The 57671-nt window shown below is 57.4% G+C and carries 55 protein-coding genes (1 of these 55 running past the window's edge); 34 read left to right on the forward strand and 21 right to left on the reverse strand.

Going from position 1 to position 57671, the window contains the following annotated elements:
• Nucleotides 1-337: 337 nt before the first annotated feature.
• Nucleotides 338-1291: a nickel/cobalt transporter gene (locus AB8846_RS17745; RefSeq protein ID WP_370733301.1), complete on the forward strand. Its 954-nt coding sequence runs from the start codon at nt 338-340 to the stop codon at nt 1289-1291.
• Nucleotides 1292-1324: 33 nt separating this feature from the next.
• On the opposite strand, the gene proP is transcribed toward AB8846_RS17745, so the two are convergent.
• Nucleotides 1325-2827 (reverse strand): glycine betaine/L-proline transporter ProP, encoded by a 1503-nt coding sequence (gene proP, locus AB8846_RS17750; protein ID WP_063144944.1) that lies wholly within the window; start codon nt 2825-2827, stop codon nt 1325-1327.
• Between the two features lie 648 nt (nt 2828-3475).
• Here proP and kdgT point away from each other — a divergent pair.
• Nucleotides 3476-4468, forward strand: coding sequence for a 2-keto-3-deoxygluconate transporter (gene kdgT / locus AB8846_RS17755; protein ID WP_063144945.1), 993 nt, complete (start codon nt 3476-3478; stop codon nt 4466-4468).
• 61 nt (nt 4469-4529) lie between these two features.
• On the opposite strand, the gene AB8846_RS17760 is transcribed toward kdgT, so the two are convergent.
• Both AB8846_RS17760 and crfC read right to left on the reverse strand, forming a co-directional pair.
• Nucleotides 4530-5405: a diguanylate cyclase regulator RdcB family protein gene (locus AB8846_RS17760; RefSeq protein WP_331413664.1), complete on the reverse strand. Its 876-nt coding sequence runs from the start codon at nt 5403-5405 to the stop codon at nt 4530-4532.
• On the reverse strand, nt 5402-7756 hold the full coding sequence (crfC, locus tag AB8846_RS17765) for a clamp-binding protein CrfC (RefSeq protein WP_370733302.1): 2355 nt from the start codon (nt 7754-7756) through the stop codon (nt 5402-5404). Before crfC ends, AB8846_RS17760 begins: the two co-directional genes overlap by 4 nt.
• A gap of 596 nt (nt 7757-8352) precedes the next feature.
• Here crfC and AB8846_RS17770 point away from each other — a divergent pair.
• The 16 genes from AB8846_RS17770 to phnP all read left to right on the forward strand — a co-directional run bounded on the left by AB8846_RS17770 (nt 8353) and on the right by phnP (nt 20249).
• The gene (locus AB8846_RS17770) at nt 8353-8688 is read left to right on the forward strand and encodes a zinc ribbon domain-containing protein YjdM (RefSeq protein WP_023334217.1); all 336 of its coding nucleotides are present in this window, start codon (nt 8353-8355) and stop codon (nt 8686-8688) included.
• 120 nt (nt 8689-8808) lie between these two features.
• Complete coding sequence (gene yjdN / locus AB8846_RS17775; protein WP_063144948.1) at nt 8809-9252, forward strand: VOC family metalloprotein YjdN; 444 nt, start codon at nt 8809-8811, stop codon at nt 9250-9252.
• Between the two features lie 173 nt (nt 9253-9425).
• On the forward strand, nt 9426-10214 hold the full coding sequence (phnC, locus tag AB8846_RS17780; RefSeq protein ID WP_023334215.1) for a phosphonate ABC transporter ATP-binding protein: 789 nt from the start codon (nt 9426-9428) through the stop codon (nt 10212-10214).
• A 24-nt stretch (nt 10215-10238) separates the two neighbouring features.
• Nucleotides 10239-11255, forward strand: a complete 1017-nt coding sequence (gene phnD, locus AB8846_RS17785; protein ID WP_370733303.1) for a phosphonate ABC transporter substrate-binding protein — start codon at nt 10239-10241, stop codon at nt 11253-11255.
• Between the two features lie 117 nt (nt 11256-11372).
• Nucleotides 11373-12152, forward strand: coding sequence for a phosphonate ABC transporter, permease protein PhnE (gene phnE / locus AB8846_RS17790; RefSeq protein WP_063144950.1), 780 nt, complete (start codon nt 11373-11375; stop codon nt 12150-12152).
• A gap of 20 nt (nt 12153-12172) precedes the next feature.
• Nucleotides 12173-12898, forward strand: a complete 726-nt coding sequence (phnF, locus tag AB8846_RS17795) for a phosphonate metabolism transcriptional regulator PhnF (protein ID WP_370733304.1) — start codon at nt 12173-12175, stop codon at nt 12896-12898.
• A complete protein-coding gene (gene phnG / locus AB8846_RS17800) occupies nt 12899-13351 on the forward strand; it encodes a phosphonate C-P lyase system protein PhnG (protein ID WP_370733305.1) in 453 nt (150 codons plus the stop codon).
• A complete protein-coding gene (gene phnH / locus AB8846_RS17805) occupies nt 13348-13932 on the forward strand; it encodes a phosphonate C-P lyase system protein PhnH (RefSeq protein WP_096150964.1) in 585 nt (194 codons plus the stop codon). The genes phnG and phnH overlap by 4 nt, the downstream gene beginning before the upstream one ends.
• Nucleotides 13932-14996 carry a carbon-phosphorus lyase complex subunit PhnI gene (locus AB8846_RS17810; RefSeq protein ID WP_370733306.1) on the forward strand — a complete coding sequence of 355 codons (1065 nt, stop codon included), beginning with the start codon at nt 13932-13934 and terminating at the stop codon, nt 14994-14996. The genes phnH and AB8846_RS17810 overlap by 1 nt, the downstream gene beginning before the upstream one ends.
• A complete protein-coding gene (locus tag AB8846_RS17815) occupies nt 14989-15834 on the forward strand; it encodes an alpha-D-ribose 1-methylphosphonate 5-phosphate C-P-lyase PhnJ (protein ID WP_370733307.1) in 846 nt (281 codons plus the stop codon). The genes AB8846_RS17810 and AB8846_RS17815 overlap by 8 nt, the downstream gene beginning before the upstream one ends.
• Nucleotides 15831-16586: a phosphonate C-P lyase system protein PhnK gene (gene phnK, locus AB8846_RS17820; protein ID WP_252044117.1), complete on the forward strand. Its 756-nt coding sequence runs from the start codon at nt 15831-15833 to the stop codon at nt 16584-16586. Before AB8846_RS17815 ends, phnK begins: the two co-directional genes overlap by 4 nt.
• 106 nt (nt 16587-16692) lie before the next feature.
• On the forward strand, nt 16693-17373 hold the full coding sequence (gene phnL, locus AB8846_RS17825; protein ID WP_063144957.1) for a phosphonate C-P lyase system protein PhnL: 681 nt from the start codon (nt 16693-16695) through the stop codon (nt 17371-17373).
• Nucleotides 17370-18506, forward strand: a complete 1137-nt coding sequence (phnM, locus tag AB8846_RS17830; RefSeq protein WP_370733308.1) for an alpha-D-ribose 1-methylphosphonate 5-triphosphate diphosphatase — start codon at nt 17370-17372, stop codon at nt 18504-18506. The genes phnL and phnM overlap by 4 nt, the downstream gene beginning before the upstream one ends.
• Entirely contained in the window at nt 18503-19054 is a 552-nt protein-coding gene (gene phnN, locus AB8846_RS17835) for a ribose 1,5-bisphosphokinase (protein WP_152594386.1), read from the forward strand. The genes phnM and phnN overlap by 4 nt, the downstream gene beginning before the upstream one ends.
• Entirely contained in the window at nt 19047-19481 is a 435-nt protein-coding gene (phnO, locus tag AB8846_RS17840; protein ID WP_370733309.1) for an aminoalkylphosphonate N-acetyltransferase, read from the forward strand. The genes phnN and phnO overlap by 8 nt, the downstream gene beginning before the upstream one ends.
• Before the next feature lie 9 nt (nt 19482-19490).
• Nucleotides 19491-20249, forward strand: a complete 759-nt coding sequence (gene phnP / locus AB8846_RS17845) for a phosphonate metabolism protein PhnP (RefSeq protein WP_370733310.1) — start codon at nt 19491-19493, stop codon at nt 20247-20249.
• A gap of 81 nt (nt 20250-20330) precedes the next feature.
• Here the strand turns inward: phnP and yjdP are convergent, their stop codons facing one another.
• Entirely contained in the window at nt 20331-20657 is a 327-nt protein-coding gene (gene yjdP, locus AB8846_RS17850; RefSeq protein WP_370733311.1) for a DDRRRQL repeat protein YjdP, read from the reverse strand.
• Between the two features lie 69 nt (nt 20658-20726).
• Nucleotides 20727-23009: an ATP-binding protein gene (locus AB8846_RS17855; protein ID WP_370733312.1), complete on the reverse strand. Its 2283-nt coding sequence runs from the start codon at nt 23007-23009 to the stop codon at nt 20727-20729.
• A gap of 233 nt (nt 23010-23242) precedes the next feature.
• Between AB8846_RS17855 and AB8846_RS17860 the strand changes: the two genes are divergently transcribed.
• The 6 genes from AB8846_RS17860 (at nt 23243) to AB8846_RS17885 (ending at nt 29422) form a co-directional block, all read left to right on the forward strand.
• Entirely contained in the window at nt 23243-24763 is a 1521-nt protein-coding gene (locus AB8846_RS17860) for a sugar ABC transporter ATP-binding protein (RefSeq protein ID WP_370733313.1), read from the forward strand.
• Complete coding sequence (locus AB8846_RS17865) at nt 24760-25755, forward strand: ribose ABC transporter permease (RefSeq protein ID WP_370733314.1); 996 nt, start codon at nt 24760-24762, stop codon at nt 25753-25755. The genes AB8846_RS17860 and AB8846_RS17865 overlap by 4 nt, the downstream gene beginning before the upstream one ends.
• 32 nt (nt 25756-25787) lie before the next feature.
• Nucleotides 25788-26729: an ABC transporter substrate-binding protein gene (locus AB8846_RS17870; RefSeq protein ID WP_021242935.1), complete on the forward strand. Its 942-nt coding sequence runs from the start codon at nt 25788-25790 to the stop codon at nt 26727-26729.
• Between the two features lie 131 nt (nt 26730-26860).
• On the forward strand, nt 26861-27547 hold the full coding sequence (locus AB8846_RS17875) for a D-lyxose/D-mannose family sugar isomerase (protein WP_370733315.1): 687 nt from the start codon (nt 26861-26863) through the stop codon (nt 27545-27547).
• Between the two features lie 10 nt (nt 27548-27557).
• Nucleotides 27558-28418: a ketose 1,6-bisphosphate aldolase gene (locus tag AB8846_RS17880; RefSeq protein WP_370733348.1), complete on the forward strand. Its 861-nt coding sequence runs from the start codon at nt 27558-27560 to the stop codon at nt 28416-28418.
• On the forward strand, nt 28415-29422 hold the full coding sequence (locus AB8846_RS17885) for a carbohydrate kinase family protein (RefSeq protein ID WP_370733316.1): 1008 nt from the start codon (nt 28415-28417) through the stop codon (nt 29420-29422). The genes AB8846_RS17880 and AB8846_RS17885 overlap by 4 nt, the downstream gene beginning before the upstream one ends.
• Here the strand turns inward: AB8846_RS17885 and AB8846_RS17890 are convergent.
• Entirely contained in the window at nt 29419-30150 is a 732-nt protein-coding gene (locus AB8846_RS17890) for a response regulator (RefSeq protein WP_370733317.1), read from the reverse strand. The genes AB8846_RS17885 and AB8846_RS17890 overlap by 4 nt on opposite strands.
• Nucleotides 30151-30406: 256 nt before the next feature.
• On the opposite strand from AB8846_RS17890, the gene fdhF reads away from it, so the two are divergent.
• The 3 genes from fdhF (at nt 30407) to AB8846_RS17905 (ending at nt 33825) form a co-directional block, all read left to right on the forward strand.
• Nucleotides 30407-32554, forward strand: coding sequence for a formate dehydrogenase subunit alpha (fdhF, locus tag AB8846_RS17895; RefSeq protein WP_370733318.1), 2148 nt, complete (start codon nt 30407-30409; stop codon nt 32552-32554).
• Nucleotides 32555-32876: 322 nt separating this feature from the next.
• A complete protein-coding gene (locus AB8846_RS17900) occupies nt 32877-33029 on the forward strand; it encodes a Hok/Gef family protein (protein ID WP_042719158.1) in 153 nt (50 codons plus the stop codon).
• Between the two features lie 121 nt (nt 33030-33150).
• On the forward strand, nt 33151-33825 hold the full coding sequence (locus AB8846_RS17905) for a tetratricopeptide repeat protein (RefSeq protein ID WP_370733319.1): 675 nt from the start codon (nt 33151-33153) through the stop codon (nt 33823-33825).
• Between the two features lie 80 nt (nt 33826-33905).
• Here the strand turns inward: AB8846_RS17905 and gltP are convergent, their stop codons facing one another.
• Nucleotides 33906-35219, reverse strand: coding sequence for a glutamate/aspartate:proton symporter GltP (gltP, locus tag AB8846_RS17910; protein ID WP_023310067.1), 1314 nt, complete (start codon nt 35217-35219; stop codon nt 33906-33908).
• A gap of 423 nt (nt 35220-35642) precedes the next feature.
• Here gltP and acs point away from each other — a divergent pair, with 423 nt between their 5' ends.
• The 3 genes from acs to actP all read left to right on the forward strand — a co-directional run bounded on the left by acs (nt 35643) and on the right by actP (nt 39697).
• Nucleotides 35643-37601, forward strand: coding sequence for an acetate--CoA ligase (gene acs, locus AB8846_RS17915; RefSeq protein ID WP_370733320.1), 1959 nt, complete (start codon nt 35643-35645; stop codon nt 37599-37601).
• A 135-nt stretch (nt 37602-37736) separates the two neighbouring features.
• Nucleotides 37737-38051, forward strand: a complete 315-nt coding sequence (locus AB8846_RS17920) for a DUF485 domain-containing protein (RefSeq protein ID WP_063144972.1) — start codon at nt 37737-37739, stop codon at nt 38049-38051.
• Nucleotides 38048-39697 (forward strand): cation/acetate symporter ActP, encoded by a 1650-nt coding sequence (actP, locus tag AB8846_RS17925; RefSeq protein WP_063144973.1) that lies wholly within the window; start codon nt 38048-38050, stop codon nt 39695-39697. The genes AB8846_RS17920 and actP overlap by 4 nt, the downstream gene beginning before the upstream one ends.
• 35 nt (nt 39698-39732) lie before the next feature.
• Here the strand turns inward: actP and AB8846_RS17930 are convergent, their stop codons facing one another.
• Complete coding sequence (locus tag AB8846_RS17930) at nt 39733-40422, reverse strand: LrgB family protein (protein WP_370733321.1); 690 nt, start codon at nt 40420-40422, stop codon at nt 39733-39735.
• A complete protein-coding gene (locus AB8846_RS17935; protein ID WP_021242769.1) occupies nt 40415-40825 on the reverse strand; it encodes a CidA/LrgA family protein in 411 nt (136 codons plus the stop codon). Before AB8846_RS17935 ends, AB8846_RS17930 begins: the two co-directional genes overlap by 8 nt.
• 102 nt (nt 40826-40927) lie before the next feature.
• Between AB8846_RS17935 and AB8846_RS17940 the strand changes: the two genes are divergently transcribed.
• On the forward strand, nt 40928-41815 hold the full coding sequence (locus tag AB8846_RS17940; RefSeq protein WP_370733322.1) for a LysR family transcriptional regulator: 888 nt from the start codon (nt 40928-40930) through the stop codon (nt 41813-41815).
• Nucleotides 41816-41889: 74 nt separating this feature from the next.
• Here AB8846_RS17940 and AB8846_RS17945 read toward each other — a convergent pair whose 3' ends face one another.
• From AB8846_RS17945 to soxR, 4 genes are all read right to left on the reverse strand, one after another.
• Complete coding sequence (locus AB8846_RS17945) at nt 41890-43536, reverse strand: Na+/H+ antiporter (protein WP_063144976.1); 1647 nt, start codon at nt 43534-43536, stop codon at nt 41890-41892.
• Nucleotides 43537-43686: 150 nt separating this feature from the next.
• Entirely contained in the window at nt 43687-45036 is a 1350-nt protein-coding gene (gene ghxP / locus AB8846_RS17950; RefSeq protein ID WP_063144977.1) for a guanine/hypoxanthine transporter GhxP, read from the reverse strand.
• Nucleotides 45037-45330: 294 nt separating this feature from the next.
• Nucleotides 45331-46002 (reverse strand): glutathione S-transferase, encoded by a 672-nt coding sequence (locus AB8846_RS17955; protein WP_331413713.1) that lies wholly within the window; start codon nt 46000-46002, stop codon nt 45331-45333.
• A gap of 358 nt (nt 46003-46360) precedes the next feature.
• A complete protein-coding gene (gene soxR, locus AB8846_RS17960; RefSeq protein WP_023331806.1) occupies nt 46361-46819 on the reverse strand; it encodes a redox-sensitive transcriptional activator SoxR in 459 nt (152 codons plus the stop codon).
• A 98-nt stretch (nt 46820-46917) separates the two neighbouring features.
• Between soxR and soxS the strand changes: the two genes are divergently transcribed.
• A complete protein-coding gene (gene soxS / locus AB8846_RS17965) occupies nt 46918-47244 on the forward strand; it encodes a superoxide response transcriptional regulator SoxS (protein WP_013095071.1) in 327 nt (108 codons plus the stop codon).
• A gap of 6 nt (nt 47245-47250) precedes the next feature.
• On the opposite strand, the gene AB8846_RS17970 is transcribed toward soxS, so the two are convergent.
• On the reverse strand, nt 47251-48816 hold the full coding sequence (locus AB8846_RS17970) for an EAL domain-containing protein (protein ID WP_370733349.1): 1566 nt from the start codon (nt 48814-48816) through the stop codon (nt 47251-47253).
• Between the two features lie 644 nt (nt 48817-49460).
• Between AB8846_RS17970 and AB8846_RS17975 the strand changes: the two genes are divergently transcribed.
• Nucleotides 49461-49742, forward strand: coding sequence for a YjcB family protein (locus AB8846_RS17975; RefSeq protein WP_008503385.1), 282 nt, complete (start codon nt 49461-49463; stop codon nt 49740-49742).
• A 62-nt stretch (nt 49743-49804) separates the two neighbouring features.
• On the opposite strand, the gene ssb1 is transcribed toward AB8846_RS17975, so the two are convergent.
• Entirely contained in the window at nt 49805-50335 is a 531-nt protein-coding gene (gene ssb1, locus AB8846_RS17980) for a single-stranded DNA-binding protein SSB1 (protein WP_023310055.1), read from the reverse strand.
• 251 nt (nt 50336-50586) lie between these two features.
• Between ssb1 and uvrA the strand changes: the two genes are divergently transcribed.
• Nucleotides 50587-53409 (forward strand): excinuclease ABC subunit UvrA, encoded by a 2823-nt coding sequence (uvrA, locus tag AB8846_RS17985; protein WP_063144980.1) that lies wholly within the window; start codon nt 50587-50589, stop codon nt 53407-53409.
• Between the two features lie 3 nt (nt 53410-53412).
• Here uvrA and AB8846_RS17990 read toward each other — a convergent pair whose 3' ends face one another.
• The 6 genes from AB8846_RS17990 to pnuC form a co-directional block, all read right to left on the reverse strand.
• Entirely contained in the window at nt 53413-53766 is a 354-nt protein-coding gene (locus AB8846_RS17990; protein ID WP_023310053.1) for an MmcQ/YjbR family DNA-binding protein, read from the reverse strand.
• Between the two features lie 2 nt (nt 53767-53768).
• Nucleotides 53769-54185, reverse strand: a complete 417-nt coding sequence (locus tag AB8846_RS17995) for a secondary thiamine-phosphate synthase enzyme YjbQ (protein WP_331413717.1) — start codon at nt 54183-54185, stop codon at nt 53769-53771.
• 113 nt (nt 54186-54298) lie between these two features.
• Nucleotides 54299-55012: an acid phosphatase AphA gene (aphA, locus tag AB8846_RS18000; protein ID WP_023334178.1), complete on the reverse strand. Its 714-nt coding sequence runs from the start codon at nt 55010-55012 to the stop codon at nt 54299-54301.
• A 268-nt stretch (nt 55013-55280) separates the two neighbouring features.
• A complete protein-coding gene (tyrB, locus tag AB8846_RS18005) occupies nt 55281-56474 on the reverse strand; it encodes an aromatic amino acid transaminase (protein WP_370733323.1) in 1194 nt (397 codons plus the stop codon).
• A 75-nt stretch (nt 56475-56549) separates the two neighbouring features.
• Nucleotides 56550-57560: an AAA family ATPase gene (locus AB8846_RS18010; RefSeq protein WP_370733324.1), complete on the reverse strand. Its 1011-nt coding sequence runs from the start codon at nt 57558-57560 to the stop codon at nt 56550-56552.
• Nucleotides 57557-57671: the 3' portion of a nicotinamide riboside transporter PnuC gene (gene pnuC, locus AB8846_RS18015; protein WP_370733325.1), read on the reverse strand. 443 nt of this gene lie beyond the right edge of the window; the window shows 115 of its 558 coding nt (coding positions 444-558); its start codon lies off the right edge, out of view — the gene reads right to left on this strand; the stop codon is at nt 57557-57559. Before pnuC ends, AB8846_RS18010 begins: the two co-directional genes overlap by 4 nt.

Genomic DNA, 57671 nt, shown 5'->3' on the forward strand with positions numbered 1-57671 from the left:
GCTCACCGTTGCGAGGTGGCGTATATTACGCTTTCCTCTTTCAGAGTCAACCCGTTATTTCAGGATTTTTTCTCTTCAACCGAACCGCTTGTTGTGTGAAGTGATTCACATGTTCCGTGTCGATGGAGGCGCATTATAGGGAGTTCTCAGCGGGCCGCAACCGCTAAATGACAGAAAAATGACTGACTGCTGCATTCCACAGCAAAACCCCGCCTTATACCCATTTATGCACAAAGTTATCCACAATCATGAGCGGATCGCGATGCGATCCTACGAATTGAGCGGGAAGATCAACTATACTAGCGGCAAATACTCTCCTCTGTGCAGGCCCACCCTCATGACCACACAACGCCTCGCCCGTGACTGGCGTCTCCCTACCGCAGGAGTGATGCTGCTGGCAATCCTCTTTGCCGGTTTTACCCTGCATGCGCACTGGAACGCTTTTATCCAGTGGTGTCTCGCCACACAAATTACGCTGCACCGCTATCTGGTGATGTATTTGCTGCAGCTTAATAACCACCAGTACAGCGGCGGATTATGGCTGTTAACGGGGGCTTTCCTTTATGGTGTCCTTCACGCCATCGGACCCGGACACGGAAAATTCATTGTGACGACCTATCTGACCACCAATAAGGAAAGCGAGCTGGCTGCCCGGGTCGTCCCTTTTCTGGGTAGTCTGATGCAGGGCGTGAGCGCCATTCTGTTTGTCTTTATTCTGGCGGTGGGGTTTAACCTCGCCTCAGGGGATATCAGTACCAGCCGCTGGTACGTGGAGAAGATAAGCGCTGTGCTTATTGGCGCATTTGGTGCATTTGTTATTTACCAGGCGCTGAAAAGCCTGCGCCCGCGCAGGATGACTATCTCCGCCATCAAGCCGCTTCATCAGCATGACGAACATTGTGGCTGCGGCCACCACGGCGTGGGGGCAAACCTGACGCAAGGTGACTGGAAAACGCGCCTGGGCGTCATTCTGGCGATCGGCGCACGTCCGTGCAGCGGGGCGATCATGATTCTGATGTTTTCGAACGCGCTGGGCATTGTCACCTGGGGGGTGGCCGCAGTCATGACCATGTCTTTGGGCACCGCGCTCTCTATTGTGGGGCTTTCACTGGCAGTACGTTACGCCCGCGAGCGCACGGTGAGCTGGTTCGGAGAAAGCGCCTCATTAAGATGGCTCGTACCGGCAGTCAAAATAGCCGGAGGGATAGTCCTGATCCTGTTCGCGACGGTGCTGTTCCTGACGGTGATCCCCATCAGCGCCAATGGCGACTACATCGCTGCTGGATGCTAATAAAAGAAAACCCGCCGTTGGCGGGTTTCTTTATTACTCGTTGATGCGTGGATGCTGGTCCACCAGTCGGGAGCGTTTTTTCTGCAGCTCTTCAATCTCTGCGTCAATATCCTCAATCTTCTGCTCTACGTTATCGTAGTGCTCACGCAGGATCTCTTTCGCTTCCTGGATATCAGACGCCGCAGGCGTTGCACCTTTCAGAGGACGATTCGCCGTCTCCTTCATGGTAATACCGGTAATCAAACCAATCACCGCGATCACCATCAGGTAATAAGCCGGCATCATCAGGTTCTGCGTACTCTCTACCAGCGAGGCGGCAAGCGTCGGGGTCAGACCGGCAATCAGCACCGAGATGTTAAAGGCCGCGGCCAGCGCGCTGTAGCGAATGTGGGTCGGGAACATCGCGGGCAACGTGGAGGCCATCACCCCGATAAAGCAGTTAAGGATCACCGCCAGCATCAGCAGACCGGCAAAAATCAGCCCCAGCACATCACTGTTAATCAGTATGAATGCCGGAATGGCCAGAGCAAACAGCGCAACGCTTCCCAGAATAATGAAAGGTCGACGGCCAAAACGGTCACTCAACAGGCCCATAATCGGCTGCACAAACAGCATACCCACCATGATGGCGATAATAATCAGCACACCGTGATCTTCCGAGTAGTGCAGGTTATGCGACAGATAGCTCGGCATGTAGGTCAACAGCATGTAGTAGGTCACGTTGGTCGAAATCACCAGACCAATACAGGTCAGCAGGCTGCGCCAGTGCTTAGTGGCAATCTCTTTGAACGACACCTTCGGACCATCCTGCAGCCCTTCGCGGTCACCCTGTTCCAGTTTTTCGACGTGCTGCTGGAACGCGGGCGTCTCCTCAAGCGCATGACGCAGGTAGAGACCAATAATCCCCAGCGGCAATGCCAGGAAGAACGGGATACGCCAGCCCCAGTCGAGGAAGTTATCTTCACCCACCACGGTTGAAATCAGCACCACCACGCCCGCGCCCAGGACAAAACCGGCAATCGAGCCAAAGTCCAGCCAGCTTCCCATAAAACCGCGCTTACGGTCCGGGGAATATTCGGCGACGAAGATCGAGGCACCTGTGTATTCACCACCCACGGAGAAGCCCTGAGCCATCTTACAAATCAGCAGCAGAATCGGTGCCCAAATGCCGATGGTGGCGTAAGACGGTATAAGGCCGATACAGAATGTACTGATCGACATAATGACGATGGTGATGGCAAGGATTTTCTGGCGACCATATTTATCGCCGAGCATACCGAAGAACAGACCGCCCAGCGGGCGAATCAGGAAGGGAACGGAGAACGTACCCAGTGCGGCAATCATCTGCAGGCTGGGATCGGCCCCGGGGAAAAACACTTTACCTAACGCATAGGCCACAAAGCCGTAGACACCAAAATCGAACCATTCCATCGCATTACCGAGCGAGGCTGCGGTAATGGCTTTACGCAGCTTTGCGTCATCAATAATGGTGACGTCGCGAAGCGTGATGGGTTTAATCTTTTTCCTTCTTAGCATAGCTATCCTCGTTGACTCGGCCCTGTCTGTTTCACAGTCCAGTTTGCGTTCTGTGAACCATGGGATCCGCTCCATGCGAATCGCCTTATTCAAGCGTAGCAGGTTTACTTACATTGACGTTTTACGTCGATACAACCGAACCTGTTGACGCCTGCCTGGGCAGTTAATGACCTTTTTACCCTACCAGCGTTTATATGTGTGATCAACTTCACACATATTTTCGCTTCCGGTCAACTCAGTCAAATTTTTGTCAAGGAGTGCCAATAAGTACTTCCTTAACCCACCTAAAGAACATCCTCACGCACGTCATTATTTCTTTCTTAACAGAAAAACAAACCACGTTATTTCACATCGGCTTTACATAAATTTTCATCAACAGGAACCGGCCTCAAGTTTTACATTGAATATGTGATAAAGATAACTAAAACGATGTTTTATTTTCATTGAATCATTATTCCAATGATCGCATGATAAATCCGAATACCGTGTTTTATGTGTTTCTGAATGAGGTTAATCGAGAGCACGCATTTAATTATGTTGCTGGTTTATCGAAAAAAAACCGCATGCAATAAGAGCAATACATTGAATTTATTGACTAATTTTTAACACCTATCACCCGTCCTGCGGGATCCGATGTGAGGTTTGTCCATGAAGATTAAAGCCACGATAGAACGCATACCCGGCGGTATGATGCTGGTTCCGCTGGTGCTGGGCGCGATCCTGAATACCCTTGCTCCCGATACCGGAGCTTATTTTGGTGGTTTCACAAAAGGCATGATAACAGGCACGGTCCCCATTCTTGCCGTCTGGTTTTTTTGTATCGGCGCATCCATTAATTTGCGGGCAACGGGTACCGTATTACGGAAATCCGGCACGCTGGTGATAACCAAAATAGCCGTAGCCTGGGCGGTAGCAATGATATGCGCGATGTTCATTCCGGAGGATGGAATTCAGACCGGGTTCTTCGCGGGTTTATCGGTCCTGGCGATTGTCTCGGCGATGGATATGACTAACGGCGGATTGTACGCCAGCCTGATGAACCAGTACGGGACGAAAGAAGAGTCCGGCGCATTTGTGCTGATGTCTCTGGAGTCCGGCCCGCTGATGACGATGCTGATCCTGGGGTCTGCTGGCCTGGCCTCGTTTGAACCCCACCACTTTGTCGGCGCGATCCTGCCCTTCCTGATCGGCTTCGCGCTTGGCAATCTCGATCGCGATCTGCGTGATTTCTTCAGCAAAGCCACGCCGGTGCTGATCCCGTTCTTCGGTTTCGCACTGGGGAATACCATCAATCTGAAGGTCATTCTCGATACCGGCCTGCTGGGTATTGTGCTGGGTGTCGCCGTGATCGTCATCACCGGTATTCCGCTGATTATTGCCGACCGCGTAATCGGAGGAGGAAACGGCACAGCGGGCGTCGCCGCCTCTTCAGCCGCAGGTGCTGCCGTCGCAAACCCGGTGATTATTGCCCAAATAAACCCAGCCTTCGAACCGGTGGCCGCTTCAGCGACGGCGCTGGTTGCCGCCAGCGTGATTGTCACCGCGATTCTGGTGCCCATCATTACCGCGCTGTACGCGAAACGCTACGGGAATATGCAAGAGATCCAGCCTGAACCGAAACCAATAGAAATGAATCATTAACACACCGCACCAAACCATCCCCTCTCCTCTGCGGGGAGAGGGTTAGTGAGGGGTAAGGGATTTACCCAAAAATCTCTTCCACCATCGCGTCCACCAGCCGTTTTGCCGAACAGAGCCTCGGCATACCCAGCGCGACGGTCTGCCAGTTTTGCGTGACTGACCAGCTCACCGGATGTTGATCCGCCTGACACCAGTCCCCCAGCCACCCCAGCATGTCTTTGTGATCGATCAACCCCGGAGAGGCCGGGGTTGTCAGCCACTGGTGATAGAAATGGCGGGTCGTGGGGGAGGCATTAATGCCCTGCGCCAGATAGTTAGCCGCCATGCTGCGCAGGTTATCCTTAAGCATTGCCGCCACATCCTCATTCGCGAGGCGGCATGCATCACCAAATGCCCCCCAGCGCAGTTCTTCCAGCACGATGAAACAGCGCCCGGCCAGCGACCAGCCATCATAATGCCCGGCCCGCCAGCGGGTAAAAATCTGCTCACTGTGCTCGCCCGCCTGCACCGTAAGCCCGCGCTGGGTCAGCGCCTTTTCTTTATATGCTGCACGTTGGGTAAAATGAGAGGCGAGTTCAGCGTATTGCTGCATCAGCCCAGGGGATTGCGGAGCGCGCGGGTGCGTCTGCTGGCGCAAAGCAATCAGCTTCTCTGCCATCAGCGTCAGCGCTAGATGACCAGGGTCAAGCATGCCGGCCAGTTTTTCCGCCAGCCCCAGGCGCAGCGCCGTATTTTCATTGAGCATCCCCGCCATCGCCCAGGGGCGCAACCGGGTATGGGTCATGATTTCCTGAGTCAAACGCTCACGAAACTGCAGCTGTTGTGGTCCCAGGTGGGAATGACGCGCCGCGTCTCCCCCCTGCACCAGATCGACCATAAATTTTGGATTAATACACTCCAGCGTTCTCCCGGGGCCATCCAGTAGTGGTGTTGTCATGGTTGCTCTGCCGCGAATAGTGTTTGAATATCATCGCGTAACAGTCGGGTATCTTCCTGTATCCACGTCGCAGTAGTGATACTTTGCTTCAACAACTGGCAGAGCGCTCGGGTCGAATGCTCATTCTGTTGACGCACTGCGAGGCTATCACGCAAGCTTTCCTGTAAGCCGGTCAGGCACAGCGAAAATTCTGCAAAGAACGTTGCCATCCCTGCCGTAACAGAGACATCGACCTGCGCGGACAAAGCTTTACGTATTTGTTCACAAAACTGTTCAATATGTTGCTTAAATTTGTCATGGAGCTGCGCAATGTCGATAACATAGCGCGTGCGCGTTTCCACATAATCATCCCAGCCCCAGCCCGGATTATTGAGCCAGCGAGAGACCGTTTCACGCATGCTTCCCCCGCCAGAGGCCTGTCCAGCCTGGCTGTCATCTTCCGCAATCGCATCGTTAAACAGCGCCCGCGTATTGAAGTTAAGCTGGCTCGCCTGAAACGCCGGGAAACTGATTCGCGCCCGAAAACCCGAATGGCTGAGATGCTCTTTAATACGCGTTTCGATGGGGCGCATGGCTTCGTTCAGGGAACGCGCCAGCGTAGACTCAAGCTGGTCGAAGCGTAGCGCCAGCTCACGGGCGATCTTCGTCTGCGCATCCAGCATGATAAGCTCGCAGGAGGCGCGGATTTTACTCAGCGCGATTTGCGCCTGCCCTTCATCGTCCAGCACCAGCTGCTTCAGCGATTGCAGCTCGTCATCGCGGCGGTTCCGTCGATCGATGCCTGCCAAATCAAGAATATGGTGCGCGCTAAACACGTCACCAATCGCCTGGTGAAGGGCCGTTTTCTGGGACGCCATAAATCCCGCGGTGGCGTTCAGCGCCTCCTCAACCTCATGTTTCACCTCATCGCTCACCACGCTCTGGCGCGTCTGCAGAAGCGCCATGTCCTCTTCCAGACGTGCGATGTTCAGTTCAAGCGCCTCAAACGCCACCGTCAGCCCCTGATAACGGAAGTCGAGATACTCCCGGGCATTTTGTGCGTAGTTGAGCAACTTATGCGAGGCCGAACGCAAAGCGTATAGCGAGGCATTGGCATAGGCGGCGTAAATCAGCTTGCGGATCGGTTGTTCAAAGAGCGAATCTTCCCAGAGCAGATCGGCAGAATGACGAACATGCTCGATATCGTCCAGGTCCGCCGTACGCCAGCGACGCCCAAGCGCAGCTTCGGCAAAATCCTGTACCCAGGGTTGCTCCTGATGATCCGGCAGCTGTCCGTGGGTATTCATTTCGTAGCGAGCGCGGTTCGCCAGATATGCCCACATGGACGAAACGGGGTAGATCTGGCCAGGCGAAATATTGCCTTTCATTAAGGTGCCGGAGATCATCGCCCGGATCTGTTCTTCATCGTCGCTATTGCGATCTTTCTGATCGAATTTATTGACCAGCGCATACAGCGGCACGGATTTTCCCGCCGCGGAAATGGCCTGGCGGACTTCTTCATCAGAGATGGATTTAAGCTGGGTATAATCCATCACGGCCAGCACCGCCGACGCACGGGACAACTGCTCGCTGAGCATTTTTTGCAGATGCGGCTGTCCGGCCTCATTCGGCCCGGGCGTATCGAGCAGGGTCAGCTGTCCAAGGTGAGCATCCAGACCCGCAAGATGCACGAACTCCACTTCAATCACCGGAATATGTTCGATGGCGGCATATTCAGAGAAGGGAAACTCCACGCCTAACGCCTGGGAAAGTCTCACCAGGTCGTTAAGGCTTTTCAGACAATGAAATATCGGCTGCGCGCCCAGGTGATGCTTCTCAAACGCTTCTCCTTTTTCAATGCGCTCCAGCAGCGTATTCATGTCTTTATCAATTTCCAGACGCTGGGCCAGCTTCCCGCGATCGTAATCGCATAGCTTTTTCTGGAGCAGTTGAATCAATTCATCAATCGGCGAGGCATGTGAGAAATGCAGCACCGGATCCTTCTGGCCAGGCGTATGGCGAATAAGGGTAGGTAGCGCCGTCATCGGACGATTGCGGTTCGGCAACACTTCGGTACCCACAATCGCATTAATGGTGGTCGATTTCCCCGCTTTCATGGTGCCAACAATAGCCAGGACCATTTCCAGCCGGGTTATTTTCCGTAATTCATTATTCAGCATCGCCTGCTGCGCTTCGACACCGCGCGCACTAAAATGCAAAGGTAAAACGTTGTTCTTTTCACCCGTAATGGCAGCCGCTGTGCTCTCCAGCATTGCAGTCGGCATTGATTTCAACGTATCAAGGTTTTGCAGGGCGAGCTGTAACAAACGCTCAGCTTCCTGGCTTAATTCAAAAATGGTCTGTGTGTGCATGATAAAAGCCTTTCCTTAACGCAAATTTATTACTTTTATTAAGCCACTGGTATTAATTATGTTGTTCAGGCTTATATGATCACGTGTGGAAAACATGTTCGCCGAAATATAACTGATTGATGATAATCAGAAATAATTCGCTATCCTTGCATGGCGTGTATAGCTTCCCTCCTGGCCTGATGGCCAAAAGAAAAAAGCGTAGCCCAATTTTAAGAAACTTCAGGATATATCATCATTATTTACCCACCTAAAAAGAGAGGTAATACGCCCCTGCCATAAGATATGTATGACAGCGAAGTCAGGAGATAAATAACAATGTGTCGCTTCACCTTATCCGAAATGAAGGAGCGTAGCAATTTGCCGCAATAAAATATTCGATATATTTAGCACCCATTCTTTCCACCGTGTTAATGACGTAAGCATCGCTTAACTGACTGACAGGAAGTGTCACTCCCAATACGCTTTTCGCATTTTTTTAATTCACAATATCACCGACAATCGTGTGGATTTGCGCTATACTTGCCGCCTTTTTCGGCACGCTGCCGTCATTTAGCTGGCACTTTCCAGCGCGTTTACACTTTTTTGAGGATACCGATATGTCACTCCCACACTGCCCAAAATGCAATTCTGAATACACCTATGAAGATAATGGCATGTTCATCTGCCCGGAATGCGCTCACGAATGGAATGATGCCGAACCATCACACGATGCTGATGCACTTGTCGTAAAAGATGCGAACGGCAATCTGCTGGCGGACGGCGACAGCGTAACCGTGGTTAAAGACCTGAAAGTGAAAGGCAGTTCTTCCATGCTGAAGATTGGCACCAAAGTGAAGAATATCCGTCTGGTTGAAGGCGATCATAATATCGACTGCAAAATTGACGGTTTCGGTCCGATGAAGCTGAAATCTGAGTTCGTGAAAAAGAACTGATTTCTCTTTTTTGTAGGCCGGATAAGCGCAGCGCATCCGGCAAAATCGCCCGGTGGCGCTTCGCTTACCGGGCCTACAACAACTAAACTTAATGGGCTTCTCTTACGTGAGGTAAAGATTATGCCGTTAAGTCCCTACATCTCTTTCGCCGGTAACTGTGCAGAGGCCACCGCCTTCTACCAGCAGGCCGTCGGCGCAGAACTCCTCTATAAAATTACCTTCGGCGAAATGCCAAAAAGCGATAACAGCGATGAAGGCTGTCCGTCCGGCATGCAATTTCCGGATTCGGCTATCGCTCACTCCAACGTTCGCATTGCGGGCAGCGATATCATGATGAGCGACGGGATGCCGCCGGGCAGCAACGCGCAGTACGCGGGTTTCACGCTGGTTCTCGATACCCAGGACGTTAATGAAGGCAAGCGCTGGTTCGACAACCTCGCCGCGGGCGGGAATATCGAAATGACCTGGCAGGAAACCTTCTGGGCACACGGTTTCGGTAAAGTCACCGATAAATACGGCGTGCCGTGGATGATCAACGTCGTTAAGCAACACCAAACGTCGTAGGCCGGATAAGCGCAGCGCAGCCGGCAACAGCGCCCGGTGGCGCTGCGCTGACCGGGCCTACGGTGATTGTCATCGCTTTCACTTCAACTCTTCAAACTCCCGCAACCCAGACTTAACCCAAATGTCACATTGATGCGCCAGCATGAGGCCACATTTATCGTGAGGCCCAGCACATGCAAACCGTCATCCGCGTCGAGAAACTGAGCAAGACCTTCAATCACAATAAGGCTCTGCATGCCGTTGATCTGACCGTCCAGCAGGGCGAAATGGTGGCGCTGCTGGGGCCATCCGGTTCAGGCAAATCCACCCTTCTGCGTCATTTAAGCGGCCTTATCACCTGCGATAAAACGCCGGAAAGCCACGTCGAGCTGCTGGGCAATACCGTGCAGCGCGCGGGGCGTCTCGCCAGCGATATCCGCAAGAGCCGCGCCCAGACGGGCTACATCTTCCAGCAGTTCAACCTGGTGAACCGCCTGACGGTGCTGGAGAACGTGCTGATTGGCGCGCTCGGCAGCACCCCGTTCTGGCGCACCTGTCTGCGCTGGTTCTCCCCTTCCCAGAAGCAGGAAGCCTTACAGGCGCTGACCCGCGTCGGCATGGCGCATTTCGCCCACCAGCGCGTCTCCACCCTGTCCGGTGGACAACAGCAGCGCGTCGCCATCGCCCGCGCCCTGATGCAAAAAGCGCAAATCATTCTCGCTGACGAACCCATTGCCTCGCTGGACCCGGAGTCCGCCCGCATCGTGATGGAGACCCTGCGCGACATTAACCAGAACGACGGCATCACCGTGGTGGTCACGCTGCATCAGGTGGATTACGCCCTGCGCTACTGCGAACGCATTGTCGCCCTGCGTCAGGGTCATGTGTTCTTTGATGGCGCGAGCCATCAGTTTGATAACGAACGTTTTGACCATCTCTACCGCAGCATTAACCGCGTCGAAGAGAACGCGCAGGCTGCTTAATTAAACCCGATCCGAGGAAAGTACATGAGCTACAAAGCCGTTGCCGCGCTGGCCTTTACCAGCATGTTCAGCCTCAGCACCCTGTTAAGCCCGGCGTACGCGGAAGAGCAGGAAAAAGCGCTGAACTTCGGCATTATTTCGACGGAATCACAGCAGAACCTGAAGCCTCAGTGGGAACCGTTCCTGAAAGATATGGAAACCAAGCTGGGGATCAAAGTGAAAGCCTTCTTCGCCCCGGACTACGCGGGCATCATCCAGGGGATGCGCTTTAACAAAGTGGACATCGCCTGGTACGGCAACCTCTCCGCCATGGAAGCGGTAGACCGCGCGAACGGCCAGGTCTTTGCCCAGACCGTTGCCGCAGATGGCTCCCCTGGCTACTGGAGCGTGCTGATCGTGAATAAAGACAGCCCGATCAACAACCTCAACGACATGCTCGCCAAACGCAAAGAGCTGACCTTCGGCAACGGCGACCCGAACTCCACCTCCGGTTACCTTGTCCCCGGCTACTACGTCTTCGCCAAAAACAACGCCTCCGCGAGCGACTTCAAGCGCACGGTGAACGCCAGCCACGAAACCAACGCCCTGGCCGTGGCCAACAAGCAGGTGGACGTTGCCACCAACAACACCGAGAACCTCGACAAGCTGAAAACCTCAGCGCCGGACAAGCTGAAAGAGATCAAGGTTATCTGGAAATCGCCGCTGATCCCGGGCGACCCGATTGTCTGGCGTAAAAAACTCTCTGAAAGCACCAAGGACAAGGTGTACGACTTCTTTATGACCTATGGCAAAACGCCGGAAGAGAAGGCCGTCCTGGCGCGTCTGGGCTGGGCACCGTTCCGCCCGTCAAGCGACCTGCAGCTGGTCCCGATTCGTCAGCTGGCGCTGTTTAAAGAGATGCAGGGCGTGAAGGAGAACAAAGGGCTGAAGGACGAGGAGAAGACCAGCAAAGTGGCCACCATTCAGGCCCAGCTGGAAGACCTCGACCGCCTGACCGCCGCGCTCGGTGCAATGACCAGCGTGAATAAAGCGGTGCAGTAGTGCCTTTCTCCCTCTCCCTGTGGGAGAGGGCCGGGGTGAGGGCATCAGCGCGCACATGTCCCCCTCACCCTAACCCTCTCCCTCAAGGGAGAGGGGACTAAACCCAAAGGAGCCAACATGCAAACCATCACCCTCCCACCGCCGAAGCGCAGCTGGTTCTCGCTCATAAGCTGGGCCATCCTGCTGGCGGTGCTGATTATCTCCTGGAAGGGCGCGGAGATGGATCCGCTGCTGCTCTTCAAAGACGCGGGCAACATGGCGACCTTCGCCGCCGACTTCTTCCCGCCGGACTTCAGCCAGTGGCAGGACTATCTCAGCGAAATGGCGGTCACCCTGCAAATCGCCGTCTGGGGCACCGCCCTTGCCGTCGTTCTCTCTATTCCATTTGGCCTGATGAGCGCCGAAAACATCGTGCCGTGGTGGGTGTATCAGCCGATGCGTCGCCTGATGGACGCCTGCCGCGCCATCAACGAAATGGTCTTTGCGATGCTGTTCGTGGTCGCCGTTGGCCTGGGTCCGTTTGCCGGCGTGATGGCACTGTTCATCCACACCACCGGCGTGCTCTCCAAGCTGCTCTCCGAAGCGGTCGAAGCCATCGAACCCGGCCCGGTGGAAGGCATACGCGCAACGGGCGCCAACAAAATCGAAGAGATCCTTTACGGCGTTCTGCCGCAGGTGATGCCGCTGCTGATCTCCTACTCCCTGTACCGCTTTGAGTCCAACGTCCGCTCCGCCACCGTGGTCGGCATGGTGGGCGCAGGCGGGATTGGCGTCACCCTGTGGGAAGCGATTCGCGGTTTCCAGTTCCAGCAAACCTGCGCCCTGATGGTGCTCATCATCGTTACCGTCAGCCTGCTGGATTTCCTCTCTCAACGTTTGCGTAAGCACTTCATCTGAGAAGCGAGGCTTTGTTTTCTATGCACTTATCCAGACATCCGACCAGTTACCCCACCCGCTGGCAGGAGATTGCGGCAAAGCTCGAAGTGGAGCTGCGCACGCACTACCGCTGCGGGGACTACCTGCCCGCCGAGCAGCAGCTTGCCGACCGCTACGAGGTGAACCGCCACACCCTGCGCCGCGCCATTGACCAGCTGGTCGAGCGCGGCTGGGTCCAGCGACGTCAGGGCGTGGGCGTGCTGGTGCTGATGCGCCCGTTCGACTACCCGCTAAACGCCCAGGCGCGCTTTAGCCAGAACCTGCTGGATCAGGGCAGCCACCCGACCAGCGAAAAGCTGCTCTCGGTATTGCGCCCGGCCTCCAGCCACGTAGCGGACGCGCTGGGCATTCAGGAGGGCGATAACGTGATTCACCTGCGCACCCTGCGCCGCGTTAACGGCGTGGCGGTGTGCCAGATAGACCACTACTTCGCGGACCTCGCCCTCTGGCCCGTGCTCCAGCATTTCTCCAGCGGCTCGCTGCATGATTTTCTTCAGGATGCGGCAGGCATTGCGCTCAAGCGCACCCAGACGCGCATCAGCGCCCGCCGCGCGCAGGCGAAAGAGAGCAAGGTGCTCGAAATCCCCAACATGGCCCCGCTGCTCTGCGTACGCACCCTCAACCACCGTGACGGCGAGATCAACGCGACGGAATACTCCGTCAGCCTGACCCGCGCCGACATGATCGAATTCACCATGGAGCACTGAATGCACTTCGACACCGCCACCCGACAGCGCTGGATGCACGTGCTGGCCCACAGCCAGCCTGCCGCGCTCTCTGCCCGCATGAGCGCCCTGAGTCTGGCACCCGATTACGACACCCTTCGCGCCCCGGAGATCGGCCTCGTTCAGATCCAGGCGCGCATGGGCGGCACCGGCGAGCGCTTTTTCGCCGGAGACGCCACCCTCACCCGCGCCGCGATCCGCCTGAACAGCGGCACGCTGGGCTACAGCTACGTGCTGGGGCGCGACAAAGCGCACGCCGAGCGCTGCGCGGTGATCGACGCGCTTTTACAGGAACAACCCTATTTCCAGACGTTAATGGAAACCCTTATTGCCCCGCTGGAAGCCGACCGCGCCGCGCGCATTGCCGCACGTCAGGCCGAAGTGAACGCCAGCCGGGTCGACTTCTTTACGCTCGTTCGCGGAGACAACGCATGACGCTTCAACCTGCTTTTACCCTGGCCGTCCAGGATGCCCAACACAGTTTTCGTCGCCTGCTGAAGGCCATGAGCGAGCCGGGCGTGATCGTCTCGCTGCACCAGCTCTCCCAGGGCTGGCTGCCGCTGAACCTGGCGACCACCAGCGTGCTGCTGACGCTTGCCGATAACGACACCCCGGTGTGGCTCTCGGGCGCGCTGTCGAACGATATCGCCAGCCAGAACCTGCGCTTTCACACCGGTGCGCCGCTGGTCGATCAGCCCCAGCAGGCGGTTTTTGCCGTGGCCGACGAGCAAATCAGCCATGAACAGCTCAACGCCCTGAGCGAAGGCAGCGCCGTCGCCCCGGAAACCAGCGCCACGCTGATCCTGCAGGTCTCCAGCCTGAGCGGCGGCCGCATGCTGCGCCTCACGGGCGCAGGCATCGCCGACGAGCGCATGGTCGCGCCGCAGCTGCCGGAATGCATCATTCACGAGCTGACCGAACGCCCGCACCCGTTCCCGCTGGGCATTGATCTGATCCTCACCTGCGGCGAGCGCCTGCTGGCAATCCCGCGGACTACGCACGTGGAGGTGTGCTGATGTACGTTGCCGTCAAAGGGGGCGAGAAGGCCATCGCCGCCGCCCATGCGCTACAGGCGCACAGACGACGGGGCGATGAACGGCTTCCCGAGCTGAGCGTCGCCCAGATTGAGCAGCAGTTAAACCTCGCCGTCGACCGCGTGATGACCGAAGGCGGCATTGCTGACCGCGAGCTGGCAGCGCTGGCCCTGAAGCAGGCCAGCGGCGATAACGTGGAAGCCATCTTCCTGCTGCGCGCCTACCGCACCACGCTTGCCAAACTGGCGGTCAGCGAGCCGGTCAATACGGCGGAGATGCGCCTGGAGCGCCGCATTTCTGCCGTTTATAAAGACATCCCCGGCGGCCAGCTGCTTGGCCCGACCTACGACTACACCCATCGCCTGCTGGATTTTACCCTGCTGGCGAACGGCGAAGCGCCGCAGCTGAGCACCTCCGACGCCGAACAAGAACCGTCTCCGCACGTCTTCAGCCTGCTGGCAAAGCAGGGCCTGGCGAAGACGGAAGAAGATACAGACGCGCAGCCGGATGACATCACCCGCACGCCGCCGGTTTATCCGTGCTCGCGCTCGTCCCGCCTGCAGCAGCTGATGCGCGGCGACGAAGGCTATCTTCTGGCGCTGGCCTACTCCACCCAGCGCGGCTACGGGCGCAACCATCCGTTTGCGGCCGAAATTCGCAGCGGCTACATCGACGTTGAAATCGTGCCGGAAGAGCTGGGTTTTGCGGTGAACGTCGGCGAACTGCTGATGACCGAATGCGAGATGGTGAACGGTTTTGTCGCGCCCGAAAATGAAGACCCGCACTTTACCCGCGGCTACGGGCTGGTATTCGGCCTCGGCGAGCGCAAGGCCATGGCAATGGCGCTGGTCGACCGCGCCCTGCAGGCGCCGGACTACGGCGAGCACGTTGCAGGCCCGGCGCAGGACGAAGAGTTCGTGCTGGCCCACGCGGATAACGTTGAGGCCGCCGGCTTTGTCTCGCACCTCAAGCTGCCGCACTACGTCGATTTCCAGGCCGAACTGGAACTGCTGAAACGCCTGCAACGGGAGCGCGCCAATGGCTAACTTAAGCGGCTACAACTTTGCCTATCTTGATGAGCAAACCAAACGCATGATCCGCCGCGCGATACTTAAAGCGGTGGCCATTCCGGGCTATCAGGTACCGTTCGGCGGCCGCGAAATGCCGATGCCCTACGGCTGGGGCACGGGCGGTATTCAGATCACCGCCAGCGTGATCGGCGAGGCGGACGTGCTGAAGGTCATCGACCAGGGCGCGGACGACACCACCAACGCCGTGTCGATCCGCAGCTTCTTCCAGCGCGTCACCGGCGTCGCCACCACCGAAAAAACCGAAGACGCGACGCTGATCCAGACCCGTCACCGCATCCCCGAAACCCCGCTGGCTGAAGATCAGATTTTGATTTTCCAGGTGCCGATCCCGGAGCCGCTGCGCTTTATCGAGCCGCGCGAAACGGAAACCCGCACCATGCACGCGCTGGAGGAGTACGGGGTAATGCAGGTGAAGCTGTATGAGGATATCGCCCGCTTCGGCCATATCGCCACCACCTACGCCTACCCGGTGAAGGTCAACGGGCGCTACGTGATGGACCCGTCGCCGATCCCGAAGTTCGATAACCCGAAGATGGACATGATGCCCGCCCTGCAGCTGTTCGGTGCCGGGCGCGAAAAGCGCATCTACGCCGTCCCGCCTTACACCCGGGTGGAAAGTCTCGATTTCGACGATCACCCGTTTACGGTGCAGGAGTGGGACGAGCCGTGCGCCATCTGCGGATCCCAACACAGCTATCTGGACGAAGTGGTGCTGGACGACACGGGCAAACGGATGTTTGTCTGCTCCGACACCGATTACTGCCGCCAACAGAGCGAGGCGAACGGCCAATGAAACCGCTGCTTTCGGTTAATAACCTGACCCACCTGTATGCGCCGGGCAAAGGCTTCAGCGACGTGTCGTTCGAGCTGTGGCCGGGCGAGGTGCTGGGGATCGTCGGCGAGTCCGGCTCCGGCAAAACCACCCTGCTGAAGTCCATCTCCGCGCGCCTGACGCCGCAACAAGGCGAGATCCTGTATCAGGGACGCTCCCTCTACGGCATAAGCGAGGCCGAGCGCCGCCGCCTGCTGCGCACCGAGTGGGGCGTGGTGCATCAGCACCCGATGGACGGCCTGCGCCGTCAGGTCTCCGCCGGGGGCAACATCGGCGAACGCCTGATGGCCACCGGCGCGCGCCACTACGGCAACATCCGCGCCACCGCCCAGCACTGGCTGGAGGAAGTTGAAATCCCCGCCTCGCGCATCGACGACCTGCCGACAACCTTCTCTGGTGGGATGCAGCAGCGCCTGCAGATTGCGCGCAACCTGGTCACCCACCCGAAGCTGGTGTTTATGGATGAACCCACCGGCGGGCTGGACGTCTCCGTGCAGGCGCGCCTGCTCGACCTGCTGCGCGGTCTGGTGGTGGAGCTGAACCTTGCGGTGGTAATTGTCACCCACGATCTGGGCGTTGCGCGCCTGCTGGCGGACCGTCTGCTGGTGATGAAGCAGGGCCAGGTGGTGGAAAGTGGGCTCACCGACCGGGTGCTCGACGATCCACACCATCCGTACACCCAGCTGCTGGTGTCGTCCGTGTTGCAGAACTGAGGTTGCTGTTGCCGGGTGGCGCTTCGCTTACCCGGCCTACGGACTGCGCTCTTTGTAGGCCGGGTAAGCGAAGCGCCACCCGGCAAGAAAACGCCACGAGGCCAACATGATCCACGTACAAAACGTAAGTAAGACCTTTGTGCTCCACCAGCAAAACGGCGTGCGCCTGCCGGTGCTGCAAAATGCCTCGTTAGAGGTCAGCAGCGGCGAATGCGTGGTGCTGCACGGCCATTCCGGCAGCGGAAAATCCACCCTGCTGCGCTCCCTGTACGCCAACTATCTGCCGGACGAAGGCCATATTCACATTCGCCACAACGATGAGTGGGTCGATCTGGTGCAGGCCCCCGCGCGTAAGGTGCTGGAAGTGCGCCGCACGACGATCGGCTGGGTGAGCCAGTTTCTGCGGGTGATCCCGCGGATCTCCGCCCTGGACGTGGTGATGCAGCCCCTGCTGGATCTCGGCGTGCCGCGTGAAACCTGCGCCGCCAAAGCCGCCAGCCTGCTGACGCGCCTCAACGTGCCAGAACGCCTGTGGCACCTTGCCCCGTCGACCTTTTCCGGCGGCGAGCAGCAGCGCGTCAATATCGCCCGCGGCTTTATCGTCGACTACCCGATTTTACTTCTGGATGAACCCACCGCCTCGCTCGACGGTAAAAACAGCGCGGCCGTGGTGGAGCTGATCGAACAGGCCAAAGCGCGCGGGGCGGCGATCGTCGGGATCTTCCACGACGACACCGTACGCAGCCGCGTGGCGGACAGATTGCACCCGATGGGGACAAACGCATGATTATCAATAACGTCAAGCTGGTGCTGGAAAACGAAGTCGTTGATGGCTCGGTTGAAGTCCATGAAGGCGTTATTCGCGCCTTTGCCGAAACCCAGAGCCGTGCCCCTGAAGCGATGGACGGTGAAGGCGGCTGGCTGCTGCCGGGGCTGATTGAGCTGCATACCGACAATCTGGACAAATTTTTCACCCCGCGCCCGAAGGTGGACTGGCCCGCCCATTCGGCGATGAGCAGCCACGACGCGCTGATGGTCGCCAGCGGCATCACTACGGTGCTGGACGCGGTGGCGATTGGCGACGTGCGCGACGGCGGCGACCGCCTGGAGAATCTGGAGAAGATGATCAACGCCGTGGAGGAGACGCAAAAACGCGGCCTCAACCGCGCCGAGCACCGTCTGCACCTGCGCTGCGAGCTGCCGCACCACACCACCCTGCCGCTGTTTGAAAAGCTGGTCGGGCGCGAGCCGGTCTCGCTGGTCTCCCTGATGGACCACTCGCCGGGGCAGCGTCAGTTCGCCAACATCGAAAAGTATCGCGAATATTATCAGGGCAAATATTCTCTCAGCGATGCGGAGATGGCCCGTTACGAAGAAGAGCAGCTTCAGCTTGCGGCACGGTGGTCGCAGCCGAACCGCCTCAGGATTGCCGCGATGTGTCGTGACCGCAATATCGCGCTGGCCAGCCATGACGACGCCACGCAGGATCACGTGCTCGAATCCCACCAGCTTGGCGTCGCGATCGCCGAATTTCCCACTACCTTTGAAGCGGCTGAAGCCTCCCGCAGGCACGGCATGAACGTGCTGATGGGCGCGCCGAACATCGTGCGCGGCGGATCGCACTCCGGCAACGTCGCGGCAAGCAGGCTCGCCTCCCTTGGCCTGCTGGATATTCTCTCGTCCGACTACTACCCCGCCAGCCTGCTGGATGCGGCGTTCCGGGTGGCGGACGACGAAGGCAACAGCTTTACGCTGCCGCAGGCGATTCGCCTGGTGACGAAAAATCCGGCCAGCGCGCTTAACCTTCACGATCGCGGGGAAATCGCCGAGGGTAAACGTGCGGATCTGGTGCTGGCCCACCGCAAGGGCGAGCATGTTCACATCGACCACGTCTGGCGTCAGGGAAAAAGGGTGTTCTGATGGGAAGGCTCATCTGGTTAATGGGGCCCTCCGGCTCCGGTAAGGACAGCCTGCTGTCCGCCTTACGGCAGCGGGAACATCCGCAGCTGCTGGTCGCGCACCGCTATATTACCCGCGCGGCCAATGCAGGGAGTGAAAACCATATCGCCCTGAGCGAGCAGGAGTTTTTCATCCGTGCCGGGCAAAACCTGCTGGCGCTGAGCTGGCATGCAAACGGCTATTACTATGGGATCGGCATTGAGACCGATCTGTGGCTGCATGCGGGCTTCGACGTGCTGGTTAACGGCTCACGTGCGCATCTGCCACAAGCGCGCGCCCGCTACGAGGCGGCCCTGCTGCCGGTCTGTCTGCAGGTTTCGCCGGACGTCCTGCGCAGCCGGTTGCAGAGTCGGGGGCGTGAATCAGCTCGTGAGATCGATCAGCGGCTTGAGCGCGCGGCCCGCTATGCCCCGTCCGACTGTCACATCCTCAATAACGACGGAAGTTTGCTACAGTCAGTCGATACCTTTTTATCGCTTATCCGCCAGAAGGAGAAACAGCATGCCTGACTGCCAGCTTCGCCCCGCTACCGCCGACGATGCGCAGAGCGTTTACGCCCTGATCTGCGAGCTTAAGCAGGCAGAGTTCGATCGCCAGGCGTTTAACGCGGGCTATCTTGCCAATCTGCAGGATCGCAACATGCGCTACCAGCTTGCGGAGAGTGAGGGACAGGCCATCGGCATGATCGGTCTGCACATGCAGTTTCACCTCCATCACGCACGCTGGATCGGCGAGATCCAGGAGCTGGTTGTGATGCCGCAGGCGCGCGGGTTAAAGGTGGGAAGCCAGCTGCTGGCCTGGGCGGAAGAGGTGGCACGACAGGCTGGCGCGGAGCTAACCGAACTTTCCACCAGCGTGAAGCGCACCGACGCGCACCGTTTTTACGTTCGTGAAGGATACACGCAGAGCCATTTCCGATTCACTAAACCGCTGTAGAGGTGCGCTATGAGTCTGACCATCACGTTGACGGGAACCGGTGGCGCCCAGCTGGTGCCGGTCTTTGGCTGCGACTGCGCGGCCTGCCGCCGGGCGCGCCTGCAGGACAACTATCGCCGTCGCCCCTGTAGCGCGGTGGTCAAATTCAACGATGCGGTGACGCTGCTGGACGCGGGCATTCCGCACCTGATGGACGACTGGCCCGCAGGCAGCTTCCAGCAGTTTTTGCTGACCCATTACCACATGGATCACGTTCAGGGTCTCTTCCCCCTGCGCTGGGGCGTTGGCGCGACGATTCCGGTTTACGGTCCACCGGACGAAGCGGGCTGCGACGACCTGTTTAAACATCCGGGGATTCTGGATTTCAGCCACGCGGTCGAACCGTTTGTGATGTTTGAACTTCAGGGGATGCGGGTCACGCCGCTGCCGCTCAACCATTCAAAACTGACCTTCGGGTATTTGCTGGAATCGGCCCACAGCCGCGTGGCCTGGCTTTCCGACACCGCCGGGCTGCCGGAAAAAACGGTGAAGTTTCTGCTCAACAATCAGCCGCAGGCGATGATTATCGACTGCAGCCATGAACCGCGCGACGAGACGCCGCGAAACCATTGCGACTTAAATACCGTGATGGCGTTAAACGAGGTCATTGGCTGCCAACAGGTGATCCTGACGCACGTCAGCCATCAGTTTGACGTGTGGATGATGAATAACCCGCTGCCGCAGGGCATTGAAGCGGGCTATGACGGGATGGTTTTGGTACTCGACTAGTTTTGCCGGGTGGCGGCTGCGCCTTACCCGGCCTACGGTCCAGGGTTTTGTAGGCCTGCGTAAGCGAAGCGCCACCAGGCTTTAGCCTCGATCGTAATCGTCTTCTAACCTGCGCTCATCCTCTTCTAACCGACGGCGATCGTCATCCAGCTGACGCTGACGTTCATCTAAACGGCGACGTCTGTCTTCAAGCTGCCGACGACGATCGTCATACTGTCGGCTGTTGATTTGGCGGCTGCTGTCATAACGATCGTCATTATCATCGCTGCTGCGGCTGCTGCTGGGATTATAGGCATCGTTGATCGCCTGCTGAATGTTGCCAATAGCATCATCAACAATATCGGCATGGGCCAGCTGGCTGGTGAGTGACAGCAGACCGAATAACAGAGCAGTTGAGTAACGTTTCATAAGGCCAGACTCGCAGGTGAACTGGCTTTACGATAATGAACGGCGGGGAACCGGGGTAGCGGAGGAATCTCAAATTACCGTGACCTTGCGCAGCGCCTGCGCCAGCTGCGCCCGCGTAAACGGCTTACGCAGTAACTGGACGTCCGGCAGCTGCGGGTTGTGCGCGGGCCGTAAATCCTGGCCGCTGATCAGCAGCACCGGAAGCTGCGGATAATGACTGCGCACATGGTTAATCACCTCGGCTCCGCTCAGGCTTCCCGGCAACATCAGGTCGCTGATAAACATGCCAATATCCGGCGACGCCGCCAGCATGCTCAGCGCCTGCTCGCCGCTGTCCGCTTCCAGCGTCAGGTAGCCAAGCTGATGAAGCTGCTCGCACAGGGTCTGACGGACATCCGCCTCATCTTCCAGCACCAGCACCAGCCGCTCGCTATCGACGGAGGCGGTGGCTGACAGCGCTTCATCAGCAGCAGCGGCAGGCAGCACCGAGCGCGGGAGGTGAAGCCGGACGGTCGTTCCCTGCCCCGGCGCGCTTTCGATCTCCACGCGCCCACCGGACTGGCGGACAAAGCCGTAGACCATCGAGAGCCCTAACCCGCTCCCGCTTCCGGTCTGCTTGGTGGTGAAGAACGGTTCAAAGACCCGGGATTTCACCTCCTGAGACATGCCGCTGCCGCGGTCAATCACTTCCAGCGCCACCATATCCTGCCTGCGCCCGTCGCTGCGGGTAACACGCTGATTCCAGGTGCGGATTTTTATCACCCCGCTTTGCCCTTCCATCGCATCGCGGGCGTTCATCACCAGGTTGATGATGGCGTTTTCCAGCTGGCTGACGTCTATCCAGGCAGGCCAGGCCGGGGTTTGCGCTTCAATCTCCAGGGTCAGGGTGGCAGGCAGGGAGTGGCGCATCAGTTCCCGGAGGTTCTCCAGAAGCGGCAGCATCTCTACCGCATGCGGCGTCAGGGATTGCTTGCGGGAAAACGCCAGCAGGCGCTGGGTCAGTAAGGCACCACGCTCGGCCGCCTTCAGCGCCCGGGTAATGCGCGGCGCGTCTTTTGATTCGGGGTCGGTAAGCTCAAGGCTGCCGATGATCACCGCCAGCAGGTTGTTAAAATCATGCGCCAGACCGCCGGTCAGCTGTCCGACCGCCTTCATCTTCTGGCTGTGCAGCAGCGCCTCTTCCAGCCCCTGACGCTCAACGCGGTCGATCTCCATCTGCGTGGTTTTCTCTTTTAGCAGGCGCGTGGTGTGCTCAAGCGAGGCGGTATTGCGGGCAAAAACGTTAAACGCGCGCGCCAGCTCGCCCAGCTCATCGCGCCGCTGGAGGGCGGGAACGGAAACATCCTGTTCGCCGTGAGCAAGACGCGACATCGCCCGGGAAATGGCCGTCAGGTTAGAGGCCAGATTGCGGTAGATATACCAGCAGGCGCACCCGGTAATGATCAGCGCCAGGACGGCGAAGATGCTGATAAACACGCTGATGGATTGCAGCTCGTGATGGCTCTGGGCAGTGCGAAGGCGGGAGGCCTGCGCCACCTGCCCGACGTACTGATTAATGTCACCGTTGAGGATCGCCACCAGCGCCTTGATGTGGAACATATACCAGCTTATCGCCAGATCGCTCTCTTCCAGCTGCTTCGACAGCGGGGCGAGCTTGCCTAGCTCGGCATTAAAATCAGGCAGAACCCCCTTCACAACCGGCTGTAGGGCATTTCGGGGCAGCGTTGCGGCCACGCCGTCCAGCTGATGAACGGTCGCGCGCGGCGAAGGGGTGTCGATGGCAGCGGCGATCAGCCGGTCCATCTCCATCAGCTGCTGCGCATCCGGTACGTTGCTGTCATAGCGGCGGTTGATGTCCTGCAGATGACGCAGGTAGCTCTGGCTTTGATACAGCGAACTCAGCAGCGCGTTACGTTCCAGATGGCGCCGCTGTCCGCGCTCAAGCATCTCCGTCACGCTCTGCTGTAGCTCATTGCTTCGTTGAATAATGCGCGCCACCAGCGCTGGCTCCTGCTGCGCCAGCGGCGCATCCGCAAGCTGTTCCAGCGAGCGGCGCAGCGCCATTTGCGTCTGCTTCAGGCGCTCGGCTTCGCCTTTGTACTCCAGCGCCCCGACGACCTGCGAAAGCCGCACCGCCGCCGTCGCCACGCTGGCGGTATCGCGGGCCAGGTTCATGCTGCCGGTCATGTCATCCAGCGTTTGCTGCTGAACCTGCTCCTGGATTTGACTGGCGTGACGAAAGCCGAGCACCGCCACGCCGCTCACCATCAGCGTAACGGCGACCACCAGCAGATTGAAAATCAGCAGGCGGCCTCGGGCGCTGGCGAAGAAGGGGGGACGGCGTGATGGCATGGGTTTGGGCTCCTGTGCGGTTTGGTGTCCCCTCACCCTAACCCTCTCCCCAAAGGGGCGAGGGGATGATCTGCTCCCTCTCCCTTTCAGGGAGAGGGCTGGGGTGAGGGTAATTCAATAACTGTGATCCACATTACCTATTCATAACTATGACAAATATGAACAGCTTCTGACATTTTGCATTTACGCACCTGTGATGAAGTGCAGATATCGGCATTCGCAGGAGATCCGCCATGAGCAGAACCCCGGTATTAGAGATGCGCAGCATTGCCAAAACGTTTGGCAGTTTCCACGCGCTCAAGGGTGTAGATTTGACGGTCTTTCCCGGAGAGATCCACGCGCTGATGGGGGAAAACGGCGCGGGAAAAAGCACGCTGATGAAAATCCTCGCGGGAGCCTATACCGCCACCAGCGGCGAGATCCTGATCGACGGTCAGCCGTTTCACATTAAAGGGCCGAAAGATGCGCTGGCCGCAGGCATTACCCTGATTTATCAGGAGATGCAGCTCGCGCCCAACCTGACCGTTGCCGAAAATATCTTTCTCGGCAGCGAGCTGTCGCGCGGCGGGATGGTCCAGCGCAAAGAGATGGCCGCCCAGGCGCAGGCGGTGATTGAGCGCCTCGGCGCGCAGTTCAGCGCCACCGATCGGGTGATGAAGCTGACCATCGCCGAGCAGCAGCAGGTGGAAATTGCCCGCGCGCTGCACCGCAACAGCCGCATTCTGGTGATGGATGAACCCACCGCCGCCCTCTCCTCGCGGGAAACGCACCGCCTGTTTGAACTGATTTTGCGCCTGCGCGATGAAGGGATGGCGATCATCTATATCAGCCACCGCATGGCGGAAGTGTATGAACTCTCTGACCGCGTCAGCGTGCTGCGCGACGGGCAGTACGTCGGCAGCCTGACGCGCGACAAGCTGAATGCCTCCGAGCTGGTGCGCATGATGGTGGGCCGCCCGTTAAGCGACCTGTTCAATAAAGAGCGTGATATTCCCCTCGGCAGCCCGCGCCTCAACGTCCACCACCTCACCGACGGTAAAAAAGTACAGCCGTGCAGCCTGCAGGTACGTTCCGGCGAAATCGTCGGGCTGGCGGGCCTGGTCGGGGCCGGGCGCTCCGAGCTGGCGCAGCTCATCTTCGGCGTGCGTAAAGCCACCGGCGGCATGATTGAGGTCGACGGCGAGCCGGTGGTGATCCACTCCCCGCGCGCGGCCATCGAAAACGGCATCGGTTTTCTCACCGAAAACCGCAAGGAGCAGGGGCTGTTTCTGGAGCTGGCGGCGCAGGAGAACATCACCATGGCGACGCTGGAGCGCGACGCCACCTTCGGCATGCTAAACCGCAAAAAAGCCCAGGCCATTTCCGATGACGCCATTGCCCTGCTCAACATCCGCGTGCCGCATTCGCAGGTGCGCGCGGGCGGGCTGTCCGGCGGCAATCAGCAAAAGCTGCTGATTTCCCGCTGGGTGGCCATCGGCCCGCGCATTCTGATTCTGGACGAACCCACGCGCGGCGTGGACGTCGGCGCGAAAAGCGAGATCTACCGCATCATGAACCAGATGGCGCGCAAGGGAGTGGCGATTTTAATGATCTCCAGCGAGCTGCCGGAAGTGGTGGGCATGAGCGACCGGGTGTACGTGATGCGGGAAGGCAGTATTGCGGGTGAACTTCACGGGCGCGACATCTCTCAGGAAAACATCATGACGCTGGCAACCGGCGTGAACGACACTCATCATCAGGCGGTGCAATCATGACACATTCAACCAGTCCGCAGCAGGTGGCGAAATCCGCCTCCGCAAAAAAAATGCTGATGAGCGATCTGATGCAAACGGTCGGGATCCTGCCGATTCTTATCCTGATTGTGGCGGTATTTGGCTTTATCGCGCCTAACTTCTTCACCGAGAGCAACCTGCTCAACATTACCCGCCAGGCGTCGATCAACATCGTGCTGGCGGCGGGAATGACCTTCATCATTTTAACCGGCGGGATTGACCTCTCCGTGGGCTCGATTCTGGGCACTACGGCGGTAGCGGCGATGGTGGTGTCGCTTATCCCTGAATTTGCCATGCTCTCGATTCCTGCCGCGCTGATGCTCGGCATGGTGCTGGGGCTGTTCAACGGCGCGCTGGTGGCCTTTGCCGGGCTGCCTCCCTTCATCGTGACGCTCGGCACCTATACGGCGCTGCGCGGCGCGGCCTACCTACTGGCGGACGGCACGACGGTCATTAACTCCAACATCAGCTTCGAGTGGATCGGCAATAACTACCTCGGCCCGATTCCGTGGCTGGTGGCGATCGCCCTGGCGGTCATTGCTATCTGCTGGTTCATCCTGCGCCGCACTACGCTTGGGGTTCACATTTACGCGGTCGGCGGCAATATGCAGGCGGCGCGCTTAACGGGCATTAAGGTCTGGCTGGTGCTGCTGTTTGTCTACGGCATGAGCGGCCTGCTCTCGGGCCTCGGCGGCGTCATGAGCGCCTCGCGCCTCTACAGCGCCAACGGCAACCTCGGCATGGGTTACGAGCTGGATGCGATTGCGGCGGTGATCCTCGGCGGCACCAGCTTCGTCGGCGGGATCGGCACGATCACCGGCACGCTGGTCGGCGCGCTGATCATCGCCACCCTCAACAACGGCATGACGCTGATGGGCGTCTCCTACTTCTGGCAGCTGGTGATCAAAGGGGCGGTGATCATCATAGCGGTGCTGATCGACAAATACCGTACCCGACACCATCAAAGTGCATAACAACAAAACCCTACAGCTTCGAGGAAAACCCTATGCGTTTGAAACCGTTAGTGACCGCGCTCTGTGCTGGCGCGCTGCTGGCCGCAACACCGTTTGCGCAGGCAAAAGATCTGAAGTCCATCGGCGTGACGGTGGGCGACCTGGCTAACCCGTTCTTCGTGCAGATCACCAAAGGTGCCGAGCTGGAAGCGCGTAAGCTGGCTGGCGATAACGTCAAGGTGACGCTGGTCTCCAGCGGGTACGATCTGGGCCAGCAGGTGGCGCAGATCGATAACTTCATCGCCGCGAAGGTGGACATGATCATCCTCAACGCCGCGGATTCCAAAGGGATCGGTCCGGCGGTGAAGCGCGCGAAGGACGCCGGGATCGTGGTCGTTGCGGTTGACGTGGCGGCGGAAGGGGCTGATGCGACCATCACCTCCGATAACACCCAGGCGGGCGAAATGGCCTGTAAGTACATTACCGACCGCCTGAAAGGCAAAGGCAACGTGGTGATCATCAACGGACCACCGGTCTCTGCGGTGCAAAACCGCGTGGAAGGCTGCCAGACGGAATTCAAAAAACATCCGGATATCAAGGTGCTCTCGGATAACCAAAACGCCAAGGGCAGCCGTGAAGGCGGTCTGGAAGTCATGACCTCCCTGCTGGCGGCCAATCCGAAGATCGACGGCGTGTTTGCGATTAACGATCCGACCGCGATCGGCGCCGATCTGGCCGCGAAGCAGGCTCAGCGCAACGAATTCTTTATCGTCGGCGTGGATGGATCGCCTGACGGTGAGGAAGCGCTGAAGCGCGAAAACTCCCTGTTTGTGGCGACCCCGGCGCAGGATCCGCAGGTGATGGCGGCAAAAGCGGTGGAGATCGGCTATGACATTCTACAGGGCAAACCTGCGCCGAAAGCGCCGGTGCTGATCCCGGTGACGATGATCGATAAAAAGAACGTCGGCACGTATAAGGGTTGGACGGTTAAGTAACCTCGTTGCGGCCTGATGCCCCCTCACCCCGGCCCTCTCCCCAAAGGGGCGAGGGTGTTCACGTTCCCTCTCCCCTTTGGGGAGAGGGTTATGGTGAGGGGTAAGGTTTTGCAAAAATTCCAGGAGTCCCCATGAAACGCTCCGACATCAATGAAATCCTCGGCCACACGCGACAGTTCTTCTCCATGCACGACGTGCATCTCCCGCCGTTTGCCAGCTTTCCGCCAACGAAATGGCAGCAGCTTGACCAGGCCGCATGGCAGGAGGTGTTTGACCTCAAGCTCGGCTGGGACGTGACGGCGTTCGGCGGCAACAGCTTTGCCGCCGAGGGTCTGACGCTGTTTACCCTGCGCAACGGCTCGCCCAACGGCGTGCCTTATGAAAAAGGCTATGCCGAAAAAATTATGCACGTGCGCGACGGCCAGGTGACGCCGATGCATTTTCACTGGCGTAAGCGAGAAGACATCATCAACCGGGGCGGCGGGAACCTGATTGTAGAATTGTGGAATACCGGTGCACATGAAGAGACGGAAAACACCGACGTGACGGTCACCGTCGACGGCTGCCGTCAGATCCACGCGCCCGGCAGCCAGCTGCGCCTCACGCCAGGGGAAAGCATCTGCCTGACGCCCGGTCTGTACCACAGCTTCTGGGGCGAACGCGGCTTCGGCGACGTGCTGGTTGGGGAGGTGTCATCGGTAAACGACGACGAGCACGATAACCACTTTTTGCAGCCCGTCGCCCGCTATAACAACATCGAAGAAGATGAACCGGCGCTGCTGGTGCTGTGCAACGAGTACAACCTGTTTCGGATATAAGGGGTGAATGATGCCATTGATTTCTCTTGCCGACGGTCTGGAGCACGCCAGGGCGCATCGCTATGCGCTGGGCGCGTTTAACGTGCTCGACTCCCACTTCCTGCGCGCGCTGTTCGCCGCCGCGAAGCAGGAACGTTCGCCGTTTATCATCAATATCGCCGAAGTGCATTTTAAGTACGTGTCGCTGGATTCGCTTGTCGAAGCGGTGAAGTTCGAGGCCGCCCGTCACGATATTCCCGTGGTGCTCAACCTCGACCACGGCCTGCATTTCGAGGCGGTCGTGCGCGCCCTGCGCTTAGGGTTCAGCTCGGTGATGTTCGACGGCTCTACGCTGAGCTACGAGGAAAACATTCGCCAGACGCGGGAGGTGGTGAAGATGTGCCACGCGGTGGGCGTGTCGGTAGAGGCGGAGCTGGGCGCGGTCGGTGGTGATGAAGGCGGCGCGCTTTACGGCCATGCGGACGAAGCGTTCTTTACCGACCCGCAGCGGGCGCGCGAATTTGTCGATTCAACCGGCATTGACGCGCTGGCGGTTGCCATCGGCAACGCGCACGGCAAATACAGGGGCGAGCCGAAGCTTGATTTCCCACGCCTGGACGCCATTCGCCAGCAGACGGGGCTGCCGCTGGTTTTACACGGCGGCTCCGGGATTAGCGATGCCGACTTCCACCGCGCCATCGCGCTGGGCATTCACAAAATCAACTTCTATACCGGCATGTCGCAGGCCGCGCTTGCCGCCGTTGAGCAGCGCATGGCAAACCGCCAGCCGCTGTACGATGAATTTGCCGAGCTGCTGCTGGGGATAGAAGAGGTGATAACGGATACGGTCGCCGAACAGATGCGCATCTTCGGCAGCGCGGGGCAGGCATGATGGAACGCAAAGGCATTATCGCCGCAGGCAATATGCTGGTGGATCACGTCCACCAGATCGTGCAGTGGCCGGAGCGCGGCTGGCTGGCGGAAATCACCCACAGCGAACGCTCAACCGGCGGCGCGCCGCTCAACGTCCTGCTGACGCTGGCAAAAATGCACGTTGGCCTGCCGCTGCAGGCGGTGGGGCTGATTGGCGAAGACGGCGACGGGGATTACATTCTGGCGATGCTCGACCAGTACCACGTCAACCGCCAGCGCGTACAGCGTACCACCTTTGCGCCGACCTCCATGTCGCAGGTGATGACCGATCCCAGCGGACAGCGCACCTTTTTCCACTCGCCGGGCGCCAACCGCCTGCTGGATCTTCCCGCCTTCGATCGCTTAGACGGATCGATGAAGATCTTCCATCTCGGCTACCTGCTGCTGCTCGACAGCCTGGATATGCCCGATGACGAGTTTGGCACCCGCAGCGCGCGGCTGCTGGCGCAGATGCGCGACCAGGGATATGAAACCTCGCTCGATCTGGTGTCCCGCAAGGGCGACCCGCGCTACCAGCCGCTGGTGCTCCCTGCCCTGCGCCATCTGGATTATCTGGTGATTAACGAGCTGGAAGCCGGGGAGTTTAGCGGCCTGACAATGCGTGACGAAAACGACGCTCCGCACATTGCCCATATCGCCGACGCCGCCGCGCAGCTGCTGGCGGCAGGCGTTCGCCAGCGGGTGGTGATCCACTGCCCGGAAGGCGCATGGGGTGAAGCACACGGCGAAGAAGGTGGCTGGATCCCATCATGGTTGCTGGAGCAGAAAGAGATTATCGGCAGCGTCGGCGCGGGCGATGCGTTTTGCGCGGGGTTTTTATACGGTTGCCATGAATCGCTGCCGCTCACGGAGAGCATTTATCTGGCGCACGCCTGCGCGCGGGCAAGCCTGCTGGCCGCCAACGCGATTGACGGCGCGAAAACGCTGGCCGAGCTGCAGCTGTTTATCAAAGAGAATACCTAGGCCGCTTTCTCACTATGGGAAACGTCGGTGGCAAACACATAGCCCAACCCACGGATGGTTTTGATGAGCGCGGGCTGATGCGGGTTAGCCTCGATCTTCCGGCGCAGGCGCATGATCAGCACGTCAATCGTGCGGTCGAACACGTCGGCGCTTTCGCTGTGGGTCAGCTCAAGCAGACGATCGCGGCTCAGCACCCGGCGGGCATTTTGCGTGAGCGCCAGCAGCAGGCCGTACTCGCCCTGGGTTAAGGGCACGGTATTCCGCTGCGGATCGCTCAGCTCGCAGCGGGTGGTATCAAGCGTCCATCCGTTAAAAGCAATGCCCGCGACGGGCGCTGCGGGGGTTTCTGCGGCAAGCACGCCGGTACGGCGCAATACCGCTTTAACGCGGGCGACCACCACGCGCGGGTTGAACGGTTTGCCAATATAATCGTCGGCCCCCATCTCCAGCCCTACTACCACGTCTGACTCACTCCCCAGCCCGGTTAACATCACAACCGGTAGCGCCGGACGCTGCTTTTGCAGCTGCAGCAGAACCTGCAGGCCATTGATATCCGGCAGCATCATGTCCAGCAGCACAAGCGCGATATTCGGCTCCTGTTGTACCTGCCGCAGTGCATCCTGGCCGTTATGGCAGACAAGCACGCTAAAGACGTGCTCGCTCAGCACGTCCTGAAGCAGTTCGCAGACTGCCGTATCGTCATCAACCACCAGAATCGCCGGTTTCATCGTATGCTTCCGTCAGGGGATTATGTTAAGTCTGAACCATTCTGCCGTCGGCTCCAGTCAAATGGTTTTTTCAGTGACGGAAATTCAACCCATGTCACATCCGCTGCCCTGTCGACACGTCAATTTTGACGATTGGCTGTTTTTTGTCAGGGTTTTCACCGCGAATGGGCCGTAAAGTCAGGGTATACCCATACAAAAAACATGGCATAGAAGCTGCATAGTGGGTGCGAATGATTCGATTAACTGGAGCAGACTGATGAAAAAAGTCGTCACGGTTTGCCCTTATTGTGCCTCAGGTTGCAAGATCCACCTGGTGGTCGATAACGGCAAAATCGTCCGGGCAGAGGCCGCACAGGGGAAAACCAACCAGGGCACGCTATGCCTGAAAGGTTACTACGGCTGGGATTTTATTAACGATACCCAAATCCTCACCCCGCGCCTGAAAACCCCAATGATCCGCCGCGAGCGCGGCGGCAAGCTGGAAGCCGTCAGCTGGAACGAGGCGCTGGATTACGTCGCTACGCGCCTTAGCGCCATCAAGGCCAAATATGGCTCGGATGCGATTCAGACCACCGGCTCTTCACGCGGGACGGGGAATGAAACCAACTATGTGATGCAAAAATTCGCGCGCGCCGTTATTGGAACCAATAACGTCGACTGCTGCGCTCGCGTCTGACACGGCCCATCGGTTGCAGGTCTGCACCAGTCGGTCGGTAACGGCGCAATGAGTAATGCCATCAACGAGATAGATAATACCGATCTCGTCTTCATCTTTGGTTATAACCCGGCGGATTCTCACCCTATCGTCGCGAACCACGTTATTCGCGCCAAACAGAACGGGGCGAAAATCATCGTCTGCGATCCGCGCAAAATTGAAACCGCGCGCATTGCGGATATGCACATCGCGTTGAAAAACGGCTCGAACATCGCGCTGTTGAACGCCATGGGGCACGTCATTATTGAGGAGAATTTGTACGACCAGGCGTTTGTCGCCACCCGTACGGAAGGCTTTGAAGAGTATCGGAAAATTGTCGAAGGCTATACGCCAGAGTCGGTGGAAACGATCACCGGCGTCAGCGCGCAGGAGATCCGCCAGGCGGCACGGATGTACGCAGCAGCGAAAACCGCCGCTATCCTGTGGGGCATGGGCGTGACCCAGTTCTACCAGGGTGTGGAAACCGTGCGTTCCCTGACCAGCCTCGCCATGCTGACCGGCAATCTTGGTAAAGCGCACGTCGGCGTCAACCCGGTACGCGGCCAGAATAACGTCCAGGGCGCGTGCGATATGGGCGCGCTGCCTGACACCTATCCTGGCTACCAGTACGTGAAGTTCCCGGAAAACCGCGCCAAGTTCGCGAAAGCCTGGGGCGTGGAAAGCCTGCCGGAACACACCGGATATCGCATCAGCGAGCTGCCGCACCGCGCGGCGCACGGCGAAGTGCGTGCGGCCTACATCATGGGTGAAGATCCGCTCCAGACCGACGCCGAGCTGTCTGCGGTGCGCAAAGGGTTTGAGGATCTGGAGCTGGTGATTGTCCAGGATATCTTCATGACCAAAACCGCGGCGGCGGCGGATGTAATTTTACCGTCGACCTCCTGGGGCGAGCATGAAGGCGTCTACACGGCGGCGGACCGCGGCTTCCAGCGCTTCTTTAAAGCGGTCGAACCGAAGTGGGATTTGAAAACGGACTGGCAGATCATCAGCGAAATCGCCACCCGCATGGGCTACCCGATGCACTACAACAACACTCAGGAGATCTGGGACGAGTTGCGCAGCCTGTGTCCGGACTTCTACGGCGCCACCTATGAAAAAATGGGTGAGCTGGGGTACATCCAGTGGCCGTGTCGCGATGAGTCCGAAGCCGACCAGGGGACGTCGTACCTCTTTAAAGAGAAGTTCGACACCCCGAACGGGCTGGCGCAGTTCTTCACCTGCGACTGGGTCGCGCCGATCGATAAGCTCACCGATGAGTATCCGATGGTGCTCTCCACCGTGCGTGAAGTGGGCCACTACTCCTGCCGTTCAATGACGGGTAACTGCGCCGCGCTGGCGGCGCTGGCGGACGAACCGGGCTACGCGCAAATCAACACCGCCGACGCGCAGCGCCTGGGTATTGAGGACGAAGCGCTGGTGTGGGTGAACTCGCGCAAAGGGCGGATCATCACTCGTGCGCAGGTCAGCGATCGTCCGAACAAAGGGGCGGTCTATATGACCTACCAGTGGTGGATTGGCGCCTGCAACGAGCTGGTAACGGAGAACTTAAGCCCGATAACCAAAACGCCGGAGTATAAATACTGCGCCGTGCGCGTGGAGCCGATTGCGGATCAGCACGCGGCGGAACAGTATGTGATCGACGAATATAACAAGCTGAAAGCCCGACTGCGCGAAAGCGCTATGGGGTGAAGCCGTTAATTCATCGTTGAATAAAGGGAGTGAGATATTCACTCCCTTTTTATTTCCGATTAACCCATCAATAATATCAATTATTATTCTGGAAACCGGCTCGCAGAAATAATGTAATTTTCGCGAAAAAGAATTACATCTTTGCATTTTAATTCAGAGGGATAAGATGTGCGGCGGGTGCTTAAGACTTTCTGTCTTGAGCATTGTTGAGGGACAGAAAGTAGGAGGCCCCGGGAAATTTTCATTTACCCGAGGCTACTCCCTCAACAACCAACATGTTGAGAGTAGCCTCTTATTCTTTTTTTGACAAGGAGTAAAAGGCATGACGCCATTAAAAACTGCGTTAGGCATCGTCTTTATTATTTGCCTGACGATAGTGATATTTACCTTTATTACTCGCGGCAGGCTCTGCGAGTTTTCAATAAAGAGTGAGCATCAGGAGGTGGCGGCTAAATTAGCCTGCAACGCTGGCTAACCTCTACGGGCGGAACATGGGTTCCGCCCGGCTTGTAGGATGCTGAGGTCTTAATGCACCCATTTTTTTCTTCCGCCACCGCGATTATACTGCGCGGCGTGTACCCAGATGATAAGAATCCATGAAACCCATTTTTCTGTTGTTATTCTTTTTAACCTCGTGCGCCTACGCGGATGAGATCGGCAGCCAGTATCAGAAGCAGGCGGAAGCAGGCGATGCCCGCGCCCAGTATTATCTTGCTGATACGTACTTCAGTTCCGGTGACAGCAAGCAGGCAGCGCTGTGGGCAGAGAAAGCCGCAAAAGGCGGCGATGTTGACGCCATGGCGCTGCTATCGCAAATCCACTTTACGCAGGGCGATTACGCACAGGCCAAGGCCCTGGCGCAACAGGCAAACATTGCTGGCAGCAAGCGCGGCGCGATCATGCTGGCACGCGTGCTGGTGAACACCCAGGCGGGGAAAACCGACTTCCCCCAGGCCATTAAACTGCTGCAAACGGCGACCGAGGATATCGACAGCGACTCCGCGGTTGATGCGCAGCTGCTGCTGGGGCTGATTTATGCCAACGGCGTTGAAGTGGCGCAGGATGACGCTCAGGCGGCTGCGTGGTTTAAGCGCAGTTCGTCTCTGTCGCGTACGGGATACGCAGAATACTGGGCTGGGATGCTGTTCCAGCAGGGCGAGAAAGGCTTTATCACGCCTAATAAACAGAAAGCGCTCTACTGGTTGAACCTGAGCTGTACGGAAGGGTTTGATACGGGATGCGAAGAGTTTGATGCGTTAAGCGGGGAGTAAAGTGCCGGGTGGCGGCTTCGCCTTACCCGGCCTACAAAACCCGTAGGCCCGGTAAGCGCAGCGCCACCGGGCTTAGGATGTTACTGGTCAGCCGTCTTATCAAAGCGACCCAGCACCTCGCGTTCATACGCCAGCGCTTTTTTGCGGTCGAATTTGTGTTCCCACTTGGCGATAACCAGCACCGCCAGGGCATTCCCCACCACGTTAAGCGCCGTACGCGCCATGTCGAGGATACGGTCCACGCCGGCGATAAATGCCAGACCTTCGAGCGGAATACCGACGCTGCCGAGCGTCGCCAGCAGCACCACGAAGGAGACGCCCGGAACGCCTGCAATACCTTTGGACGTCACCATCAGCGTCAGCACCAGCACGATCTCCTGCCACAGAGACAGGTCAATGCCGTACAGCTGCGCAATAAAGATAGCGGCGATACTCTGGTACAGCGTCGAACCATCCAGGTTAAAGGAGTAGCCGGTCGGTACCACGAAGCTGGTAATAGAGGCAGGCGCGCCGTAGGCTTCCATCTTTTCAATGATACGCGGCAGCACGCTTTCAGAACTTGCCGTGGAGTACGCCAGAATCAGTTCATCTTTCAGGATACGAATCAGGATCCAGATGCTCAGCCCGCACAGGCGCGCCACGATCCCCAGCACCACCAGCGCGAAGAACAGAATGGCGAAGTGCACCAGGAGCACCAGCTTCGCCAGCGGCCACAGGGAAGCAAAACCGAAGTTCGCCACGGTGACGGCGATAAGCGCAAACACCCCTACCGGCGCGTAACGCATCACCATGTGGGTCACTTTAAACATGGTTTCGGAGATAGAGCGGAACACGGTCACCAGCGGTTCGCGATGCGTCGCTGGCAGAGAAGAGAGTCCCAGACCAAACAGCACCGAGAAGAAGATGATAGGCAGCATCTCGCCCTTCGCCATCGACGCCACGATGTTGGTCGGCACCAGCGACAGGATAGTGCCCATCAGGCCATGCGCGTGGCTCTGCACGTCAGCGGTCGTACTTTGGTATTTCGAAATATCCACCGTTGCCAGCTGCGACATATCAATCCCGGAACCCGGCTGGAACACGTTCGCCAGCGTGATACCGAGGATAATCGCAACCGTAGTGATCACTTCGAAATAGATAATGGTTTTCGCACCAATACGGCCTAACTGCTTCGCATCGCCGACGCCCGCAATACCGACCACCAGCGTCGAGATCACAATCGGTACCACAATCATCTTGATCAGATGAATAAAGATATCCCCTGCCGGTGAAAGCAGGTTCGCAATCAGCCATTCGCGGCTGTCGCTGTGATAGTGGAGGTAACTGCCCAGCAAGATGCCCAGCACAAGGGCGATTAAGATCTGCCAGGCAAGGCTGACTTTAACGTTTTTCATAAAAACTGACTTCCTCAATGAAGCGCCTTATTCACTCAAACTGCATGAATATGGAGACATACTGAAAGGGTATGAATTGTGTTGCGTTGGTTTATGGGATTTTTTAACGCGGCGTATGAGTATCATTTGCGCGACCTGTTGCGCAAGCCTTAAAGAACGACGCATTTCACTCACAAAAGCGACGATGACGGGAGTTTGTTCTAATTCTGATAAATAACCTTTTGTTATAAAAAAGCTTTTTTAAACATAAATGTGAATAATCGTCAGCATAAATTATTTTCCTTCAAAGTTTCATTCGCTCATTTTTCATACTCTTCAAACAATGCGTGATCTGTAGCCCAAATACTAAACAAAGCTTGTAAAGCCCCTACAATTAACGTTTTTGCGACATATTATTAACATCTTACAAGGAGAAAAAAAGCCATGAGCCAAATCCACAAACATGACATTCCCGCAAATATTGCGGACCGTTGCCTGATCACCCCGGAGCAGTACCACGAGAAATATCAGCAATCTATCACCGCTCCGGACACCTTCTGGGGCGAACAGGGCCATATTCTTGACTGGATCAAACCTTATCAGAAGGTGAAGAACACCTCCTTTGCGCCCGGCAATGTCTCCATTAAATGGTATGAAGATGGCACCCTGAACCTGGCGGCGAACTGCCTTGACCGTCACCTTGCCGAGCGCGGGAACGAGACGGCCATTATCTGGGAAGGCGATGATGCCTCCCAGAGCAAACACATTACCTATAAAGAGCTGCACCGCGACGTGTGCCGCTTCGCCAACGTCCTGCTGGAAAAAGGCATTAAAAAAGGCGATGTGGTCGCTATCTATATGCCGATGGTGCCGGAAGCGGCGGTGGCCATGCTGGCCTGCGCGCGTATCGGCGCGATTCACTCGGTGATTTTCGGCGGGTTCTCGCCAGAAGCGGTTGCGGGTCGTATTGTCGATTCAAGTTCAAAACTGGTGATCACCGCCGATGAAGGCGTGCGCGCCGGACGCGGTATCCCGCTGAAGAAAAACGTCGACGAAGCGCTGAAAAACCCGAACGTCAAAACGGTCAGTAACGTCATCGTCCTGAAGCGTACCGGCGGAAAAATCGACTGGAACGAAGGGCGCGACCTGTGGTGGAGCGACCTGATTGAAAAAGCGAGCGACCAGCATCAGCCGGAAGAGATGAACGCAGAAGATCCGCTGTTCATTCTTTATACCTCCGGCTCCACCGGTAAGCCGAAAGGCGTGCTGCACACCACCGGCGGCTACCTGGTCTATGCGGCCACCACCTTCAAATACGTCTTCGACTACCATCCGGGCGACATCTACTGGTGTACCGCCGACGTGGGCTGGGTCACCGGACACAGCTACCTGCTGTACGGCCCGCTGGCCTGTGGCGCAACAACGCTGATGTTTGAGGGCGTACCAAACTGGCCGACCCCGGCGCGCATGTGTCAGGTGGTCGACAAACACCAGGTCAACATTCTCTACACCGCGCCAACGGCGATCCGCGCATTAATGGCGGAAGGCGATAAAGCCATCGAAGGCACGGACCGTTCTTCATTGCGCATCCTCGGTTCCGTGGGTGAGCCAATCAACCCGGAAGCCTGGGAGTGGTACTGGAAGAAAATCGGCAACGAGAAATGCCCGGTGATGGACACCTGGTGGCAGACCGAAACCGGCGGCTTCATGATCACCCCGATGCCGGGCGCAACGCAGCTGAAGGCCGGTTCCGCAACCCGTCCATTCTTCGGCGTGCAGCCTGCGCTGGTGGATAACGAAGGCAGCCCGCTGGAAGGCGCCACCGAAGGCAACCTGGTGATCACAGACTCCTGGCCGGGTCAGGCGCGTACCCTTTTCGGCGATCACGATCGCTTCGAGCAGACCTACTTCTCGACCTTTAAAAACATGTACTTCAGCGGCGACGGCGCGCGTCGTGACGAAGACGGCTATTACTGGATAACCGGGCGCGTGGACGACGTGCTGAACGTCTCCGGCCACCGTCTGGGCACCGCTGAGATTGAATCGGCGCTGGTGTCGCATCCGAAAATTGCCGAAGCCGCCGTTGTCGGTATTCCGCACAACATCAAAGGCCAGGCGATTTACGCCTACGTCACCCTGAACCACGGCGAAGAGCCGTCGCCAGAGCTGTATACCGAAGTGCGCAACTGGGTCCGCAAAGAGATTGGCCCGCTGGCGACGCCGGACGTGCTGCACTGGACCGACTCGCTGCCGAAAACCCGCTCCGGCAAAATTATGCGTCGTATCTTGCGCAAAATCGCGGCAGGAGACACCAGCAACCTCGGCGATACCTCAACGCTCGCGGATCCTGGCGTGGTGGAAAAACTGCTCGAAGAGAAGCAGGCCATCGCGATGCCTTCCTAGCGTTTTCTCCCTCTCCCCGTGGGAGAGGGCCGGGGTGAGGGCATCAGACCGCACCTTCCTCCCCTCACCCTTACCCTCTCCCCATCAGGGAGAGGGGACTAAAAACAAACCAACCTTACCTTTGGAGACTCTGTGATGAATAACGATATTTGTCAGCAGATAGAGAATAGTGCGCACTACAGGGAGCTCGTCGATAAGCGGCAACGGTTTGCCTTCATCCTTTCCATCATCATGCTGGTTATCTACGTCGGCTTTATTCTGCTGATCGCCTTTGCCCCGCACTGGCTGGGCACCCCGCTGCACGAGGGGACCAGCGTGACGCGCGGCATTCCGATTGGCATTGGCGTGATTGTGATTTCATTCCTGCTGACCGGCGTCTACGTCTGGCGCGCGAACGGTGAATTCGATCGTCTTAACAGAGAAGTCCTGCGCGAGGTAAAAGCATCATGAAGCGAGTTCTGACGGCGCTCGCCGCCACACTTCCCTTTGCCGCCCACGCGGCGGATGCCATTACCGGCGAGGTCCAGCGCCAGCCAACCAACTGGCAGGCGATTATTATGTTCCTTATTTTCGTCCTGCTGACGCTCTATATCACCTACTGGGCGTCGAAACGCGTGCGCTCCCGTAATGATTACTACACCGCAGGCGGCAACATTACCGGCTTCCAGAACGGGCTGGCGATTGCGGGTGACTTTATGTCGGCGGCCTCCTTCCTCGGGATCTCCGCGCTGGTCTACACCTCCGGCTATGACGGTCTGATCTACTCTCTCGGCTTCCTCGTCGGCTGGCCGATCATCCTGTTCCTGATTGCCGAGCGCCTGCGTAACCTGGGCCGCTATACCTTCGCTGACGTGGCCTCGTACCGTCTGAAGCAGGGGCCGATTCGTACCCTCTCCGCCTGCGGCTCGCTGGTGGTGGTGGCGCTGTATCTGATTGCGCAGATGGTGGGCGCGGGTAAATTGATCGAACTGCTTTTCGGCCTGAACTACCACATCGCGGTGGTGCTGGTTGGCGTACTGATGGTGATGTACGTGCTGTTCGGCGGCATGCTGGCGACCACCTGGGTGCAGATCATCAAAGCGGTTCTGCTGCTGTTCGGCGCCAGCTTTATGGCCTTTATGGTGATGAAGCACGTCGGCTTCAGCTTCAATAACCTGTTCACCGAAGCGATGGCGGTCCACCCGAAAGGAGAAGCGATCATGAGCCCGGGCGGGCTGGTGAAAGACCCGATATCCGCGCTCTCACTGGGTCTAGGACTGATGTTCGGTACTGCGGGTCTGCCGCATATCCTGATGCGCTTCTTTACCGTGAGCGATGCGCGTGAAGCGCGCAAGAGCGTCTTCTACGCCACCGGTTTCATGGGTTACTTCTATATCCTGACCTTTATCATCGGCTTTGGCGCGATCATGCTGGTGGGGGCGAACCCGGCGTTTAAAGACGCGGCGGGCGCGCTGATTGGCGGTAACAACATGGCGGCGGTGCACCTGGCCGACGCGGTAGGCGGTAACCTGTTCCTCGGCTTTATCTCCGCCGTGGCCTTCGCCACCATTCTGGCGGTGGTTGCAGGGCTGACGCTGGCCGGCGCGTCTGCGGTGTCGCATGACCTCTACGCCAACGTCATCCGCAAAGGCGCGAGCGAGCGCGACGAGCTGAAGGTCTCGAAAATCACCGTGCTGGTGCTGGGCGTAGTGGCGATTCTGTTAGGCATTCTGTTCGAGAAGCAGAACATCGCCTTTATGGTGGGGCTGGCCTTCTCGATTGCCGCAAGCTGTAACTTCCCGATCATCCTGCTCTCCATGTACTGGTCAAAACTGACCACCCGTGGCGCAATGATTGGCGGCTGGCTGGGGCTGCTAACGGCGGTGATCCTGATGATTCTGGGCCCAACCATCTGGGTGCAGATCCTCGGTCACGCAAGCGCTATCTTCCCGTATGAATACCCGGCGCTGTTCTCTATCGCCGTGGCGTTCATCGGTATCTGGTTCTTCTCGGCCACCGACAACTCGCCGGAGGGTAACCTGGAGCGTGAGAAATTCCGCGCCCAGTTTATCCGCTCTCAAACGGGATTAGGCATCGATCAGGGTCGTGCACATTAATCGACTGACCTCCCCGGCCGCACTGGCCGGGGAAATTAAAACATCACCCACGCCACCAGCGGCGCAATCAGCACCATTACCACGCCCGAAAGCATCATCACCAGGCTCGCGACAACGCCCTCCTGCTGACCCAGCTCATACGAACGTGCCGTGCCCGCCCCGTGCGACGCCGCGCCAAACCCTGCCCCTTTTGCCATCCCTTCACGGATCGACAAGCGCAGGAATAGCATATCGCCGACCGCCATACCGAACACGCCCGTCACGACAACAAACAGCGCTACCAGATCCGGCTGCCCGCCGAGCGGTTTAGCCGCCGCCAGCGCAAACGGCGTGGTTACCGAACGCACGGCCAGGCTGCGCTGAATTTCATCGGGCAGCGTAAACAGCCGCGCCAGCCAGACCGAGCTACAGACCGCCACTACCGTTGCGGTGAGCACGCCCGCGCTGAGCGACATCCAGTGGCGTTTGATAATCGCCAGGTTGTCGTAAACGGGGACGGCAAAGGCGATGGTCGCCGGGCCGAGCAGCCATAGCAGCCAGTGGGATTCACCAATGTAGTTTTGCCAGGAGATATGGCCGAAGACCAGCATCATCACCAGCAGGATCGGCGTGAAGACCAGCGGCATCAGCGGCAGGGCGTGAAAGCGACGATACAACCGCTTGTTGGCAAAGTAGATAATTAGCGTGGCAACCAGGCACAGCACGCTAACCTGAAAGTTAGTCATGTTTATGCCTGCTGATTTCAAAGCGATACACTTTATCCACCACCCAGGCGGTCGCCCCCAGCACCATCAGCGTACTCAGCGCGATAACGGCAAAGATTCGCCAGCCGTCGACCATCAGCAGCTGCGCGTAGTTCACCACCGCCACCACGGCAGGGACGAAGAACAGCAGCATCTCCGCCAGCAGCCAGCGCGCCCCGGCGCGCACCCAGTTAAGGGGGATCACGCGACACAGAATAAGCGTCAGCATCAGCAGCATCCCGACAAGGTTGGCAGGCAGCGGCAGATGCAGCCAGCCGACAAGATATTCCGCGAAAACAAACAGTCCCGCATAGAGCAGTACCTGAACCGGGACCTGGAGTCGTTGCACAACGGCAGGCGTAACACGGCTTAACGCCACGGCCATGGAGGGTTTCCTCAAAAATGAGACGAGGCGCCAGTATAGAGACCGCACGGTGTGGACTGAAATGAATTAAAATCATCAAAGGTATAGTTTCGAGGAATAATCATGGACATAAGAACGCTGCGCTATTTTGTCGAAGTGGTTCGTCAGCAAAGTTTTACCCGCGCAGCGGAGAAGTTGTTTGTTACCCAGCCCACCATCAGCAAGATGCTGAAAAACCTCGAAGATGAACTGAACTGTACCCTGCTGATCCGCGACGGGCGCAGGCTGTTGCTGACCGACACCGGACGCGTGGTGTTCGAACGCGGGCTGGCGATTCTGGCGGAGTTCCGCCAGCTGGAAGCGGAGCTGGGCGATATTAATCATCTGACGAAAGGGGTGCTTCGCCTCGGCATTCCGCCAATGGTGGGGATGATGATGGCCGGGCCGATTAGCCTGTTTCGCCAGCGCTATCCCGGCGTTGAGCTGAAGATTTCGGAGTTTGGTGGGTTAACCGTCCAGCAGGCCGTCACCAACGGCGAGCTAGATGTCGCCATGACCGCCCTTCCCGTTGAGGAAGAGAGCGGTCTGGCAACGCTTCCGCTCTTTAGCCACCCGCTATGCGTGCTGGTTCCCCGCTCCGGCGACTGGCTGAAGAGAGACTCGGTGAGGCCTGAACTGCTCGGCGAGCACCCTCTGCTGATCTACAACGAAGACTTCGCCCTCAGCCGCCAGCTGATGACGCTGTTTAACCACCATAACGTCAAGCCGCGCATTGCGGTGCGCAGCGGACAGTGGGATTTCCTGGCGGCGATGGTGCAGGCAGGCGTGGGGATTGCCATTCTGCCGCAGCCGATTTGCGAGCGTCTGGATAAAAACACGCTGCGCTGGATCCCGCTGGAGAGCGACCTGCACTGGCAGCTGGGGATGATCTGGCGTGAAGGGGTGTATTTATCGCACAGCGCGCAGGCGTGGCTGCAGTGTTGTGAGGGGTTTTGGGTGCCCTCACCCTAACCCTCTCCCACAGGGAGAGGGAACCGATCGAGCACGTAGGCCCGGTAAGCGCAGCGCCACCGGGCAAAACAGCGCTACTGATTCTCTATCAACAACGCTTCCAGCAGGTCCAGATCGTGCAGCAGCTTTTGCAGCGTTTCGTTGCTGATCTGCCGCGTGGCGCGCAGGTGATACAGCTCGGCACGCTCGGAGCGCAGCGCCGCCAGGCGGAACCGGCGCTCCAGGTTCTCCTCCTGCAGCGAGCTTTCCACGTCGTTACGCCCGTCCGCGCGGCGGCGCAGGTTACCAATCACGCGGGAACTCACTTCCGTAAGCAGCTGGTTATCGATGTTTTCTTCCGCATCCGCAGCCAGACGCTCTTCCATTTTCTGAATCGCGACAATTGCCACTTCGGCGGTAGCCGCCCGGGCAATACGCTCTTCTTTATGCTGCTGGGTCGAATCACCGGCATCAATATGCTGGAGTAAAATCGGCAGCATAATCACGCCGACAAACAGTGAGAACAGAATCACGCCCGCCGCCAGGAAGACCAGCTCGTAGCGCGCCGGGAAGACGTCGCCCGTCGGCAGCAGCAGCGGAATGGAGAGTACACCGGCAAGGGTGATCGCCCCGCGTACGCCGGCAAAGGAGGCGATCAGCAGTTCACGCGTTGTCCACGAGCCGAACTCCATCGGCTTTTTCTTCAGGAAACGTGCGCTGAAGTTTTTCATCGTCCACAGCCAGCCGAAACGCACCAGCATCAGCGCCAGGTAGATCAGCACGATGTCGGTAAACAGCATCCAGACCTCAACGTTCGGGTCGGCTTCGGCCGCCACCAGCGAGGATTCCAGAATGCCCGGCAGCTGCAGGCCCAACAGCAGGAACACCATGCCGTTAAAGACAAATTCCAGCATGGCCCAGGTGCTGTTGGCACGCAGACGCATGGCCAGCGGCGCGCGGCGCATTACGCCGGAACGGGTGATGGTCATCCCTGCCGCAACCGCTGCCAGAATGCCCGACACGCCGATATGCTCGGCAATCAGATAAGAGGCAAACGGCAGCAGGAACAGCAGTACGATCTGCGTAGCGGGTTCATCGCCGCCCCAGCGGCTGAGGAAGCGCAATGAGCGGCCGTACAGCCAGCTCACCACGAAGCCTGCGAGAATACCGCCAATCGCCACCTTGAAGAACTCCAGCGTCGCGCCGCCGACGGTAAAGACCATCGTGCCCATCGCAACGGCCACGGCAAACTTCAGGGCGACCAGGCCGGAGGCGTCATTCATCAGCGCCTCACCCTGTAAAATCCCCATGATTTTCTTCGGAATTCGGCCTTCACCCACGATGCCGGACAGCGCCACGGCATCGGTTGGCGACAGCACGGCGGCCAGCGCAAAAGCCGGTATTAATGGAATACCCGGTACCGCCCAGTAGATCAGAAAACCAATCCCGACCACGGTGACCACCACCAGCGCCAGCGCCAGGCCGAAGATCTCGCGCCCGTGCTCAAGGAATTCGCGCGTGGGCGTTTTCCAGCCATCGGCAAACAGCAGCGGCGGGATAAACAGCACGAGGAACAGTTCGGGGTCAAATTCCACGTGCAGGCCAAACGTCGGCCACGCCAGCAGCGCGCCGATGGCAATTTGCATTAATGGCAGGGGGACCTGAAAGGGCAGTACGCGTGTAACCACCCCGGATAGTGAGACCACAAGGGTCATGATGAGTATTGTGAAGAAGATTTCCATGCGTTCCCTGTTTGCTGTGTTGCTTATGTACTCCGGAAGGCGTCGTGCCTTTTATTCTATCTTCTCCAGAGTAACGCAAAAGGCAACAGGATGAGTCCTGAAAATAAAAACGGGCGGCCTGAGCCACCCGTTTTCGCATCAAAGGACAACTTAGATTGCCCAGCCGCCCGCGTAGAACGCCACCAGCGCAACGGCGATAATCACGGTGCCGATATTCAGCTTGCGCCATTCACCGGAAACCAGACGACCAATCACCAGCGACGCGAAGCCGATCATAATGCCGGTCACGATGTTACAGGTCAGCACGATGAAGACCGCGGTAATCAGGCCAGACATCGCGTCCACGAAATCCGCAAAGTCGATTTTCGCCACGTTGCTCAGCATCAGCAGGCCAACGTACATCAGCGCCGGTGCGGTCGCATACGCCGGAACCAGATAGGAGAGCGGAGAGAGGAACAGGATCAGCATGAACAGCACGCCGACGGTGATCGCCGTCAGGCCGGTTTTACCACCTGCCGCCGTACCCGCTGCGGATTCGATATACACCGCCGCAGGCGCCGCGCCCACCAGGCCAGAGAAGACGCTGCTCAGGGAGTCAGTGGTCAGCGCTTTGCCGCCATCAATAATCTGACCGTCTTTATCCAGCAGGTTCGCCTGACCGGCCACCGCACGAATGGTACCGGTCGCGTCAAACACGGCGGTCATCACCAGCGCCAGCACGCTTGGCAGGATCACCGGGTTCAGCGCGCCAACGATATCCAGGCTGCCAATCAGGGAGTTGCCTTTGTCATCGCTCAGCGACGGCATGGCGAAGATACCGGAGAAGTGTACGGTTGGATCGAAAATCAGGCCGACAACGGAAACACCGATAATGGTCAGCAGAATGCCGCCCGGGACTTTCAGTTTTTCCAGACCGATAATCACCGCCAGGCCGATCAGCGACATAATCACAGGGAAGCTGGCGAAGTGGCCCAGCGCCACCGGCAGACCGTCCAGCGGGTTCTTGATGACCAGACCGACGCCGTTGGCGGCGATCAGCAGCAGGAACAGGCCGATGCCGATACCGGTACCGTGCGCCACGCCCTGCGGCAGGTTGCGCAAAATCCAGCTACGGATGCCGGTCGCTGAAATCACGGTAAACAGCACGCCCATCAGGAACACGGCACCCAGCGCAACCGGTACGCTGATGTGCTGACCCAGCACCAGGCTGAATGCGGTAAACGCGGTCAGAGAGATAGCGCAACCAATCGCCAGCGGCAGGTTCGCCCACAGGCCCATCACGATGGAGCCCACTCCGGCCACAAGGCAGGTCGCCACAAAGACAGCCGCTGGCGGGAAGCCTGCTTTGCCCAGCATGCCCGGCACAACGATGACGGAATACACCATCGCCAGAAACGTTGTCAAACCGGCAACGATCTCCTGGCGCACGGTGCTGCCGCGAGCCGAAATTTTAAACATGGCGTCAAGTGAACCGCCAGTACGCGCAGATGGCGTAGACATAGAAAACATCCCCTGAGAGTTTTTTAGGAAGTCCGTAAGCGAGGTGGAGACGCCACTGCCAGCTAGACGTCAAATCCTTGTGTTGCGTTTGTGACGAAAGGGCGTCACAAAAAAAGCAAACGTTTAGCTCCGCGCTTACAAACGGGTGGTCAAATTAAGGCAAACGATTATCTAGCGTAATCCCCGCCCTTTTCAACTGAACTTTCTCGTTTTTCGCTAAAATTCACTTATGACGCTGAAGAAATAAACAGAGTATGCGCAAACGTTATCGTCTATGCGCAATTTGTTTACATTTCAATCCTCACCCGGGATAGATAACGGGCCACCCTGTTGCAGCGTTTTTTGCCAGCCAGGGCTGTTCTCAACCTTTGTCTTCCATGCCTGAATATGCGGCAGATTAGCGATACCGCCGCGCGCCAGCAGGGCAAAAATCGGGAAGCTCATCTGAATGTCGGCCATGCTGAGCGAATCCCCGGCAAACCAGCTGTTTTCAGCAAGATGTGACTCAATAAAGCGCGCATGGGTTTCCAGCTGACGGTTGAGATACGCTTTCTGCACCCCCTGCCCCAGCGCTTTACCCAGAGTTCTGATACCAAACGGCACCGGCGGCTTGCCGAGGCTGTTGAAGACCAGCTTCATTAACAGCAGCGGCATCAGCGATCCTTCGGCGTAATGCAGCCAGAAGCGGTACTGCACCTTATGCGCCGGATCTAAAGGCTTAAGGCGTGACTCGGGATCGTACGTTTCCTGGAGATACTCCAGAATGGCGCCGGACTCGGCCAGAATCAGCCCATTGTCTTCAATGACCGGTGATTTACCCAACGGATGCACTTTTTTGAGCGCCTCCGGCGCCAGCATGTTCTTTTCGCGCTGGTAGTGAACGATCTCATAAGGCAGGTCGAGTTCTTCCAGCGCCCAAATCACGCGGTGCGAGCGTGACTGGTTAAGGTGGTGTACCGTGAGCATGGTTTTCTCCTGTTATTCATACTTTTTAACTATAGAAAATTGAACAACACCGCGAAAAAAATTCGTCTAAAAAATGGTCAGACAGGCTGGCGAAAAAACGGGTCTTGCATAGAATTAAAGTGTCAGCACAATCCGGAACCTCACCAACCAGCTCGACACGAGGGGTACTGACGTCGGGGGAAACCCTCCCGTGAACCAGCGGGATAGAGTGAAAGACAAAGACCGGGAAAAACTAAAGCGCCCTTATGTGGCGCTTTAGTTCTTTATGTATGCGGGGGTTTTGCTTACCCGGCCTACGCTCTCGGTTTTGTAGGCCGGGTAAGGCGCAGCCGCCACCCGGCAAACAGGCCGCACAGACTCAATCCTCTTCCAGCAGCCGCGCCCCCGTCCCCTGCTCGCCCAGCCTGTCGCCGGGGTTACGCAACGGACAATCGCTACGCGACAGGCAGCCGCAGCCGATACAGCCATCCAGCTCGTCACGCAGGGCGACCAGCGTATGAATACGCCTGTCCAGCTCTTCACGCCACTGGGACGACAGCTCTTTCCACTCTTTCGGGCTTAGCGTGTGACCTTCCGGCAGCACGCCAAACGCCTCGCCGATCGTGGCCAGGGGAATTCCGATTCGTTGCGCAATTTTGATAATCGCCACGTAGCGGAGCACGTCGCGGGTATAGCGACGCTGGTTGCCGCCGTTACGGATACTCTTGATTAACCCTTTGCTTTCATAGAAGTGGAGCGCCGATACCGCAACGCCGCTTCGCTTTGCCACTTCACCGGGGGTTAACAGCGCTTTAATTCGCGGCAATCTCTTTTCCATAAAACCTCTTTACCTCAAGTTAACTTGAGGAATTATACTCCCCCGCAGAGAAAACGACGAATTAACCGAGATAGTTGTATCTACAGAGGGGCAACCTTATGTCGCATCAGCAGATTATTCAGACACTTATTGAATGGATTGATGAACATATCGACCAACCGTTGAACATTGATGTGGTCGCTAAAAAGTCGGGCTATTCGAAATGGTATTTACAGAGAATGTTCCGCACGGTCATGCATCAGACGCTGGGGGAGTACATTCGCCAGCGCAGGCTGCTGCTGGCGGCTCAGGCGCTACGCTCAACGCAGCGGCCCATTTTTGATATCGCGATGGATCTTGGCTATGTGTCGCAACAAACCTTTTCCCGCGTGTTTCGCCGCGAGTTTGACCGCACGCCGAGCGACTATCGCCACCAGTTGAATTGATCACCCTCAGTGCAAAGGCTGCTGCTGCCAGGTCATAAATTCCTGGGGCGGCATCGCTTTTGCGAAGTGCCATCCCTGACAAAACTGGACGCCGCGCTTCAACAGCCAGCTTACCTGCTCTGCCGTCTCTACCCCTTCCGCAATGGTTTTCAGCCGCAGGCTTTGCGCCATCTCGATAATATGCTCGGCGATCAGGTGGCTGGTACTGTTGGTCGTTAAGGTATCAATAAACGATTTATCGATTTTCAGAATATCCACGTTCAGCGAGTAGAGGTTGTGCAGGTTCGAATAACCGGTTCCGAAATCATCGATCGCGACTTCATATCCCGCCTGACGGAAAGCCTGAATCACCGGCGTGGTTTTTGGCACATCAATAAAACCGCGTTCCGTCACTTCTATTTTGATTTGCTGCGCGCGGACGGCGTAGTGGTGAGCCTTATCCGAAATCATGGCGATCAGCCGCGAGGAGTGGAAATCCGTGGCCGACAGGTTAATCGAAATATAGAGATGCGGATGCTCGGCGAGGAAATGGCCCAGATCGTTGAACACTTCCTCAACGACATAGTCCGTAATCCGCTCGCTCATTCCCTCATTTTCCGCCAGCGGAATAAACTCAGCCGGGCTCATCACCTGCCCGTTAAAACCAGGCCAGCGTAACAACGCCTCCGCGCCCACGCACTGGTTATTCTTGATATCAATAATCGGCTGATAGTGTACGCAAAGCTGTCTTTTGTTCAGCGCCCGGTGCAGTAAGCGCCCCGGCGAATTGAGCTCACGATGGGTACGGGACCATACCAGCAAAATAATAATGCTGCAGATCATGCCCAGCGGCAGCGTCAACGTCGCCTGGTGATAAAGCGTTTCATAAAAGCGTTTATTCGATGTCGACACAATGGCCGCAATAGGTCTTTTGGTGGATGTTACGATCGTATAAAAGCGGTTATCTTTTTGAAATACCGATTCCTTATCCCGAATCATCGAATTTAATAAAGAAACATTGGCTTTCTGGCTGACGGAAAAGAAAGCATTAGTTACCGTGTCGTACACGCCCCATGAGAGAGAATGATCCGCGGACATGACTTCGCTGTATGAAAGCGGGTTGACGACCACCACATAATTTCCGCGCTGCATATATGTCATTTTATAGCCAGTATAAAATGGGGTATCGCGATAATAATAGATAGCAACGTCAGGTTTACGCGTGTAATTAGCGACAGGAATGGCGTAAGGGTGATCCGGTGTAAAAACGGTCGAACAAAGAAAATTCTGACCTTCAGCGTAAATTAAATCGGCGACAAACAGGCGGCCACGAACAACGTTCAGCATATATTGACGATGTCCCGGCGTGCAAAGCTCACCTCGATATTTTTCAGCCTCGTCCCGGGCCAGATCAACCTGTTGAATAACCAGTTCTGTTTTGTCTAAAGCCAGTTCAGCAAATGTGCGTAGCTGGGCACTTGTTTCAGACACGGCTCGTAGCTGGGCAAACCATAGCGCAAGCATCACCGGCAGCATAACTACCATGATGATCCCTACCACCCTGAGCATTTTGCGCCGCGCGCTACGATTCATTTCCCGCCCTATATCCCTGCATGTTGTACGCCTGTAGTAATGAAGGCCGGATGCTTTGTTAAACAGGTGATTACGTTGCATGAATCATGCGAAGTTAGCAACTGACTTTTGGTATTAAAAATCTTAAATTTCGTTATGACGATAATATTTTTCCGTAAGCTAAACTATAAGTATTCGTTCCGTTTCAATTAAGGAAAATAATTATCCAGCCCGCAATGGCGGTGGGAAGATAACACAACAGGCGATTGTTGATTAAGCCAAACGTCTGACAGCATGAAAAAAGTACAGCTTCATCATGACGTTTTATGCTATTTGCTCTGGGGCATTGTGTTCGTTGATTTATAAATAATCAGTCTGTGCCTCAATATTTTCAGGATCGCCTGAGAATAACCCTCTCTTATAAAAACCGAATTTGCGGTCTCCCCACCTGCCCGAAGGGCGTTTCCGCCGCGCTGTGGGTCCGTCCCCTCATGCGCCGAAGGCAGAACCAGCCTGCACTCTCGCCTTTCCGAAGGAATAAAATTCTCTTTTTTGCTGGCACAGATGCTGGCGAATAAATCAACAAATGTGATATAGTTCACACATATTTTGTAACGAGAAACACTGTTTCAGTCAGTTCGTCTGTTTTGTAGAGGATGGGTTCTATGGCAACCATTACTACCAGCATGGTTCTCCTGCGCTGGCCTTTGTTGAGTGCGGTACTGATGTTTTTAGCCAGCACGCTGAACATTCAGTTTCGTAAATCTGACTATGCGGGTCTTGCTGTCATCAGCACCCTGCTGGGGCTGGGAGCTGCCTGCTGGTTTGCAACGGGTCTGCTTGGCATCACCCTGCTGGATATCGCCGCCGTCTGGGAAAATATTAAAGTGGTGATGGTTGAGGCGATGAGCCACACGCCGCCAGACTGGCCGATGGTGATTACCTGATCCCTTACGGAATAAAAAAACCCAGACGATAGTCTGGGTTTTTTGTTTTAAGTACCTGGAAATCAGAACGGAATGTCGTCGTCGAAATCCATTGGCGGTTCGTTAGACGGCGCCGGAGCAGACTGCTGCTGCGGACGAGACTGTGCGCCACCGCTGAACTGGTTGCCGCCCTGCGGCTGCTGAGGCTGACCCCAACCGCCCTGCTGCTGGCTCTGACCGCCACCTGCTGGTGCACCACCGCCCTGACGGCCACCCAGCATCTGCATGGTACCGCCCACGTTAACCACGACTTCAGTGGTGTACTTCTCAGCACCGGACTGATCGGTCCATTTGCGGGTACGCAGCTGGCCTTCGATATAGACCTGAGAACCTTTACGCAGATACTCACCGGCCACTTCTGCCAGTTTGCCAAACAGCACTACGCGGTGCCATTCGGTCTGCTCTTTCATCTCACCGGTCGCTTTATCACGCCAGGATTCGGAAGTAGCCAGCGTAATGTTGGCAACTGCGCCACCACTCGGCATGTAGCGTACTTCCGGGTCCTGGCCCAGATTACCGACGAGAATCACCTTGTTTACGCCTCTGCTGGCCATGTTCGTGTCTCCTGAATACGTTTCTTAATAGTGTAAACGCGCGAGTGTACCATTTCCAGACGCCACTTTGATAGTTGCGTAGCATCTTCCAGAGTTCGCGCGCGAACGGAACATTGTTACACAGCCAATCAGAAAATGCATTCCAATACTGTATATTCAAACAGGTCAAATTGTGTCATAATTAGCCGTTTCTGACAGCCGTTTGTCCTTCAAACAAATCAGGCAATCCGTGTTCCAACCGGGAAAGGTGAATGGATAAGATCGAAGTTCGGGGCGCCCGCACCCACAATCTCAAGAATATCAACCTCATAATCCCTCGCGACAAACTCATTGTCGTGACCGGGCTTTCGGGGTCTGGCAAATCCTCACTGGCTTTCGACACTTTGTATGCCGAAGGACAGCGTCGTTACGTTGAATCACTCTCTGCGTACGCGCGTCAGTTCCTGTCGCTGATGGAAAAACCGGATGTCGACCATATTGAAGGGTTGTCCCCTGCTATCTCTATTGAGCAGAAGTCCACCTCGCATAACCCGCGTTCAACGGTCGGTACCATTACCGAAATTCACGACTACCTGCGTCTGCTGTATGCCCGCGTGGGCGAGCCGCGCTGCCCGGACCATGACGTCCCGCTGGCGGCCCAGACCGTAAGCCAGATGGTGGATAACGTGCTGTCGCAGCCGGAAGGCAAACGCCTGATGCTGCTGGCGCCGATCATTAAAGAGCGAAAAGGCGAACACACCAAAACGCTGGAGAACCTGGCAAGCCAGGGCTATATCCGCGCCCGTATTGACGGCGAAGTGTGTGACCTGTCCGATCCCCCCAAGCTGGAGCTGCAGAAGAAGCACACCATCGAAGTGGTGATTGACCGCTTTAAGGTGCGTGACGATCTCGCCACGCGTCTGGCGGAATCCTTTGAAACCGCGCTGGAGCTCTCCGGCGGCACGGCCGTGGTCTCCGACATGGATGACCCAAAAGCGGAAGAGCTGCTCTTTTCCGCCAACTTTGCCTGCCCGATTTGCGGCTACAGCATGCGCGAGCTTGAACCGCGCCTGTTCTCCTTTAACAACCCGGCGGGTGCCTGCCCGACGTGTGACGGCCTGGGCGTTCAGCAGTATTTCGACCCGGACCGCGTCATTCAGAACCCGGAGCTGTCGCTGGCGGGCGGTGCCATTCGCGGCTGGGACAAGCGTAACTTCTACTACTTCCAGATGCTGAAATCGCTGGCAGAGCACTACAAGTTCGACGTTGAAGCCCCGTGGGCCAGCCTGAGCGCGAACGTGCACAAAGTGATCCTGTTCGGATCCGGCAAAGAGAACATCGAGTTCAAGTACATGAACGATCGCGGCGATACCTCCGTGCGTCGCCACCCGTTCGAAGGGGTGCTGCACAACATGGAGCGCCGCTACAAAGAGACAGAATCCAGCGCGGTGCGCGAGGAGCTGGCGAAGTTCATCAGCAACCGCTCCTGCGCCACCTGTGAAGGCACGCGTCTGCGCCGCGAGGCTCGCCACGTGTTTGTTGAAAACACCGCGCTGCCGACCATCTCAGACATGAGCATCGGCCACGCGATGGACTTTTTCAACAACCTGAAGCTCTCCGGCCAGCGCGCGAAAATTGCCGAAAAAGTGCTGAAAGAGATCGGCGATCGCCTGAAGTTCCTGGTGAACGTCGGCCTGAACTACCTGACGCTTTCCCGTTCGGCGGAAACGCTCTCCGGCGGTGAGGCCCAGCGTATCCGTCTGGCGAGCCAGATTGGCGCGGGCTTAGTCGGCGTAATGTACGTTCTGGATGAGCCGTCTATCGGCCTGCACCAGCGCGACAACGAGCGTCTGCTCGGGACGCTGGTCCACCTGCGCAACCTCGGCAACACGGTGATCGTGGTCGAGCACGACGAAGATGCGATCCGCGCGGCTGACCACGTCATCGACATTGGCCCAGGCGCTGGCGTACACGGCGGCCAGGTGGTCGCGGAAGGCACGCTGAAGGACATCATGGCGGTGCCCGAGTCGCTGACCGGCCAGTTCATGAGCGGCAAGCGCAAGATTGAAGTGCCGAAACAGCGCGTCGCGGCAGATCCTGAAAAAGTGCTGAAGCTGACCGGCGCGCGCGGCAACAACCTGAAAGACGTCACCCTGACGCTGCCGGTTGGCCTGTTTACCTGCATCACCGGCGTATCCGGTTCCGGTAAATCGACGCTGATCAACGATACGCTGTTCCCGATTGCGCAGACGGCGCTGAACGGCGCGACGCTGGCCGAGCCTGCACCGTATCGCGACATTCAGGGGCTGGAACATTTCGATAAGGTTATCGACATTGACCAGAGCCCGATTGGCCGTACCCCACGCTCTAACCCGGCGACCTATACCGGCGTCTTTACGCCCGTACGTGAACTGTTTGCTGGCGTTCCTGAATCACGTTCGCGCGGCTATACGCCAGGACGTTTCAGCTTTAACGTGCGCGGCGGCCGCTGCGAAGCGTGCCAGGGTGATGGCGTGATCAAGGTTGAGATGCACTTCCTGCCGGATATCTACGTGCCGTGCGACCAGTGCAAAGGCAAACGCTATAACCGCGAAACGCTGGAGATTAAGTACAAGGGCAAGACCATTCACGAAGTGCTGGATATGACCATCGAAGAGGCGCGCGAGTTCTTTGATGCCGTCCCTGCGCTGGCGCGCAAGCTGCAGACGCTGATGGACGTCGGCCTGACCTACATTCGTCTGGGGCAGTCGGCGACAACGCTGTCCGGCGGTGAAGCGCAGCGCGTGAAGCTGGCGCGTGAGCTGTCAAAACGCGGCACCGGCCAGACGCTCTACATTCTGGACGAGCCGACCACCGGCCTGCACTTTGCCGACATCCAGCAGCTGCTCGAGGTTCTGCATCAGCTGCGCGATCAGGGCAACACTATCGTGGTCATCGAACATAACCTGGACGTGATTAAAACCGCGGACTGGATTGTCGATCTCGGCCCGGAAGGCGGCAGCGGCGGCGGTGAAATTCTCGTCTCCGGTACGCCAGAGACCGTTGCAGAGTGCGAAGCCTCGCACACCGCGCGCTTCCTTAAACCGTTGCTGTAACTGTCACACGGAGAGTTGCTGTCGGGTGGTTTCCGGCAGCAGCTCAACCGCCTGCTGATAGGACGCGTCCACCAGGTAGTAAATCTGCGAGCCTGGAATCGATCCGTCCAGATAGACGGTGCTCCAGTGCGCCTTATTGAGGTGCTTGCTCGGCCTCACGTCATCATGCTGCTGGCGTAGCAAATCCGCCAGTTCAGGGCTGGTTTTCAGCGACGCCGCCGGACGGCCCTCCACCTCTTTCACCATCGCAAACAGCACATCACCCACCTTAATCTGCGTGGCTTTCCAGTCGCTGTGGACGCTCTGCTCAGCGCCGGGCTTGCTCATGCAGTACTGAAGTATCTCCGAAATTGTCATCTTTATTCCCCTTGTAGCGTGGCGATAATTTTACGCGAACCACCGTGAATGCGATGCTCTCCCAGCCAGATCCCCTGCCACGTTCCCAACATCAGCCGCCCGTTGTGTACCGGCAGCATCAGCGATACGCCCAGCAGAGAGGATTTAATATGCGAAGGCATGTCGTCTGCCCCCTCATAGTCATGCTCATAAGGCGCGTTGTCCGGGACGCTCTTCAGAAAATGGTGCTCCATGTCGGACCGGACGGTGGGATCGCAATTTTCATTAAGCGTAAGAGAGGCGGACGTGTGCTGAAGCAGCAGATGCAGCAAACCCGTTCTGACGCGCGACAGGTCGCGGAGTTGCCCGATGACTTCATCCGTCACCAGGTGAAATCCGCGTGGTTTAGCGCTTAAGGTCAGGGTCTGTTGGTACCACATGTGCTGCTCCGTGATGAAAGATGAATCTTTCTAAGTGTGCAGCAAGAAGACGAAAGGTAAAACCCGCAGCAGCGAGATTTGATTAAAAAAGAGCCAAACTCGCTGCCAGCTACTTAATACTCCGAGTTGACGATCACCTCTTCGCCAAACTTTCCGGCCATCGGCAGCGGTCGATACGTGGAGTTAGAGGCCCGTAATACCCTGATCCCTCTGGCACCCACGTCATGCGCGGCGGTAATGTCGTTATCTGAATCGCCGTAGAATACTTTGATATTTTTCTTTTCCAGCCACTGTGTTTTGGTGTTTTGCCCTTCTTTGTCACCGGCAAAAATTACCGGATTCATGCTGGCCGCCGGGATCTGGAAATCATCCTGCAGCGTTTTAGAGACGGTTTCCGTTTTGGTCTGACTGCGGCCGGTCACAAAATAAATGCTGTCACCGCGCTTCACGTGCATGGCAATAAGCGCACGGGCAACCTCTTTCGGGATGCTAAATTCGTCCCAGCCGTTATTCATTTTTTCCCAGAATTCCGGGTTCTTCAGATACGCTTCGCTGTCTGGTGAATACGTTTTCTTACCGCGCCAGAAGCCGGGGCTTGAGAACAGCACGGTATCGTCAATGTCAAAACCTACGGCCATTGGCGCACGGCCCATCAGGCTGTTTTCGATTTGGGCCACGGAAACCCAGTGAATGGGCGCCTGCTCGGCGAGAATGGCGGCAGTGGTGCCGGTGTAAAGCGGCGTCGGGGCAGAAGCTCGCGCGACGACGGCGCTATTAAGCGAGAACAATAAGCAGGCGGCGCTGAGCGCCAGTGTGATCTTGCGCATATTTCCCCCTGAATATTCAGTTTGTTATCGTTTTAATTTGAGCGGATGGTCAAAAAACTATCCGACCATAACCCCAGCGGGGGGTGAAGGGAAGGAGTTTTTGCTTATGAAGCTGAATAAAAAGAAGACGATCACAAAGCGCAGAAGAAACGTGTAGGCCCGGTAAGCGAAGCGCCACCGGGCAATGATTGGCACCGGCGCAAACAAAAAAGCCGGGTGGCGGCTGCGCCTTACCCGGCCTACATATAGCATGCAAGTAAGTGAATACTTACATCACAGCTGCAAACGCCTGCGCCACGCGATGAACGTTGCTGGCATTCAGACCCGCCACGCACATACGGCCGCTGGCGATCAGGTAGACGCCGAACTCTTCGCGCAGGCGATCGACCTGTGTCGCACTCAGTCCGGTATAGCTGAACATCCCGCGCTGCTTGAGCAGATAGTCGAAGTTATGTCCCGGCACGGCCTCTTTCAGGACGTTAACCAGCTCCTGACGCATCGACAGTATGCGCTTACGCATGGATTCCACTTCGGCAAGCCAGTTGGCTTTCAGCTGTGCATCACCCAGAACCGTAGCCACCACCTGCGCGCCAAAGTTTGGCGGGCTGGAGTAGATGCGGCGCACCGTCGCCTTCAGCTGACCCAGCACGCGGCCGGCGGCTTCGGCGTCTTCACACACCACGGACAGACCGCCAACGCGTTCACCATACAGGGAGAAGATTTTAGAGAAGGAGTTGCTGACCAAAACAGGCAGTCCGGCGCTGGCCACGGCGCGAATGGCGTATGCATCTTCTTCCATACCCGCGCCAAAGCCCTGGTAGGCAATGTCGAGGAACGGGATCAGATTACGCGCCTTCAATACCTCAATCACCGCATCCCACTGGGCATTGGTGAGATCCGCACCGGTCGGGTTATGGCAGCACGGATGCAGCAGCACAATACTGCGCTCCGGCAGGGTGTTCAGTTTTTCCAGCAGCGCTTCAACGCGCACGCCGTTGGTTTCGCTGTCGAACCACGGATAGGTCGCCACTTTGAAGCCTGCGCCCTCGAAGATCGCAACGTGGTTTTCCCACGTCGGGTCACTGACCCACACGCCTGAATCCGGGAAGTATTTTTTCAGGAAGTCTGCACCCACTTTCAGCGCACCCGAGCCGCCCAGCGTCTGGATGGTCGCCACGCGTTTTTGCGCGAGCACCGCGTGATCGGCGCCAAACAGCAGAGGCGCAATAGTGCTGCGGTAGCTATTTAACCCTTCCATCGGCAGATAGAGCGATGCGCCGTGTGGAGCAGCGTTCAGACGCGCTTCGGCTTCGGCAACGGCTTTCAACTGAGGAATAATGCCATCCTCGTTGTAATACAAACCGATGCTCAGGTTCACTTTGTCGCTGCGAGGATCTTCTTTGAAACGCTCCATTAAGGAGAGGATAGGGTCGCCGGCATAGGCGTCAACTTTCTGAAACACGCGATGAGTCTCCGGAATTAGATGAGGCAGGGATTTCAACAATAAACCGGAAGTGGAAGAAGGTCGAGAGCGATATCAGCCCGACCACGGGATATGTTGGCAAATTTGATCGATGCGCTCAGACAGAGAACCCCGCACGCGCAAAAAGGGGATCTTTCGCTGTGTTAGCTCAGCTTCATACCATACCTGCTGTCGACGGCGAAACGCCTCGCCTTGCCGGGTGCCATCCTGCACAAAAGGAAATTCATCGCCGCAGAGTACGACCAGAGCGTAGTCGCGTTCGGCTAACGCCATGAGTTCCTGCGGCGCGCTGCCGAACCGATCGAGCGTATAGAACAGGGTGGTTAAAGGCGAGGTATCACACACCAGGTAAGGAGCGGTGCAGGCTAATTCCTCTCTGCGCACCTGCTCCCGGGCAATATGCAGCAGATCGTCCTTCTCCAGTATGCCGTTCTTCGCCTCCCAGTGTTCACGGCCAAACTCTGCAACGTACGGAACGTTCAAGGTCTGCGAGAGGGCCTGGGAAAGCGTGCTTTTGCCCGTCGATTCGCCGCCTAATAAGCAGATACGAAACACAAAGCTGCGATAAACCTCAGGGGACATCATCTGACGGTAGCGGTGAACATCAGAGCGTATGCGTGTTCCTGACGGGGCTTCCGGCCCCTGTGGACGCTGAAGACGTATGTGTGTAACCGGCTGCCTGAAACGCTGGCTCAACACCGCGGCAAAGCCGTCACCGTAGTCTTCGGCGGTAAATACCGCCCGTGGCTGACAATGCAGAATATCTTCACATAGCGTGGCAACGTAATGACGATGCAGATCGGCGTCAGCGTCGTTCGGTGGGGGCGGAGCAATATCGTACGACGCCATTACCTGCGGAGAAAGCACAAGATGGCGGCATTGCGGGAAGCGCATCTTTAGCCAGTGAAGCCGTTTTTCAGGTTCATAACCGCGTATTTCCGGCACCGAATAGCTAATGACAAAGACCGTCTCGCACTGCTCAAGAGCCGCATTGATAAGCGCTTCATGACCTGAATGCAAAGGTGCGAATTTGCCCACAACCAGGCCGCTGGCATAACGCTTCATTGCGCGCGGATCTCCTTACGCCACTGATACAGTCCATGCCATGCATTAAACCAAAACAGCAGATATAACCCGGCGGTCAGATGCAGGTCCCTCATCGCATACAGCGGTACC

Origin of the sequence: Enterobacter sp. KB-221C9, assembly GCF_041320715.1 — a bacterium.
GTDB classification, from domain to species: domain Bacteria; phylum Pseudomonadota; class Gammaproteobacteria; order Enterobacterales; family Enterobacteriaceae; genus Enterobacter; species Enterobacter asburiae_D.

Excerpts from the sequence above, each read along its gene's own strand:
- AB8846_RS17745 (WP_370733301.1), top strand. The coding sequence starts at position 338 with ATGACCACACAACGCCTCGCCCGTGACTGGCGTCTCCCTACCGCAGGA.
- proP (WP_063144944.1), bottom strand. The coding sequence starts at position 2,827 with ATGCTAAGAAGGAAAAAGATTAAACCCATCACGCTTCGCGACGTCACC.
- kdgT (WP_063144945.1), top strand. The coding sequence starts at position 3,476 with ATGAAGATTAAAGCCACGATAGAACGCATACCCGGCGGTATGATGCTG.
- AB8846_RS17760 (WP_331413664.1), bottom strand. The coding sequence starts at position 5,405 with ATGACAACACCACTACTGGATGGCCCCGGGAGAACGCTGGAGTGTATT.
- crfC (WP_370733302.1), bottom strand. The coding sequence starts at position 7,756 with ATGCACACACAGACCATTTTTGAATTAAGCCAGGAAGCTGAGCGTTTG.
- AB8846_RS17770 (WP_023334217.1), top strand. The coding sequence starts at position 8,353 with ATGTCACTCCCACACTGCCCAAAATGCAATTCTGAATACACCTATGAA.
- yjdN (WP_063144948.1), top strand. The coding sequence starts at position 8,809 with ATGCCGTTAAGTCCCTACATCTCTTTCGCCGGTAACTGTGCAGAGGCC.
- phnC (WP_023334215.1), top strand. The coding sequence starts at position 9,426 with ATGCAAACCGTCATCCGCGTCGAGAAACTGAGCAAGACCTTCAATCAC.
- phnD (WP_370733303.1), top strand. The coding sequence starts at position 10,239 with ATGAGCTACAAAGCCGTTGCCGCGCTGGCCTTTACCAGCATGTTCAGC.
- phnE (WP_063144950.1), top strand. The coding sequence starts at position 11,373 with ATGCAAACCATCACCCTCCCACCGCCGAAGCGCAGCTGGTTCTCGCTC.
- phnF (WP_370733304.1), top strand. The coding sequence starts at position 12,173 with ATGCACTTATCCAGACATCCGACCAGTTACCCCACCCGCTGGCAGGAG.
- phnG (WP_370733305.1), top strand. The coding sequence starts at position 12,899 with ATGCACTTCGACACCGCCACCCGACAGCGCTGGATGCACGTGCTGGCC.
- phnH (WP_096150964.1), top strand. The coding sequence starts at position 13,348 with ATGACGCTTCAACCTGCTTTTACCCTGGCCGTCCAGGATGCCCAACAC.
- AB8846_RS17810 (WP_370733306.1), top strand. The coding sequence starts at position 13,932 with ATGTACGTTGCCGTCAAAGGGGGCGAGAAGGCCATCGCCGCCGCCCAT.
- AB8846_RS17815 (WP_370733307.1), top strand. The coding sequence starts at position 14,989 with ATGGCTAACTTAAGCGGCTACAACTTTGCCTATCTTGATGAGCAAACC.
- phnK (WP_252044117.1), top strand. The coding sequence starts at position 15,831 with ATGAAACCGCTGCTTTCGGTTAATAACCTGACCCACCTGTATGCGCCG.
- phnL (WP_063144957.1), top strand. The coding sequence starts at position 16,693 with ATGATCCACGTACAAAACGTAAGTAAGACCTTTGTGCTCCACCAGCAA.
- phnM (WP_370733308.1), top strand. The coding sequence starts at position 17,370 with ATGATTATCAATAACGTCAAGCTGGTGCTGGAAAACGAAGTCGTTGAT.
- phnO (WP_370733309.1), top strand. The coding sequence starts at position 19,047 with ATGCCTGACTGCCAGCTTCGCCCCGCTACCGCCGACGATGCGCAGAGC.
- phnP (WP_370733310.1), top strand. The coding sequence starts at position 19,491 with ATGAGTCTGACCATCACGTTGACGGGAACCGGTGGCGCCCAGCTGGTG.
- yjdP (WP_370733311.1), bottom strand. The coding sequence starts at position 20,657 with ATGAAACGTTACTCAACTGCTCTGTTATTCGGTCTGCTGTCACTCACC.
- AB8846_RS17855 (WP_370733312.1), bottom strand. The coding sequence starts at position 23,009 with ATGCCATCACGCCGTCCCCCCTTCTTCGCCAGCGCCCGAGGCCGCCTG.
- AB8846_RS17860 (WP_370733313.1), top strand. The coding sequence starts at position 23,243 with ATGAGCAGAACCCCGGTATTAGAGATGCGCAGCATTGCCAAAACGTTT.
- AB8846_RS17865 (WP_370733314.1), top strand. The coding sequence starts at position 24,760 with ATGACACATTCAACCAGTCCGCAGCAGGTGGCGAAATCCGCCTCCGCA.
- AB8846_RS17870 (WP_021242935.1), top strand. The coding sequence starts at position 25,788 with ATGCGTTTGAAACCGTTAGTGACCGCGCTCTGTGCTGGCGCGCTGCTG.
- AB8846_RS17875 (WP_370733315.1), top strand. The coding sequence starts at position 26,861 with ATGAAACGCTCCGACATCAATGAAATCCTCGGCCACACGCGACAGTTC.
- AB8846_RS17880 (WP_370733348.1), top strand. The coding sequence starts at position 27,558 with ATGCCATTGATTTCTCTTGCCGACGGTCTGGAGCACGCCAGGGCGCAT.
- AB8846_RS17885 (WP_370733316.1), top strand. The coding sequence starts at position 28,415 with ATGATGGAACGCAAAGGCATTATCGCCGCAGGCAATATGCTGGTGGAT.
- AB8846_RS17890 (WP_370733317.1), bottom strand. The coding sequence starts at position 30,150 with ATGAAACCGGCGATTCTGGTGGTTGATGACGATACGGCAGTCTGCGAA.
- AB8846_RS17900 (WP_042719158.1), top strand. The coding sequence starts at position 32,877 with ATGACGCCATTAAAAACTGCGTTAGGCATCGTCTTTATTATTTGCCTG.
- AB8846_RS17905 (WP_370733319.1), top strand. The coding sequence starts at position 33,151 with ATGAAACCCATTTTTCTGTTGTTATTCTTTTTAACCTCGTGCGCCTAC.
- gltP (WP_023310067.1), bottom strand. The coding sequence starts at position 35,219 with ATGAAAAACGTTAAAGTCAGCCTTGCCTGGCAGATCTTAATCGCCCTT.
- acs (WP_370733320.1), top strand. The coding sequence starts at position 35,643 with ATGAGCCAAATCCACAAACATGACATTCCCGCAAATATTGCGGACCGT.
- AB8846_RS17920 (WP_063144972.1), top strand. The coding sequence starts at position 37,737 with ATGAATAACGATATTTGTCAGCAGATAGAGAATAGTGCGCACTACAGG.
- actP (WP_063144973.1), top strand. The coding sequence starts at position 38,048 with ATGAAGCGAGTTCTGACGGCGCTCGCCGCCACACTTCCCTTTGCCGCC.
- AB8846_RS17930 (WP_370733321.1), bottom strand. The coding sequence starts at position 40,422 with ATGACTAACTTTCAGGTTAGCGTGCTGTGCCTGGTTGCCACGCTAATT.
- AB8846_RS17935 (WP_021242769.1), bottom strand. The coding sequence starts at position 40,825 with ATGGCCGTGGCGTTAAGCCGTGTTACGCCTGCCGTTGTGCAACGACTC.
- AB8846_RS17940 (WP_370733322.1), top strand. The coding sequence starts at position 40,928 with ATGGACATAAGAACGCTGCGCTATTTTGTCGAAGTGGTTCGTCAGCAA.
- AB8846_RS17945 (WP_063144976.1), bottom strand. The coding sequence starts at position 43,536 with ATGGAAATCTTCTTCACAATACTCATCATGACCCTTGTGGTCTCACTA.
- ghxP (WP_063144977.1), bottom strand. The coding sequence starts at position 45,036 with ATGTCTACGCCATCTGCGCGTACTGGCGGTTCACTTGACGCCATGTTT.
- AB8846_RS17955 (WP_331413713.1), bottom strand. The coding sequence starts at position 46,002 with ATGCTCACGGTACACCACCTTAACCAGTCACGCTCGCACCGCGTGATT.
- soxR (WP_023331806.1), bottom strand. The coding sequence starts at position 46,819 with ATGGAAAAGAGATTGCCGCGAATTAAAGCGCTGTTAACCCCCGGTGAA.
- soxS (WP_013095071.1), top strand. The coding sequence starts at position 46,918 with ATGTCGCATCAGCAGATTATTCAGACACTTATTGAATGGATTGATGAA.
- AB8846_RS17970 (WP_370733349.1), bottom strand. The coding sequence starts at position 48,816 with ATGAATCGTAGCGCGCGGCGCAAAATGCTCAGGGTGGTAGGGATCATC.
- AB8846_RS17975 (WP_008503385.1), top strand. The coding sequence starts at position 49,461 with ATGGCAACCATTACTACCAGCATGGTTCTCCTGCGCTGGCCTTTGTTG.
- ssb1 (WP_023310055.1), bottom strand. The coding sequence starts at position 50,335 with ATGGCCAGCAGAGGCGTAAACAAGGTGATTCTCGTCGGTAATCTGGGC.
- uvrA (WP_063144980.1), top strand. The coding sequence starts at position 50,587 with ATGGATAAGATCGAAGTTCGGGGCGCCCGCACCCACAATCTCAAGAAT.
- AB8846_RS17990 (WP_023310053.1), bottom strand. The coding sequence starts at position 53,766 with ATGACAATTTCGGAGATACTTCAGTACTGCATGAGCAAGCCCGGCGCT.
- AB8846_RS17995 (WP_331413717.1), bottom strand. The coding sequence starts at position 54,185 with ATGTGGTACCAACAGACCCTGACCTTAAGCGCTAAACCACGCGGATTT.
- aphA (WP_023334178.1), bottom strand. The coding sequence starts at position 55,012 with ATGCGCAAGATCACACTGGCGCTCAGCGCCGCCTGCTTATTGTTCTCG.
- AB8846_RS18010 (WP_370733324.1), bottom strand. The coding sequence starts at position 57,560 with ATGAAGCGTTATGCCAGCGGCCTGGTTGTGGGCAAATTCGCACCTTTG.